51 protein-coding genes, 1 tRNA gene and 3 pseudogenes (1 of these 55 running past the window's edge) are annotated in these 57,254 nt (G+C 69.7%); 22 read left to right on the top strand and 33 right to left on the bottom strand.

Annotation, left to right across the window (positions count from 1 at the left end; all coding sequences use genetic code 11):
- From QMK28_RS10410 to QMK28_RS10425, 4 genes are all read right to left on the bottom strand, one after another.
- A partial coding sequence (locus tag QMK28_RS10410) for an ATP-binding protein (RefSeq protein WP_326436781.1) occupies positions 1–2,474 on the bottom strand: 2,474 nt, incomplete at its 3' end.
- A 297-nt stretch (positions 2,475–2,771) separates the two neighbouring features.
- Positions 2,772–3,113: an STAS domain-containing protein gene (locus QMK28_RS10415; RefSeq protein WP_326436782.1), complete on the bottom strand. Its 342-nt coding sequence runs from the start codon at positions 3,111–3,113 to the stop codon at positions 2,772–2,774.
- 169 nt (positions 3,114–3,282) lie between these two features.
- Positions 3,283–4,131, bottom strand: coding sequence for a 3-hydroxyacyl-CoA dehydrogenase family protein (locus QMK28_RS10420; RefSeq protein WP_326436783.1), 849 nt, complete (start codon positions 4,129–4,131; stop codon positions 3,283–3,285).
- A 125-nt stretch (positions 4,132–4,256) separates the two neighbouring features.
- Positions 4,257–4,526: a hypothetical protein gene (locus tag QMK28_RS10425; protein WP_326436784.1), complete on the bottom strand. Its 270-nt coding sequence runs from the start codon at positions 4,524–4,526 to the stop codon at positions 4,257–4,259.
- Here QMK28_RS10425 and QMK28_RS10430 point away from each other — a divergent pair.
- Positions 4,510–4,731, top strand: a pseudogene (locus QMK28_RS10430) (ABC transporter permease); the annotation flags it as partial. The gene QMK28_RS10425 and the pseudogene QMK28_RS10430 overlap by 17 nt on opposite strands.
- Positions 4,732–4,744: 13 nt before the next feature.
- Positions 4,745–5,317: a cob(I)yrinic acid a,c-diamide adenosyltransferase gene (locus QMK28_RS10435; RefSeq protein WP_326436785.1), complete on the top strand. Its 573-nt coding sequence runs from the start codon at positions 4,745–4,747 to the stop codon at positions 5,315–5,317.
- Between the two features lie 138 nt (positions 5,318–5,455).
- On the opposite strand, the gene QMK28_RS10440 is transcribed toward QMK28_RS10435, so the two are convergent.
- Positions 5,456–6,073 carry a hypothetical protein gene (locus QMK28_RS10440; protein ID WP_326436786.1) on the bottom strand — a complete coding sequence of 206 codons (618 nt, stop codon included), beginning with the start codon at positions 6,071–6,073 and terminating at the stop codon, positions 5,456–5,458.
- Positions 6,074–6,232: 159 nt separating this feature from the next.
- Here QMK28_RS10440 and QMK28_RS10445 point away from each other — a divergent pair, with 159 nt between their 5' ends.
- The 3 genes from QMK28_RS10445 to QMK28_RS10455 all read left to right on the top strand — a co-directional run bounded on the left by QMK28_RS10445 (position 6,233) and on the right by QMK28_RS10455 (position 10,273).
- Positions 6,233–7,558, top strand: a complete 1,326-nt coding sequence (locus QMK28_RS10445) for a sensor histidine kinase (RefSeq protein WP_326436787.1) — start codon at positions 6,233–6,235, stop codon at positions 7,556–7,558.
- Positions 7,555–8,229: a response regulator transcription factor gene (locus QMK28_RS10450; protein ID WP_326436788.1), complete on the top strand. Its 675-nt coding sequence runs from the start codon at positions 7,555–7,557 to the stop codon at positions 8,227–8,229. The genes QMK28_RS10445 and QMK28_RS10450 overlap by 4 nt, the downstream gene beginning before the upstream one ends.
- Before the next feature lie 187 nt (positions 8,230–8,416).
- A complete protein-coding gene (locus tag QMK28_RS10455) occupies positions 8,417–10,273 on the top strand; it encodes a glycoside hydrolase family 18 chitinase (protein ID WP_326436789.1) in 1,857 nt (618 codons plus the stop codon).
- 171 nt (positions 10,274–10,444) lie between these two features.
- Here the strand turns inward: QMK28_RS10455 and QMK28_RS10460 are convergent, their stop codons facing one another.
- The 25 genes from QMK28_RS10460 to QMK28_RS10580 all read right to left on the bottom strand — a co-directional run bounded on the left by QMK28_RS10460 (position 10,445) and on the right by QMK28_RS10580 (position 37,206).
- The gene (locus QMK28_RS10460) at positions 10,445–10,894 is read right to left on the bottom strand and encodes a DUF2550 domain-containing protein (RefSeq protein ID WP_326436790.1); all 450 of its coding nucleotides are present in this window, start codon (positions 10,892–10,894) and stop codon (positions 10,445–10,447) included.
- Positions 10,895–11,030: 136 nt separating this feature from the next.
- Complete coding sequence (locus QMK28_RS10465) at positions 11,031–11,414, bottom strand: F0F1 ATP synthase subunit epsilon (protein WP_326436791.1); 384 nt, start codon at positions 11,412–11,414, stop codon at positions 11,031–11,033.
- Between the two features lie 126 nt (positions 11,415–11,540).
- Complete coding sequence (gene atpD / locus QMK28_RS10470; protein WP_326436792.1) at positions 11,541–12,995, bottom strand: F0F1 ATP synthase subunit beta; 1,455 nt, start codon at positions 12,993–12,995, stop codon at positions 11,541–11,543.
- 4 nt (positions 12,996–12,999) lie between these two features.
- Positions 13,000–13,932 (bottom strand): F0F1 ATP synthase subunit gamma, encoded by a 933-nt coding sequence (locus tag QMK28_RS10475; protein WP_326436793.1) that lies wholly within the window; start codon positions 13,930–13,932, stop codon positions 13,000–13,002.
- A gap of 23 nt (positions 13,933–13,955) precedes the next feature.
- Complete coding sequence (gene atpA, locus QMK28_RS10480) at positions 13,956–15,548, bottom strand: F0F1 ATP synthase subunit alpha (RefSeq protein ID WP_326436794.1); 1,593 nt, start codon at positions 15,546–15,548, stop codon at positions 13,956–13,958.
- A 150-nt stretch (positions 15,549–15,698) separates the two neighbouring features.
- On the bottom strand, positions 15,699–16,514 hold the full coding sequence (locus QMK28_RS10485) for a F0F1 ATP synthase subunit delta (protein ID WP_326436795.1): 816 nt from the start codon (positions 16,512–16,514) through the stop codon (positions 15,699–15,701).
- Positions 16,511–17,062 carry a F0F1 ATP synthase subunit B gene (locus QMK28_RS10490; RefSeq protein WP_326436796.1) on the bottom strand — a complete coding sequence of 184 codons (552 nt, stop codon included), beginning with the start codon at positions 17,060–17,062 and terminating at the stop codon, positions 16,511–16,513. The genes QMK28_RS10485 and QMK28_RS10490 overlap by 4 nt, the downstream gene beginning before the upstream one ends.
- A 38-nt stretch (positions 17,063–17,100) precedes the next feature.
- Positions 17,101–17,355, bottom strand: a complete 255-nt coding sequence (gene atpE / locus QMK28_RS10495) for an ATP synthase F0 subunit C (protein WP_326436797.1) — start codon at positions 17,353–17,355, stop codon at positions 17,101–17,103.
- Between the two features lie 76 nt (positions 17,356–17,431).
- Entirely contained in the window at positions 17,432–18,226 is a 795-nt protein-coding gene (gene atpB / locus QMK28_RS10500) for a F0F1 ATP synthase subunit A (protein ID WP_326436847.1), read from the bottom strand.
- Between the two features lie 279 nt (positions 18,227–18,505).
- Complete coding sequence (locus tag QMK28_RS10505) at positions 18,506–18,943, bottom strand: hypothetical protein (RefSeq protein ID WP_326436798.1); 438 nt, start codon at positions 18,941–18,943, stop codon at positions 18,506–18,508.
- A 256-nt stretch (positions 18,944–19,199) separates the two neighbouring features.
- Positions 19,200–20,567 (bottom strand): MraY family glycosyltransferase, encoded by a 1,368-nt coding sequence (locus QMK28_RS10510; protein ID WP_326436799.1) that lies wholly within the window; start codon positions 20,565–20,567, stop codon positions 19,200–19,202.
- A gap of 215 nt (positions 20,568–20,782) precedes the next feature.
- Positions 20,783–22,132, bottom strand: coding sequence for a serine hydroxymethyltransferase (gene glyA / locus QMK28_RS10515; protein WP_326436800.1), 1,350 nt, complete (start codon positions 22,130–22,132; stop codon positions 20,783–20,785).
- A 176-nt stretch (positions 22,133–22,308) separates the two neighbouring features.
- A complete protein-coding gene (locus QMK28_RS10520; protein ID WP_443050637.1) occupies positions 22,309–23,004 on the bottom strand; it encodes an arsenate reductase/protein-tyrosine-phosphatase family protein in 696 nt (231 codons plus the stop codon).
- A gap of 28 nt (positions 23,005–23,032) precedes the next feature.
- Positions 23,033–23,680: an L-threonylcarbamoyladenylate synthase gene (locus QMK28_RS10525; RefSeq protein ID WP_326436801.1), complete on the bottom strand. Its 648-nt coding sequence runs from the start codon at positions 23,678–23,680 to the stop codon at positions 23,033–23,035.
- A gap of 200 nt (positions 23,681–23,880) precedes the next feature.
- Positions 23,881–24,726 carry a peptide chain release factor N(5)-glutamine methyltransferase gene (prmC, locus tag QMK28_RS10530; protein ID WP_326436802.1) on the bottom strand — a complete coding sequence of 282 codons (846 nt, stop codon included), beginning with the start codon at positions 24,724–24,726 and terminating at the stop codon, positions 23,881–23,883.
- Between the two features lie 114 nt (positions 24,727–24,840).
- The gene (gene prfA, locus QMK28_RS10535) at positions 24,841–25,920 is read right to left on the bottom strand and encodes a peptide chain release factor 1 (protein WP_326436803.1); all 1,080 of its coding nucleotides are present in this window, start codon (positions 25,918–25,920) and stop codon (positions 24,841–24,843) included.
- Between the two features lie 109 nt (positions 25,921–26,029).
- Positions 26,030–26,257 carry a 50S ribosomal protein L31 gene (gene rpmE, locus QMK28_RS10540; RefSeq protein WP_326436804.1) on the bottom strand — a complete coding sequence of 76 codons (228 nt, stop codon included), beginning with the start codon at positions 26,255–26,257 and terminating at the stop codon, positions 26,030–26,032.
- 169 nt (positions 26,258–26,426) lie between these two features.
- Positions 26,427–27,548 (bottom strand): LCP family protein, encoded by a 1,122-nt coding sequence (locus tag QMK28_RS10545; protein ID WP_326436805.1) that lies wholly within the window; start codon positions 27,546–27,548, stop codon positions 26,427–26,429.
- A gap of 402 nt (positions 27,549–27,950) precedes the next feature.
- Complete coding sequence (rho, locus tag QMK28_RS10550; protein WP_326436806.1) at positions 27,951–30,116, bottom strand: transcription termination factor Rho; 2,166 nt, start codon at positions 30,114–30,116, stop codon at positions 27,951–27,953.
- Between the two features lie 395 nt (positions 30,117–30,511).
- On the bottom strand, positions 30,512–31,429 hold the full coding sequence (gene thrB, locus QMK28_RS10555; RefSeq protein ID WP_326436807.1) for a homoserine kinase: 918 nt from the start codon (positions 31,427–31,429) through the stop codon (positions 30,512–30,514).
- Between the two features lie 273 nt (positions 31,430–31,702).
- Positions 31,703–32,803 carry a threonine synthase gene (gene thrC / locus QMK28_RS10560; protein ID WP_326436808.1) on the bottom strand — a complete coding sequence of 367 codons (1,101 nt, stop codon included), beginning with the start codon at positions 32,801–32,803 and terminating at the stop codon, positions 31,703–31,705.
- Between the two features lie 9 nt (positions 32,804–32,812).
- A complete protein-coding gene (locus tag QMK28_RS10565; RefSeq protein ID WP_326436849.1) occupies positions 32,813–34,105 on the bottom strand; it encodes a homoserine dehydrogenase in 1,293 nt (430 codons plus the stop codon).
- 171 nt (positions 34,106–34,276) lie between these two features.
- The gene (gene lysA / locus QMK28_RS10570; RefSeq protein ID WP_326436809.1) at positions 34,277–35,668 is read right to left on the bottom strand and encodes a diaminopimelate decarboxylase; all 1,392 of its coding nucleotides are present in this window, start codon (positions 35,666–35,668) and stop codon (positions 34,277–34,279) included.
- Between the two features lie 16 nt (positions 35,669–35,684).
- Complete coding sequence (gene nrtL / locus QMK28_RS10575) at positions 35,685–36,641, bottom strand: ArgS-related anticodon-binding protein NrtL (protein ID WP_326436810.1); 957 nt, start codon at positions 36,639–36,641, stop codon at positions 35,685–35,687.
- A 67-nt stretch (positions 36,642–36,708) separates the two neighbouring features.
- On the bottom strand, positions 36,709–37,206 hold the full coding sequence (locus QMK28_RS10580) for a response regulator (protein WP_443050641.1): 498 nt from the start codon (positions 37,204–37,206) through the stop codon (positions 36,709–36,711).
- A 299-nt stretch (positions 37,207–37,505) separates the two neighbouring features.
- Between QMK28_RS10580 and QMK28_RS10585 the strand changes: the two genes are divergently transcribed.
- From QMK28_RS10585 to QMK28_RS10625, 9 genes are all read left to right on the top strand, one after another.
- Positions 37,506–37,577, top strand: a tRNA-Arg gene (locus QMK28_RS10585).
- 694 nt (positions 37,578–38,271) lie between these two features.
- A complete protein-coding gene (locus QMK28_RS10590) occupies positions 38,272–38,604 on the top strand; it encodes a hypothetical protein (protein ID WP_326436811.1) in 333 nt (110 codons plus the stop codon).
- A 17-nt stretch (positions 38,605–38,621) separates the two neighbouring features.
- Positions 38,622–38,933, top strand: a complete 312-nt coding sequence (locus QMK28_RS10595) for a pore-forming ESAT-6 family protein (protein WP_326436812.1) — start codon at positions 38,622–38,624, stop codon at positions 38,931–38,933.
- Between the two features lie 101 nt (positions 38,934–39,034).
- Entirely contained in the window at positions 39,035–39,463 is a 429-nt protein-coding gene (locus QMK28_RS10600) for a DUF6507 family protein (protein ID WP_326436813.1), read from the top strand.
- Entirely contained in the window at positions 39,460–41,262 is a 1,803-nt protein-coding gene (locus QMK28_RS10605) for a hypothetical protein (protein ID WP_326436814.1), read from the top strand. Before QMK28_RS10600 ends, QMK28_RS10605 begins: the two co-directional genes overlap by 4 nt.
- A 56-nt stretch (positions 41,263–41,318) precedes the next feature.
- Complete coding sequence (locus QMK28_RS10610) at positions 41,319–41,675, top strand: hypothetical protein (RefSeq protein WP_326436815.1); 357 nt, start codon at positions 41,319–41,321, stop codon at positions 41,673–41,675.
- A complete protein-coding gene (locus QMK28_RS10615) occupies positions 41,672–42,523 on the top strand; it encodes a hypothetical protein (protein WP_326436816.1) in 852 nt (283 codons plus the stop codon). Before QMK28_RS10610 ends, QMK28_RS10615 begins: the two co-directional genes overlap by 4 nt.
- A gap of 1,284 nt (positions 42,524–43,807) precedes the next feature.
- Positions 43,808–44,296 carry a type VII secretion system-associated protein gene (locus QMK28_RS10620; protein ID WP_326436817.1) on the top strand — a complete coding sequence of 163 codons (489 nt, stop codon included), beginning with the start codon at positions 43,808–43,810 and terminating at the stop codon, positions 44,294–44,296.
- Between the two features lie 41 nt (positions 44,297–44,337).
- Positions 44,338–45,009, top strand: coding sequence for a pentapeptide repeat-containing protein (locus QMK28_RS10625; RefSeq protein ID WP_326436818.1), 672 nt, complete (start codon positions 44,338–44,340; stop codon positions 45,007–45,009).
- Positions 45,010–45,259: 250 nt separating this feature from the next.
- Here QMK28_RS10625 and QMK28_RS10630 read toward each other — a convergent pair whose 3' ends face one another.
- The 3 genes and pseudogenes from QMK28_RS10630 to QMK28_RS10640 all read right to left on the bottom strand — a co-directional run bounded on the left by QMK28_RS10630 (position 45,260) and on the right by QMK28_RS10640 (position 47,526).
- Positions 45,260–46,210: an immunity 49 family protein gene (locus QMK28_RS10630; protein WP_326436819.1), complete on the bottom strand. Its 951-nt coding sequence runs from the start codon at positions 46,208–46,210 to the stop codon at positions 45,260–45,262.
- Positions 46,211–46,696: 486 nt separating this feature from the next.
- Positions 46,697–46,819, bottom strand: a pseudogene (locus tag QMK28_RS10635) (transposase); the annotation flags it as partial.
- Between the two features lie 47 nt (positions 46,820–46,866).
- The gene (locus QMK28_RS10640; RefSeq protein ID WP_326436820.1) at positions 46,867–47,526 is read right to left on the bottom strand and encodes an ATP-binding protein; all 660 of its coding nucleotides are present in this window, start codon (positions 47,524–47,526) and stop codon (positions 46,867–46,869) included.
- A gap of 218 nt (positions 47,527–47,744) precedes the next feature.
- Between QMK28_RS10640 and QMK28_RS10645 the strand changes: the two genes are divergently transcribed.
- The 8 genes and pseudogenes from QMK28_RS10645 to QMK28_RS10680 all read left to right on the top strand — a co-directional run.
- The gene (locus QMK28_RS10645) at positions 47,745–48,629 is read left to right on the top strand and encodes a helix-turn-helix domain-containing protein (protein WP_326436821.1); all 885 of its coding nucleotides are present in this window, start codon (positions 47,745–47,747) and stop codon (positions 48,627–48,629) included.
- A complete protein-coding gene (locus QMK28_RS10650) occupies positions 48,626–48,829 on the top strand; it encodes a DUF397 domain-containing protein (protein WP_326436822.1) in 204 nt (67 codons plus the stop codon). Before QMK28_RS10645 ends, QMK28_RS10650 begins: the two co-directional genes overlap by 4 nt.
- Before the next feature lie 118 nt (positions 48,830–48,947).
- Positions 48,948–49,314, top strand: a pseudogene (locus tag QMK28_RS10655) (type II toxin-antitoxin system Phd/YefM family antitoxin).
- Positions 49,202–49,483 (top strand): hypothetical protein, encoded by a 282-nt coding sequence (locus QMK28_RS10660; protein ID WP_326436824.1) that lies wholly within the window; start codon positions 49,202–49,204, stop codon positions 49,481–49,483. Before QMK28_RS10655 ends, QMK28_RS10660 begins: the two are co-directional and overlap by 113 nt.
- Before the next feature lie 55 nt (positions 49,484–49,538).
- Positions 49,539–50,861, top strand: a complete 1,323-nt coding sequence (locus QMK28_RS10665) for an EsaB/YukD family protein (RefSeq protein ID WP_326436825.1) — start codon at positions 49,539–49,541, stop codon at positions 50,859–50,861.
- 17 nt (positions 50,862–50,878) lie between these two features.
- Positions 50,879–52,105, top strand: coding sequence for a type VII secretion protein (locus QMK28_RS10670; protein ID WP_326436826.1), 1,227 nt, complete (start codon positions 50,879–50,881; stop codon positions 52,103–52,105).
- On the top strand, positions 52,102–56,163 hold the full coding sequence (eccCa, locus tag QMK28_RS10675; protein ID WP_326436827.1) for a type VII secretion protein EccCa: 4,062 nt from the start codon (positions 52,102–52,104) through the stop codon (positions 56,161–56,163). The genes QMK28_RS10670 and eccCa overlap by 4 nt, the downstream gene beginning before the upstream one ends.
- Positions 56,160–57,254, top strand: partial view of a DUF6177 family protein gene (locus QMK28_RS10680; RefSeq protein WP_326436828.1) — the 5' portion only. It continues 327 nt past the right edge of the window; 1,095 of the gene's 1,422 nt are visible here — the first part of the coding sequence; the start codon lies at positions 56,160–56,162; the stop codon falls past the right edge of the window. The genes eccCa and QMK28_RS10680 overlap by 4 nt, the downstream gene beginning before the upstream one ends.

A 57,254-nucleotide genomic window follows, 5' to 3' on the forward strand; every position in this document is an offset into this window, starting at 1 on the left:
GGATTATCCGTCGGGTCGGTTGGCGGATCGGTCGGATCGGTCGGCGGGTCCGTCGGCGGCTTGGTCGGCGGCTTCGTCGGCGAAGTGGTGGGCTTCGTCGGCTTGTCCGTCGGTTTCGTCGGCTCGGCCGTCGGCTCGGTGGGCTTGTCGCTCGGCCCGGTCGGGTCGTCCGACGGCGTGCCGGAGTCGTCCGGGTCAGCGCTGTCCGAGGCGTCGGGCGACTTGGAGGGGGAGGACGAGGGCTTGCCGCTGTCCCCCGGCGCGACGCTCCGCCCCGGGCCCGGCCTGGCCGTGGAGTCCTGCGCCGGCTCGTCGGCGGTCAGGCCGTCGCCGCCGCGTCCCTCCTCGGCGGACTGTTCCGACTTCACCTTGCCGCCCGGCGCCTGGTCATCCGGGCTGTCGGACATCGCGCCCAGCGTCACCACCGTGCCGAGCACGGCCGCGAGCAGCGCCCCCGCGCCCGCCGCGACCATGTTGCGGCGCGCTCCGGTGATCAGCAGCGCGCGCTTCCCGACACTGCCCGCGCCGGCTTTCCGGCCGGCCGCGGCCTTGCCGCCCTCGGTCCGGCCGGAGGCCGAGCCGTCCGCCCCGAGCCGGGTGACGACCGTGCCCTCGGACGGATCGAGCGGCGGGAAGGCGAAGGCGGCCGGTACGCCGCCGGGCGGCGACGCCGACTCCTCGTTGCGCGCGTCCGGCACCTCTTCGCCGACCGCGGCGGCGAGCGGCTCCTGGACGAAGCCGCCGGAGCGGTCCTCCACCAGGGCCAGCGCCCGCCGCCCCGCTATCGCCCCGCGCCGGTCCGCGAGCGCCCCACGCAACGCGATGGATGCCTCCAGCTCGGCGCGCGCCCGCTCCAGGTGTCCGGCGCACAGCGCCAGAACGCCCAACTCATGGTGGAAGTACGCCTCTTCGGCGACCTCGCCGGACAGCCTGGCGGCCTCCTGGCCGGACCGCAGGGCACGCTCCCAGGCGCTCCAGTGCAGCGCCGCCGCGAACGCGGGGGCTGCCGTGCGGGCCAGCAGCACGGCGGCGCTGGGGTGCCCCGCCGTCAGGTCGCCGGGCCGGCTCAGCAGCGCGCCCATCGCGGCGAGCACGGCGTCCGACTCGGCGGCTGCCCGCTCCGGTGTGACGGACGGGTGCCCGGCCCACCAGGCGTAGTGCTGGGCGGCGGCGCGTGCCCGCTCGCCCGCGTCGTCCGCGTACTCGGTGCCGGCCAGCTGGCCGGCGACGCCGGCCGCCAGCCGGTAGTGCGTGCCGACCGGGGTGACCAGGCCGCAGCCGAGCAGTTCGCCGAGCGCGGCGTCCGCGTGGGTGTCCCCGGCGAGCGCGGGCAGGTGCGCCTGGTGCGGGCACTCGCCGCCGAGCGCGACGGCGAAGCGCAGCGTGTCGCGGGCCGCCCCGGTGAGCCGGGAGGCCAGCAGCGCGGCGGGCGCGGCGCCCTCGGCGAGCGTGGGCAGCGGTACGTCGTGCGGGTCGCCCGCGTCGAAGGGCAGGTCGTACGGCTGGTCCGCGTAGACCCCGTCCTCGTCGAAGGTCTCCGGGTCGGCGCGCAGCTCGTCGCGCTGCCGCAGCAGCGCGGCGGCCTGGACGAAGCGCAGCGGCAGCCCTTCGGACTCGAACCACAGGTCGGCGGCCCAGCGCGCCTCGTCCTCGGCCAGCGGGCGGTGTGCGGCCCGCTCCAGCAGCTCCAGGCAGCCGGTCCGGCTGAGACCGGCGAGGAAGACCTCTTCGAGGTGCGAGTCGACGGAGGGCGGCGCGACCTCGGGGGTGGCCGAGATCAGGAAGGCGCACTCGGGCGTCGCGTCGAGCAGCTCTTCGAGGCCGCTGCCGCCGAATTCGAGGTCGTCCAGGACGACGACCGCGCCGATCCGGTGCAGCGTCTCCAGCAGCTGCGGCCGGTCGAGGCGGTGCAGCGGGGAGTCGAAGACGGCGGCGTGCAGCTCGTGCAGCAGGTCGGTGGGGGTGCGGTGGTAGCCGGACAGCCGGATGACGCCGTCCGGAGCGAGTCCGGCGCAGTCGGCGGCGAGGGCGTCGAGCAGCACGCTGCGCCCGGAGCCGGAGGGGCCGGTGAGGCGTACGGACCGGCCGCGGCCGAGCAGTCGCAGCAGCCGCTCGCGCTCTTCGCCGCGCTCCAGCAGTGGCAGCTCGGGGCCGGCCGGGCCCGGTGGCACCGGCGGGGCGGCGGCGCGGCGCCGTTCCTCGCGCGCCTCGGGGCTGTGCCGCTCGGGCTGCCGGGGCTGTCCGCCGGGCGGGCAGGGCTCTATCTCGCTGCCGTCGACCGGGTTGACGGTGAGCAGATAGTCGCCCGAGATGAGCTGGACCGTGCGGGCCGGGCCGCCCGGCGGGGTCTGCTGGCCGCCGTAGCCGGACGTCGCGGCTTCGTGCGCCTGGGGCGGACCGCCGCCGTCGCTCTCGCGGGCGGGGTGTCCCTGATCGCCGTATGCGTCAGGTCCCCGGTGGTTGTTCGGGTCCATGGTCAAAGCCCCCCAGATGCGTCGCGTGCCGTCGGCTCTCCCGGCCTGTGCGCACTCCCCAGCCTTCGGCCGGGGGCGCCCCCGGCCGTCGCTTCTGGTCTGGCGTCCACCGCGGGCTGTCGGCATACAGCGGGAACCGAACCCTAAACCTTCGCACAGTATCTACGAACAGGTGGGGGGTCGCGCTGTCCGGGACGTCACAGTCTTGTGAGGATCCCGGCGGAGGATCACGGCCGGGAATCGCGCAAAAGATCACGGCATACGTCCCGGGCCGGGCTCCCCCGCTCCGGCCCCGGGTCAGACCCGCGGCATCGCTTCGGCCTCCAGGCCGGCCCCCACGGCCAGGCCCCCTTCGATCGCCAGGATGCGGTGCAGCTTGGTGGCGACCAGCAGGCGCTGCATCCGGGCGGGTACGCCGCGCAGCACGAGCCGTCGGCCGGCCCGGCCCGCCCGGCGGTGCGCGCCCATGATCACGCCGAGGCCGGTGGCATCCCAGGAGTCCAGCTCGGTCAGGTCCAGCACGAGGTCGCCACGACCGGAGTCGATGGCGGTGTGCAGGACCGCTCGGGCGTCCGCCGCGCTCCGGACGTCGAGGCGGCCCCCGACGACCAGCTCGGCGTGCTCGCCCCTGATATACATACGCGCTCCCGTAGTCGGTGCCGGCTGCGTGATGCCGTCGTTGCGTCGGTGGGTCGCAAGCCGTCAAGCCGTCAAGTAACTGCCTTCACTCAACTGACTGCCCTCATGCGACAAAGTTGCCGTCCGTGAGCGAACCGATACCGAATTCACCCTCTCGGGTGAGCCGATGTCAGTGCTTGTAGAAGCCTTGTCCGCTCTTCCGACCGATGTCGCCCGCGTCGACCATCCGGCGCATGCTCTCCGGCGGTGCGAACTTCTCGTCCTGCGACTCGGTGTAGATGTTCTCGGTGGCATGCAGCAGGATGTCGACGCCCGTCAGGTCGGCCGTGGCCAACGGGCCCATCGCGTGGCCGAAGCCCAGCTTGCAGGCGATGTCGATGTCCTCGGCCGAGGCCACCCCGGACTCGTGCAGCTTGGCCGCCTCGACGACGAGCGCGGAGATCAGCCGGGTGGTCACGAAGCCGGCGACGTCGCGGTTGACGACGATGCAGGTCTTGCCGATGTCCTCGGCGAACGCGCGGGCGCTCGCGAGGGTTTCGTCACTCGTCTTGTAGCCGCGGACGAGTTCGCACAGCTGCATCATCGGGACGGGCGAGAAGAAGTGCGCGCCGACGACCCGCTCCGGCCGCCGGGTGGCCGCCGCGATCTTGGTGATCGGGATCGCGGAGGTGTTGGAGGCGAGTACCGCGTCGTCCTTCACCAGCCCGTCGAGTGTCCGGAAGATCTCCTGCTTGATCTCGACCTTCTCGAACACGGCCTCCACGACGATGTCGGCGTCGGCCGCGGCGTCCATGTCGGTGGTCGTGGTGATGCGGGCCAGCGCCTGCTCGGCGACGGCGGAGTCCAGCCTGCCCTTGGCGACGAACTTCGCGAACGACGCCTCGATGCCGTCCTTGCCGCGCCGCAGCGCCGCGTCGGTGACATCCCGCAGCACGACGTCCCAGCCCGCCTGGGCGGAGACCTGCGCGATACCGGACCCCATGAGTCCGGCTCCGATGACGGCGAGCTTCCTGGCCACTGCTTGTCCCCTTAAGCACCTGTGCGATTACGCCTCTTCGGCGGACCCTAGCGTCCGTGAGGGGACCGTTGGGCGCTAAGAGATGCGCGTCACGTCTCAGATGACGGACATCACACCGGACTGCCTCATTCGGCGGACCGCGTCGCGTAGTTGAGGACCTTTTCGCTGAGCAGCTCCTCCATCTGGTCCAGTTTGTCCAGCACGGCACGCGAAGCGGCGTTGACCCCGCGCCCCTCCCGGATCGCACAGTTGACGCCCCGGATGACGGCGTTCTGGAGCCAGCCGAGCTGCCCCGCGACGAGTTCGGGCATCGGGTCGTTCGTCACCCCGGTCAGCCGGTCGGCGCTCCTGATGGGCCGGGTGCTGTGCGAGGCGGTGGTGCTGCTCTCCGGCATCCTGCTCCCGATCACGGTCGGCCCCGGCCGGCTGGACGCGGTCTCGCACGCCATGCCGCTGCGCTACGTCGTGGACGCCATCCGCTCCGCGTTCGTGGGCGACTACGCGAGCGCGGCGATGCTCCAGGGCACGCTGGTCGCCCTCGCGCCGGCGGCTGTCTCCGTGACAGTCGGCACACGCGTCTTCCGCCGGGCCGGTGCGTAGCTACGCTCGACTCATGGTCAATCTGACGCGCATCTACACCCGCACCGGGGACACCGGCACCACCGCCCTCGGCGACATGAGCCGCACCGTGAAGACCGACTCGCGGATCTCCGCGTACGCCGACGCGAACGAGGCGAACGCCGCGATCGGCATGGCCCTCGCCCTCGGCTCGCTGCCGGAGGACATCGCCAAGGTCCTGCTCCGAGTGCAGAACGACCTGTTCGACGTGGGCGCGGACCTCGCCACCCCGGTGGCCGAGGCCCCCGAGTTCCCGCCGCTGCGCGTCGAGCAGTCGTACATCGACAAGCTGGAGGGCGACTGCGACCACTTCCTGGAGGACCTGGAGAAGCTGCGCAGCTTCATCCTCCCCGGCGGCACGGCGGGCGCGGCGCTGCTGCACCAGGCGTGCACGGTCGTCCGGCGCGCGGAGCGCTCCACCTGGGCGGCGCTGGAGGTGCACGCGGATGTCATGAACCCACTCACCGCGACGTACCTCAACCGCCTCTCCGACCTCCTGTTCATCCTGGCCCGCGCGGCCAACAAGGAGGTCGGGGACGTGCTTTGGGTTCCTGGCGGGGAGCGGTGAGCCTGGGGCGGCGGCCGACGCCCAGGCTGTCCTCAATCGCCGGACGGGCTAAAAATTTAGCCCGTCCGGCGATTGAGGACACCCGTCCACCAGCTGAGGACACCCACGCACCGGCGGACCCGGTCAACGGTCACCGCACTACAGCCCGATCCTCTTACGGGCTTCCGCGATCCGCTCGGCCGCGGAGGCCGCGGGCTTGTCGACCCAGGAGTCACGGCCGGAGCCCCGCTCCGGCCTCGGCCACACCGTGTAGCTGACCGCGATGACCAGCACGATCGCGCTCACGAGGCCCATCTTCGCCTGCCACCCCACCAGCGCCTCGGTCCGCTCCGGCGCGCCCACGTACCAGATCGCGATCTGTAGCAGCACGACGGCGATGGCCGCCATCAGTACCGTCCTGGCCGACTGCTTCCACTCGTGCTTCGCCCGCGCCATGCCGTACTTCGGCGGCTTGACGGGCTTGGGGCCGCCCGCGAACCGGTGCGCGAACCGCTGGTCCGCCCAATTCACCAGGTAGCGCCCGTAGGCGAGCGAGAAGCCGATGTAGACGGCGGCGAGGCCGTGCTTATGGTCGGCGGTCGCACCGTTCTTCAGGTCAATCGCCGTCACGATCAGCAGCAGCAACTCCAGCAGTGGCTCGCACATCAGCACCGCGGCGCCCGTGCGCGGCATCTTGAGCGGATAGCGCGCGCTCAGGCCGCCGACGAGCAGCACCCAGAAGCCCACCTCGCACACGATGATCATGGTGACGATCACGGGAATCTCCTTTCGATCCCCTTCAGCCTCGCCGCCGATCCGGCCCCGCGCGTCGTGCGGCCCGATGATCCGGCACTGCATCCTTCGATGTAGCGCGCCCCGCGCCGGCCGTCCCGCGAGCGGACGCCCGCCCGCCGCCGCCCGTGTTGTGATGGAGCCATGCCATCGCCGCGGCTCGGCCGCCCGCACCGGGACGACGTGCTCATCGCCGCCGCCGGGCTGCTCGGCGGACTGGCGCTGTGGGCGCTCGGCCTGGTCGGCTCGCCGGTCCAGTCGGGGCTGCCGAAGTCGCTCACCCTGGTGGCGCTGCTCGCCATGTCGGGGGCCGAGCTGCTGCGCCGTACCGCCCCCCGGCTCGGCCTGGCCATCGCGACCCTCGCGCTCACGCTGGACATCTGCACCGGCAGCCTGATCGCCACCGTCGTGATGTTCACCGACCTGATATACGCGGCCGTGCTCTACGGCAGCCCGGCCGCCGCCCGCCGCATCCCCCGCGTCAGCGTGCTGGTCACCGTGCTCGCGACCATCGTCCCGGTCGCGGTCTACCGGGATCCGCAGGCTCTGCTGATCGGCCTCGGCACCGCCCTGATCACCGTCGCCCCGGTCTGGACCGCGCTGATCATCCGGCAGCACCGGGAGACCGCGGAGGCCGAGCGGCTGCGCGCCGGGCAGACCGCGCTGCTCGCCGAGATGGACCGCCGCGAGGCGATCATCGCGGAGCGCACCCGGATGGCCCGCGAACTGCACGACATGGTCGCCAACCACCTCTCCGCGATCGCCATCCACTCCACCGCCGCGCTGTCCATCGGCGACCCGGCGGCCAGCCTGACGGCGCTGACCGTCATCCGTGAGAACAGCGTCCAGGGGCTGGCCGAAATGCGCCGCCTGATCGGCCTGCTGCGGCAGGCGGGCGACGACGAGGCGCCAGCCGTGGCTCCCGCCCTCGACGGCCTCGACGCGCTGCTCGACCTGGCCAGGACGAACGGCTCCGGCAGCGGCCTGAGCTTCACCCTGGAGGACGCCCGGACGGCCCCGGCCGCTGCCTCACCCGGCGCGCAGGACGCCCAGGAACCGGCCCCCCGGCTGCCCGCGCCGGTCGAGCTGGCCGCCTACCGCATCGTCCAGGAGTCGCTGACCAACGCGCTCAAGCACGCCGCGCCCGGCGAGGTGCGCGTACGGCTGGGGTTCGAGGCCGGGGGCGGCCGGCTCACCGTCCGGGTGCGCAGCCCGTACGGCGAGCGCCCCGGCCCCCGCGCGCCGGGCTCCGGCGCGGGGCTGGTCGGGATGGCGGAGCGGGTCGCGCTGCTGGGCGGCGAATTCGAGGCGGGCCCGGTCGGCTCCGGGCCGGACGGGACGGATTGGGGCGGGGCGGGCCCAGGCCCCACCGTCGCCGTCGCCGCCGACGATGGCGACGGCGACGGCGACGCGAAGATCTGGCAGGTGCGGGCCGCGCTGCCCGCCGAAGAGGGGACCAGGCGCACATGAGCATCCGGGTAGTCGTGGCCGAGGACCAGTCCGCCGTACGCGCCGGGCTGGTGCTGATCCTGGGCAGCGCGCAGCGCGACGGCGTGCACGACATCGAGGTGGTCGGAGAGGCCGCGGACGGCGAGCAGGCGGTCCGGCTCGCCCGCGAGCTGCGTCCCGATCTGGTGCTGATGGATGTGCAGATGCCGCGCCTGGACGGCGTCTCGGCCACCCGGCAGGTCGTCGCCGAGCAGTCGGCCGACGTCCTGGTCCTGACCACCTTCGACCTCGACGAGTACGTCTTCGGCGCGCTGCGCGCCGGAGCCGCCGGGTTTCTGCTCAAGGACAGCGACGCGGCCACCCTGATCGGGGCGGTACGGACAGTGGCGGCCGGCGAGGGCATGATCGCGCCCGCCGTGACCCGTCGGCTGATCGCCGAGTTCTCCCGGCCGCGCGGCGCTCGATCCGCACTGGAGCCGGACCTGACGGTGCTCGACGCGCTCACCCGGCGGGAGCGCGAAGTGCTGTCCTGCCTTGGTGAGGGGCACTCGAACGCGGAGATCGCGGTCAAGCTGGACATGGCGGAGGCGACCGTGAAGACGCACGTCAGCAGGCTGCTGGCCAAGCTGGAGCTGCGCAGCCGGGTCCAAGCGGCAGTGCTGGCGCAGGAGTTGGGGATCTGCGGCCGCTGAGCCGCGGCCCCGGACGCACCCCGGACACCCCGGACGCACCCTGCGGCGATCTGGTCCAGACCTATTGACCGGTGGTCCAGACCTCTTTACTCTCCCCCTACAACTTGCGGTGAGCGCGCTTCAACCCGGCGCGCTCGCCGGGCGGCGCAGGTTCCCCTGTTTTTTCGGATCGAGCTCGGGAGCTCCCTTGAGACCTGGAACCCTAAGACGCATACAAAGCACCAAGCGGTTCAGATCCAGAACCACCGCGGCGCTCATCGCCCTGCTGCTCCCCGTCGCCGCACTCGTCGTCATGGCCTCCCCCGCACAGGCCGCCGAGTCCGCGACCGCCACCTACACCAAGGTCTCCGACTGGGGCTCGGGCTTCGAAGGCAAGTGGACGGTCAAGAACACCGGCACCACCACGATCAACAGCTGGACCGTCGAGTGGGACTTCCCCTCCGGCACCACCGTCGGCTCCTTCTGGGACGCCTCGATCACCAGCTCCGGCGGCCACTCGACCGCCAAGAACCTCGGCTGGAACGGCACCCTCGCCCCCGGCGCAAGCGCCAGCTTCGGCTTCAACGGCGCCGGCAGCGGCAGCCCGAGCGGCTGCAAGCTGAACGGCGGCTCCTGCGACGGCGGCTCCACCCCCGGCGACAGCCCGCCGAGCGCCCCCGGCACCCCGGCCGCCAGTGACATCAAGGACACCTCGGTCAAGCTCTCCTGGACCGCGGCCACCGACGACAAGGGCGTCAAGAACTACGACGTGCTCCGCGACGGCGCCAAGGTCGCGACCGTCACCACGACCTCCTACACCGACACGGGCCTGAGCGCCGGCGGCGACTACAGCTACACGGTCAAGGCCCGCGACACCGCCGACCAGGTCGGCCCGTCCAGCGGCGCCCGAGCCGTGCACACCACCGGCGGCGGCGGGAACCCCGGGCCCGGCGACAAGGTCAAGCTCGGCTACTTCACCAACTGGGGCGTCTACGGGCGCAATTACCACGTCAAGAACCTGGTCACCAGCGGCTCCGCCGCCAAGCTGACGCACATCAACTACGCCTTCGGCAACGTCACCGGCGGCAAGTGCCAGATCGGCGACTCCTACGCCGACTACGACAAGGCGTACGACGCGGCGAGCAGCGTCGACGGCAAGGCCGACACCTGGGACCAGCCGCTGCGCGGCAGCTTCAACCAGCTGCGCAAGCTCAAGCAGCAGTACCCGAACATCAAGATCCTGTGGTCGTTCGGCGGCTGGACCTGGTCCGGCGGCTTCACCGAGGCCGTCAAGAACCCGGCCGCCTTCGCCGACTCCTGCTACAAGCTGGTCGAGGACCCGCGCTGGGCGGACGTCTTCGACGGCATCGACATCGACTGGGAGTACCCCAACGCCTGCGGCCTGAGCTGCGACACCAGCGGACCGGCCGCCTTCAAGAACATGATGCAGGCGATGCGGAGCAGGTTCGGCTCGAACAACCTGGTCACCGCCGCGATCACGGCCGACGGCTCGTCCGGCGGCAAGATCGACGCGACCGACTACGCCGGAGCGTCCCAGTACGCCGACTGGTACAACGTGATGACGTACGACTTCTTCGGCGCCTGGGCCGCACAGGGCCCGACCGCCCCGCACTCCCCGCTCCGGGCCTACGACGGCATCCCGCAGGCCGGCTTCAACTCGGACGCGGCGATCCAGAAACTCAAGACGCAGGGCGTCCCGGCGAACAAACAGCTGCTCGGCATCGGCTTCTACGGCCGCGGCTGGACCGGCGTCACCCAGAGCGCACCGGGCGGCACCGCCACCGGGCCGGCTCCGGGGACGTACGAGCAGGGCATCGAGGACTACAAGGTGCTCAAGACCCGCTGTCCGTCCACCGGCACCGTCGCGGGCACCGCGTACGCGCACTGCGGCAACCAGTGGTGGAGCTATGACACCCCGAGCACCATCGCCGGGAAGATGGGCTACGTGAAGTCCCAGGGCCTCAAGGGCTCATTCTTCTGGGAGTTCAGCGGCGACACCGCCAACGGCGAGCTGATCACCGCGATCGACAGCGGTCTCAAGTAGCACGAGCGACACGAAGCACGCACAGCGCGAGCGGCACGCGAGCAGCAGCACGCACCGCCGGCAGACCGCCGGGGAGACGGACCGCCCCCGTCTCCCCGGCACTCGGCTGTCACGGGACACGCGGTTGTACGGGCTGTGCGCGTGCGGCCGGCGGCCAGTGCGGGAGGGGCGCTACGCCACGTTCACCCGCTGGCCCGGCGGGGCCGCTTCCAGCCAGGCGAGGAACCCGGTCAGCGCGTCATCGCTCATCGCCAGTTCCAGCCGGGTGCCGCGGTGCCGACAGGTGAGCACGACCGCGTCGGAGAGCAGCGCGAGCTCCTCCTCCCCCTGCGGCGTGCGGCGCTCGACGACCTCGATGGAGGCGCGCTCCAGCGCACGGCGCGGCCGGGGGGCGTACGAGAAGACCCGGAACCACTCGATCCGGTCACTGTTGTACCGCGCGACGCCGTACACCCAGCCCTTGCCGCCGGGCTCCGGCTCCGGGTCGGCGACGTTCCAGCGCAGGCTGCAGTCGAACGTGCCGCCGGACCGCTGGATCAGCCGTCTGCGCAGACCGAAGACGAAGAGCCCCAGCAGTACGAGCAATACGACCGCGCCGCTCACATACAGAGCGAGGATCATCTCCACCGACCTCCTCGCCTCGGGTATGGGACTTCCCCATACCAACACACTGCCACCCGCATCGCCTCAGCCGCGGACCACCCTGGAGATTTCCAGTGCGGTCCGCGGCTGATGGCCGTTCCTGTCGGTTCCGGGCTCAGTGCACGCCCGTCACCGCTCGCAGCCGGACGTCCGCGCGGCGCTCGGCCGCGGCGTCCGTGTCCGACTTGGCACGCTCGAGCGCACGCTCGGCACGCTGGACGTCGATCTCGTCGGAAAGCTCCGCGATCTCGGCCAGCAGGGAAAGCTTGTTGTCGGCGAACGACAGGAAACCGCCGTGCACCGCGGCGACCACGGTTCCCTCGCCGCTCTCACCGGTCGTACGGATCGTCACCGGGCCGGACTCCAGCACGCCGAGCAGCGGCTGGTGCCCCGGCATGACGCCGATGTCGCCCGATGACGTGCGCGCGACGACCAAGGAGGCTTCGCCCGACCAGACCTTGCGGTCGGCGGCGACCAACTCGACGTGCAGCTCAGCCACGATGGCTCCTCGGGTCTCCACCCGCCGTGAAGCGGGAGTCCAGAAAAACAACTGGGGTGGAAAGAATAACGGGCGGGCGGTTCAGGGGCGGGCGGGCCCGCCCCTGAACCGCTTCGAGCACGAGGCTCAGGAAACGCCGAGGTTCTTGGCGTTCGCCTTCAGGTCCTCGATGCCACCGCACATGAAGAACGCCTGCTCCGGGAAGTGGTCGTACTCCCCGTCAGCGATGGAGTTGAACGCGACGATGGACTCGTCGAGCGGCACATCGGAACCGTCGAGACCGGTGAACTGCTTCGCCGCGTGGGTGTTCTGCGACAGGAAGCGCTCGATGCGACGGGCACGGTGGACGACGAGCTTGTCGTCCTCGCCCAGCTCGTCGATACCGAGGATCGCGATGATGTCCTGGAGGTCCTTGTACTTCTGCAGGATGCCCTTGACGCGGCTGGCCGTGTCGTAGTGGTCCTGCGCGATGTAGCGCGGGTCCAGGATGCGGGACGTCGAGTCCAGCGGGTCGACCGCCGGGTAGATGCCCTTCTCCGAGATCGGACGCGACAGCGAGGTCGTCGCGTCCAAGTGCGCGAAGGTCGTCGCCGGGGCCGGGTCGGTCAGGTCGTCCGCCGGCACGTAGATCGCCTGCATCGAGGTGATCGAGTGACCGCGGGTCGAGGTGATGCGCTCCTGGAGCACACCCATCTCGTCCGCCAGGGTCGGCTGGTAGCCCACCGCGGACGGCATGCGGCCGAGCAGCGTGGAGACCTCGGAGCCGGCCTGGGTGAAGCGGAAGATGTTGTCGATGAAGAGCAGCACATCCTGCTTCTGAACATCGCGGAAGTACTCCGCCATGGTCACCGCGGACAGCGCGACCCGAAGACGGGTGCCCGGGGGCTCGTCCATCTGGCCGAAGATCAGGGCGGTCTTCTCGAGAACGCCCGATTCCTTCATCTCTTCGATGAGGTCGTTGCCCTCACGGGTGCGCTCGCCGACACCGGCGAACACGGAAACGCCGTCGTGCAGCTTCGCCACACGCATGATCATTTCCTGGATGAGGACGGTCTTGCCGACGCCCGCACCGCCGAACAGACCGATCTTGCCGCCCTTGACGTACGGGGTCAGCAGGTCGACGACCTTCAGGCCGGTCTCGAACATCTCGGTCTTGGACTCGAGCTGGTCGAAGGCCGGAGCCTTGCGGTGGATCGGCCAGCGCTCGGTGATCTGAGCTTCGGCCTCCGGCTCGTTCAGGATCTTGCCAAGGGTGTTGAACACCTTGCCCTTGGTGATGTCGCCGACGGGCACCGTGATGCCCTGGCCGGTGTCGGTCACCGGGGCCTGGCGGACCAGACCGTCGGTGGGCTGCATCGAGATCGCACGGACCACGCCGTCGCCCAGGTGCAGGGCGACTTCGAGGGTCAGCGTCTTGAGGGCGCCGTCCTCGGCGGGGTCGGCTACCTCGACGTGCAGCGCGTTGTAGAGCTCCGGCATCGCGTCGACGGGGAACTCCACGTCGACGACCGGGCCGATGACCCGCGCGACGCGGCCGGTGGCCACGCCGGTTGGAGCAGCCGTCTCAACAGTGGTGGTCATATGTCTAGTCACTCCCCGCGGAGGCGTCGGCCAGGGCGCTAGAGCCACCGACGATCTCGCTGATTTCCTGGGTGATTTCGGCCTGTCGGGCCGCGTTGGCAAGCCGCGAGAGCGACTTGATGAGATCTCCGGCGTTGTCGGTCGCGGACTTCATCGCGCGGCGGCGGGCGGCGTGCTCGGAAGCAGCCGACTGCAGCAACGCGTTGTAGATCCGGCTCTCGACGTATCGCGGCAGCAGGGCGTCGAGCACGCCCTCCGCCGACGGCTCGAAGTCGAACAGCGGCAGAATTTCGCCGCTCTTGGCCGGCTTCTCGCCCTCGGCCGCGGCCTCGGCCGGCTGGTCGAAGCTGAGCGGCAGCAGCCGCTTGTCGACCGGCAGCTGCGTCATCATCGAGACGAACTCGGTGAAGACGATGTACAGCTCGTCCACGCCGCCGTCGGCCGTGTCCTGCTGGACAGCCGCGATCAGCGGGCCGGCGATCGCCTTGGCGTCCGCGTAGCTCGGGCTGTCGGTGAAACCGGTCCACGACTCCACGACCTTGCGCTCGCGGAAACCGTAGTAGGCGACACCCTTGCGGCCGACGATGTACGAGTCGACCTCCTTGCCGTCCGCGCGCAGCCGCTCGATGAGCTGGTCCGCCGCCTTGATGGCGTTCGAGGAGTATCCGCCGGCCAGACCGCGGTCGCTCGTGACGAGCAGGACCGCGGACCGGGTCGGCTTCTCGACCTCGGTGGTCAGGGCGTGCTTGGTATGGGAACCGGTCGCGACCGCCGTCACCGCGCGGGTGAGTTCGGTCGCGTACGGTGCCGACGCCGTCACCTTGCGCTGTGCCTTGACGATGCGCGAGGCGGCGATCATCTCCATCGCCTTGGTGATCTTCTTGGTCGAGGTGACGGAGCGGATACGGCGCTTATAGACCCGGAGCTGGGCTCCCATGGATCAGGTCCTTTCCGTCGTCGTCACTTCGAGGCGCCGGCCGGAGCGTCGTCGCCGAGAAGCTGGCCGTCCGAGGTCTCGAACTGCAGCTTGAAGGTGGCGACGGCGTCGGTCAGCGCCTGAATGGTGTCGTCGGACATCTTGCCGCCCTCGACAATGCTGTTCATCAGACCCTTGTGCTCGCGCCCCAGGTAGTCCAGGAGCTCGCGCTCGAAGCGTCGGATGTCCTCGACCGGCACATCGTCCATCTTGCCGGTGGTGCCGGCCCAGATGGAGACGACCTGCTTCTCGGTCGAGTACGGCGCGTACTGGCCCTGCTTGAGCAGCTCCACCATGCGCTTGCCGCGCTCCAGCGACGCCTTCGAGGCCGCGTCCAGGTCGGAACCGAAGGCGGCGAACGCCTCCAGCTCACGGTACTGGGCGAGGTCCATGCGCAGTCGGCCGGAAACCTGCTTCATGGCCTTGTGCTGCGCGGAGCCACCGACACGCGAGACCGAGATGCCGACGTTCAGCGCGGGCTTGACGCCCGAGTTGAACAGGTCGGACTCCAGGAAGCACTGGCCGTCGGTGATCGAGATGACGTTGGTCGGAATGAACGCCGACACGTCGTTCGCCTTGGTCTCGACGATCGGCAGACCGGTCATCGAACCGGAACCGAGCTCGTCGCCGAGCTTCGCGCAGCGCTCCAGCAGACGCGAGTGCAGGTAGAAGACGTCACCCGGGTACGCCTCGCGTCCCGGCGGACGACGCAGCAGCAGGGACACGGCGCGGTAGGCGTCGGCCTGCTTCGAGAGGTCGTCGAAGACGATCAGGACGTGCTTGCCCTGGTACATCCAGTGCTGGCCGATGGCCGAACCGGTGTACGGGGCGAGGTACTTGAAGCCGGCCGGGTCGGATGCCGGAGCCGCGACGATCGTCGTGTACTCCAGGGCGCCCGCCTCCTCCAGCGCACCGCGAACGGACGCGATGGTGGAGCCCTTCTGGCCGATGGCGACGTAGATGCAGCGAACCTGCTTCTTCGGGTCGCCGGAACGCCAGTTGTCGCGCTGGTTGATGATCGTGTCGACGGCCAGGGCGGTCTTGCCCGTCTGGCGGTCGCCGATGATCAGCTGTCGCTGGCCGCGGCCGATCGGGGTCATCGCGTCGACGGCCTTGAGGCCCGTCTCCATCGGCTCGTGCACCGACTTACGCACCATGACGCCCGGGGCCTGCAGCTCAAGGGCGCGACGGCCGTCGGTCTCGATCTCGCCGAGTCCGTCGATCGGGGCACCGAGCGGGTCGACGACGCGACCCAGGTAGCCCTCGCCCACGGCGACGGAGAGGACTTCACCGGTGCGCCGCACCGGCTGACCCTCTTCGATGCCGCTGAACTCGCCGAGGATGACCGCGCCGATCTCGCGCTCTTCCAGGTTCAGGGCGAGACCCAGGGTCCCGTCCTCGAACTTCAGCAGCTCGTTCGCCATCGCGGAGGGAAGACCCTCCACCTTGGCGATTCCGTCGCCGGCCACGCTGACCGTACCGACCTCCTCGCGCGAGGCCGCGTCCGGCTTGTACGCCTGGACGAAGGTCTCCAGTGCGTCCCGGATCTCCTCCGGCCGGATCGTGAGCTCCGCCATCTGGGTTCCCTGCTCTCCTTGTTGGGCCCGAAGTCTTTTGCTGCTGGCCTCCCGGGGGACTCCCCCGGGATATCGCAGCGGCTACGGCCCAACTGGGCCGTCTTCCGTACTTTTAAGCGTTGAAGCTTTAGGCGTGTTGAGTTGGGCTGGTCAGCCGGTCATCCGTCGGGCCGCCCCGTCGAGGCGGTCCGCGATGGTGCCGTTGATGACCTCGTCGCCGACCCGCACCGTGGTCCCGCCGAGGACCTCGGGGTCCACGTCGAGGTTCAGGTGCACCTGCCGGCCGTACAGCTTCGCCAGAGCGGCGCCGAGGCGCTGCTTCTGCTGGTCGCTGAGCGGCACCGCGGACGACACCACCGCGACCATCCGGTCCCGGCGCTCCGCGGCCAGCTTGGAGAGGGCTTCGAGCCCCGGTTCCAGGCTACGTCCCCGCGGCTGTGCCACAAGGCGCACCACAAGGCGCTCGGTCGTCGCCTCGGCGCGGCCGCCCAGCAGGCTGCGCAGCAGCTCCGTCTTGGCCGCGTCGTCCGCACGCCGGTCGGTCAGTGCCGCCCTCAGGTCCGGGTTGGACGCGACGATCCGGCCGAACCGGAACACCTCGTCCTCCACGTTGTCGAGGACGCCCGCCCGCTGCGCGGCGACGAGATCGGCGGAGTTCGCCAGCTCCTCGACCGCGTCCACGAGGTCGCGCGAGCGCGACCAGCGGGACCGGACCATGCCGGACACCAGATCGACGGCTTCGCCGCCCACCTGGCCGCCCAGCAGTCGCCCGGCCAGCTCGGCCTTGGCCTCGCTCGGCTGCGACGGGTCGGTGAGGACCCGTCGCAGCGACACCTCGTGGTCGAGCAGAGCGGTGACAGCCGCCAGCTCCGCGGCGAGCTCCGCCACGTCGACGGACGTGTTGTCCGTCAGCGCGTCGAGACCCTCACGCGCGGAGGCGAGCGCCTCGCGACTCGCTCCGTTCATCGGCCGGCCTCTGCCTTCGTCGCGCTGTCCTCAAGTCCGTCGAGGAAGCGGTCGATGGTGCGGCTCTGCCGGGCGTGATCATCGAGCGACTCGCCGACGATCTTGCCGGCCAGGTCGACGGCGAGCTTGCCGACGTCCTGACGCAGCGAGTGCGCGGCCTGCTTGCGGTCGGCCTCGATCTGGGTGTGCCCGGCAGCGATGATTTCCTCACGCTGCCGCTGACCCTCCGCGCGCATCTCAACGATGAGCGCGGCACCCTGCTCCTGCGCCTCCTGGCGCAGGCGAGCGGCCTCGTGGCGGGCGTCAGCAAGCTGAGCCCGGTAGTCCTCGAGAACCTGCTGAGCCTCGGCCTGGGTGGCCTCGGCCTTCTCCATGCCGCCTTCGATGGCCGCGCGACGCTCGTCCAGAACCTTGTTGATGTTCGGAAGGAGCTTCTTCGCGAGGAAGAAGAAGACGATAGCGAAGGCGACCAGGCCGATGACCAGCTCTGGGATCGGCGGGATGAGGGGGTTTTCCTTCCCCTCCGCCATCAGTACCAGGGCGTTCACATCAATGCCTTTCTTCGAAAACGGTCAGTACTTCGCGATCACGTGCCGTAGACGAACGGCATGACCAGACCGATGAGGGCGAGCGCCTCACAGAAGGCGAAGCCGAGGATCTGGTTCTGCCGGATCAGGCCGGCGGCCTCGGGCTGGCGGGCCAGCGCCTGGGTGCCGTTACCGAAGACGATTCCGACGCCGATGCCGGGGCCGATGGCTGCGAGGCCGTAGCCGATCGAGCCGAGGGAGCCGGAGACACCCTTGCCTGCGGCGAGGTTGACCATTTCGAGAGCAGCGGACATGCCGTTACTTCCTTCTCTGTCACGGACCGATGGGGGTTGTCCACCGGACGTCATTTGGGCTGGGTAGGCGGGGCGCTCAGTGGGGCTCGGCGAGCGCGCCCTGCACGTAGTTGGTCGCCAGCAGTACGAAGACGTACGCCTGGACAGCCTGGATGAACAGCTCGAAGGCGGTCATCACGATCGTCAGGACGAACGAGACACCGGCGTAAGCGATACCGATGCCGTTCAGCAGGTACCAGCTGGCGATGGTGAACATCAGGATCAGCAGGTGACCGGCGAACATGTTCGCGAAGAGTCGGACCGCGTGGGTGAAGGGCCGCACGAGCACGTTCGAGAAGAACTCGATGAACATCGCCAGCGGAAGAACAGGGCCCAGCGACTTGTCGTAGCCGGTGATGTTCTTCAGGCCGCCGATGAAGCCGTGCTTCGAGAACGTCAGGTACATCCAGAGGACGTAGACGATCAGGGCGAGCACCACCGGGAAGGCGATGATCGACGTCACCGGGAACTGAGCGATCGGAATGATCGACCAGAGGTTCATGATCCACACGAAGAAGAACAGCGAGACCATGAGCGGGACGTACTTCTCGCCCTGCTTCTTGCCGAGGGCTTCGTAGACGATTCCGCGGCGAACGAAGTCGTAACCCGCCTCGCCGATCATCTGGACCTTGCCCGGCACCACCTTCGCCTTGCCGAACGCCACCCAGAAGAAGACGACGACGACAACCGTGGTCAGCAGAGCCAACAGCATCGGCTTGTTGAACTCGAAGCCGCCGACGGTGGCAATCGGCTTGAAGAGGAACGAGTGGAGGCCCGGGGCCTCAAAGCCGCACCCAGAGAAGATGTGGCAATCGGTCTCGAAGGCGAGCATTTGGTCAGCACTCACCGCGAGCTCCTTCAGCGTGGCGCATAGGTACGGCAACCTCGTTGTGTCGGCGCGGCACGGAGCCGCGGGTCGGCACTGGACTGGTTATACGGATAGGGGGGCGGCTGGTCGGCGCTGAGCCGAACGACCTGGCAGGCAGCAGCTGCATGGCCTGCCGATACGGTCCCGGGGAACTCAGGAACTCAGCCGCCCGCGCCCGCTGTGCCGCAGTTGGCACCGGACGATAGCAGGCGCTCGAGCACGCTTTTATCCCGGGCCTACACATCACGCCGTCGAGCCGTTGGCCGCAGGCGCGTTCACGTCGGCGGATTCAGGTTCCACGTACAAGATCTTGGCCTTCATATACGCACGTGCCTGGCACCCGATCCACACCAGGGTCGTCGCGAGAAGTGTGAACGCGAACGCCTTTGGGTTGAAGAGTGTCGTGTCCTTGAAGACCGCGAGAAAGACCGCCATCAGCAGGATCTGCGTCGTGTAGAGCAGGAGCCCCATCATCTGGAACAGATGCGGCAACGAGCTGGCGGTGCGTTGGAGCACGACCATCCCCAGGCCCATGAACAGGATCACGACGACTGTGCCGAAGACCGCGCCGATCGCCCCTTCGCCGCCCGCGAGTGCACCGCCGATTGCAACGGCGACGGCGCCGGCAACGGCAGCCGGCACTACGCAACTCAGGAGCATTCGGGCGTCGTTGGACTGCATAAGGGGTCTCCGGCGGGAGTCGGAAGCAGGGGTCGTCGGGGACGAGCGTATCCCCGGGAGCGAAGAGGACTTAGCGACGAAGGACCATCGCACTACGGTCCTTCGGCTCTTTCACCGGGTTTCGTGAACGATATCACAAACTATTTGATGAGGTCTTTACCTACAAAGTGTGCTGCCCGTCACACGTGCGGGCTAAAAGCCGAGAGCCGAACTGACTGGTTGGCAGATGTCTGCTATGTGGCCAACTGCACCAAAATCAGTGGTGGGTGTTGCTCTTGGGCCCATCGGCGAAGCGCGGGTGCCGGCCGATGGCGGTCGCCCCGTGCGGCCCGGCCGGCACCGGCTCCCGTTCAGCGGCTCCGTCACCTTCCGCGGCCTCGGCGCCTTCCGCGGCCTCGGCGCCTTCCGCCCCTTCGGACGCCTCCGGCACCGGGACGTCGGACTCCTCGGCGCGTGCCCGCCGCCGGTACCGCGGCGGCACCAAGTGCTGCGCCCAGAGCGGCACCCGCGGGGTGAAGCGGGGCAGCAGCAGCAGGAGGAGGCCCACCGCGCTGAGCGCGACGACGAGCAGGACGATCCAGACGCTGGCCGAGTTGACCGAGTAGGCCACCGCGCCGAAGGCGATGAGCGCCGACCAGAAATACATGATCAGGACGGCCCGGCTGTGCGAGTGGCCGATCTCCAGGAGGCGGTGGTGCAGGTGGCCGCGGTCCGCGACGAAGGGGGACTGGCCGTTCCAGGTGCGCCTGACGATGGCGAGGACCAGGTCCGCGACCGGGACGATCAGCACCGTGAGGGGCAGCAGGAGTGGAATGTAGACCGGGACCGTCGCGTGCACGGCCTCCGTCTGGCCGCCGGCGAACAGGGCCATCGCGTCCGGGTCCACCTGGCCGGTGATCGAGATGGCGCCCGCGGCCAGTACCAGGCCGATCAGCATGGATCCGGAGTCGCCCATGAAGATGCGGGCCGGATGCATGTTGTGCGGCAGGAAGCCGAGGCACATGCCCATCAGGATCGCGGCGAAGAGCGTCGCGGGCGCCGCCGCTTCGATGCCGTAGCCGTACCAGATGCGGTAGGCGTACATGAAGAAGGCCGCCGCGGCGATGCAGACCATGCCGGAAGCGAGTCCGTCGAGTCCGTCCACGAAGTTGACGGCGTTGATGGTGATGACGACCAGCGCGACCGTCAACAGCGTGCCCTGCATGGGGGTCACCGAGACGGAGCCGACGCCGGGCACCGGGATCCACAGGATCGTCAGACCCTGGAGCACCATCACACCGGCGGCGATCATCTGCCCGCCGAGCTTGATCAGCGCGTCGACGCCCCACTTGTCGTCCAGCACCCCGAGCAGCCAGATCACGGCGGCACCGGAGAGCAACGCCCTTGGTTCGGCGGAGAGTTCGAAGACGCCCTTGAGGTTCGGCAGGTGCGCGGCCACCAGCAGCCCGGCGCACAGGCCGCCGAACATCGCCACGCCGCCGAGTCGCGGAGTGGGTTCCCGGTGCACATCGCGCGCCCGGATCTCCGGCATCGCGCCGGCCACGATGGCGAACTTCCGCGCCGGCCCGGTCAACAGATAGGTGACCGCGGCCGTGACGCAGAGCGCCATCAGGTACTCACGCACAGGCACTCCCGATCCGACTCACTCGACTCGCAGGACGCCCCCGGCCTCGGTGTACGGAGCCCCGCCGATGCGCGTCAGAGACGGAAATCCTGCCCGCCGCCGCTGAAAGGCGGCACTACAGGGGGCTCCTCGCAGGGAGTCTAGCGGCATCACCGCACTTGATTGGTTCCGGTATTGGATCACCGGGCGCCTCGCGGCGCCGTGGCGGAGCGTCGTCAGGGGGCCGGGTAGGGCGGGAACCGCCGCACCAGATCGGCGACTTCCGAGCGCACCTTGCCGTCCTCGCGCAGCGCACCGCCGAGCAGCACCCCGATCCGCGCCATCTCGGCCTGCCCCATCCCCTGGGTGGTCAGCGCCGCGCTGCCGAGCCGGACGCCGGTGGTGCAGCCGGGGGGTCCGGTTCCGTACGGCAGCGCGCAGGTGTCGAGCACCATGCCGGCGGCGGTGCACCGGCCACGGGCGGTGCGTCCGTCGAGGCCGAGCGCGGCCACGTCGGCGGTGATCATGTGAGTGTCGGTGCCGCCCGTGGTGATCGTCAGGCCCTCGGCTTCGAGGGCGGCCGCGAGCACCCGGGCGTTGCAGACCACCTGACGGGCGTAGCCCGCGAAGGCGGGGGTGGCGGCCTCACCGAAGGCGACGGCCTTGGCGGCGATGGCGTGCATCTGGGCGCCGCCCTGGGTGAACGGGAAGACCGCCCGGTCGATCCGGCCGGCGAGGTCCGCCCCGCACAGCAGGAGGCCGCCGCGCGGGCCGCGCAGCACCTTGTGGGTGGTGGCGCAGACCACGTCGGCGTACGGGACCGGGCTGGGGGCCGCTCCCCCGGCGATCAGGCCGAGCGGGTGCGCCGCGTCCGCGATGAAGTACGCCCCGACCTCGTCGGCGATCTCCCGGAAGGCGGCGTAGTCGGGGTGCCGGGGGTACGAGATGGAGCCGCAGACGATGGCCTTGGGCCGGTGCTCATGGGCCAGCGCGCGGACCTGGTCGTAGTCGATCAGGCCGGTGGCGCGGTCCACCCCGTAGCCGACGAAGTCGAACCAGCGGCCGGAGAAGTTCGCCGGGGAGCCGTGCGTGAGGTGGCCGCCCTGCGGCAGCGCCATCGCCAGCACGGTGTCGCCGGGGCGCAGCAGGGCCGCGTACGCGGCGAGGACGGCCGAGGATCCGGAGTGCGGCTGGACGTTGGCGTGTTCGGCGCCGAACAGGGCTTTGGCCCGTTCGACGGCGATGCGCTCGGCGAGGTCGACGAGCTCGCAGCCGCCGTGGTGGCGGGCGCCGGGGTAGCCCTCGGCGTATTTGTTGGCGAGCGGGGACCCGAGGGCGGCCAGCACGGCGGGCGAGGTGAAGTTCTCGGCCGCGATGAGCTGGAGGCCGTTGCTCTGCCGTTCCAGCTCGGCGAGCAGGATTCCCGACAGCTCGGGGTCCTGTCTGCGCAGCGCGTCGAAATCGGGGCCCCGGTAGGGGGACGCGGCTGCGGCTGCCGGCGTGCCCTCGGGCGCGGCAGCGCGCTCCGACGCGGGCACGGGGGCGGTATCGGCCGCGGGGGCTGGAGCGGCTTTTGTCACGGGCATCGCGGGCTCCCCGGGTGAGGTGGATCTCACTTGCCACTGTAGGCGCGCCGACGCGGGAATGCCCTGTGTGAGGGGGGCCGGGCGGGGCGAACGGGCCGGGGCGGCCGGGCCCGCCCTTACCGGCTGCCCGCCGCTGCGCGCGTACCCCTGTCCACACCCCCGCTGAAGGGTTCCGCTCAGCAGCGGTGCGCCGGGGCCGGGCGGCCGGTGAGGGCGGTGATGACCGGGTCGAGGGCCGTGTTGATCTCGGCGCCGACGCTGCGGAAGTAGGTGATCGGGGCGCCGTACGGGTCGTAGACCTCGTCGGCGTCCGGGCTGGGGGCGAGCAGCCAGCCGCGCAGCGCCGCCGCGGCCCGTACCAGCACGCGGGCGCGGTCGACCACGCCGCCGGCCGAGTCGGGGTCGGGCAGCGTCGCGGGGTCTATGGCCCGTACCAGCCGGGTGAACTCCTTGAGCGTGAAGGTGCGCAGTCCCGCCGAGTGGCCCATCGAGATCACCTGGGCGCGGTGGTCGCGGGTCGCGGTCAGTACGAGGTCGGCACGGATGACGTGCTCGTCGAGCAGCTCGCGGCCGAGAAAGCCGGCCGGGTCCGCGCCGAAGTCGGTGAGCACGGTCGCCGCGTGGGCCTCCATCGGAGCCCCTTCGTGGCCCCAGGTGCCCGCGCTCTCGACGATGAGGCCTTCGGTGCTCTCTATGCCGAGAGCCTGGGTGGAGCCGCCGAGGCGGTCCGCGAAGCCGTGCCGGGTCAGCCGCTCGGTGATCGGTGAGCGGCAGACGTTGCCGGTGCTGACGTGGAGGATGCGGAAGGTTTCGGGGCCGCCCGTGCGGTCGCTGTCGCCGTCCGCTATGCCACGCCCCAAGGGGGCGATCACTGTGCTTGTCCCCCGTTGTTCGCTTCGCTCATGGCGACACCTCGATGTCGGGTACGACCTCCCGCAGCTGCTCGACACTGATGGCGCCCGCGCGCAGCAGCATCGGCACCTTGCCGGTGACGTCGACGATCGAGGAGGGTACGGCGGCGGGCGTGGGCCCGCCGTCGAGGTAAACGGAGACGGAGTCGCCCAGCATGTCCTGGGCCGCGTCGCAGTCCTGCGGGGACGGGTGTCCGGTGAGGTTGGCGCTGGAGACGGCCATCGGCCCGAACTCGGTCAGCAGCTCGATGGCGACCGGGTGCAGCGGCATCCGTACGGCGACGGTGCCACGGGTCTCCCCGAGGTCCCAGGTCAGCGACGGCTGGTGCTTGGCGACCAGGGTGAGCGCGCCAGGCCAGAAGGCGTCGACCAGCTCCCACGCCTGCTCGGAGAAGTCGGTGACCAGGCCGTGCAGCGTGTTCGGGGAGCCGACGAGGATGGGCGAGGGCATGCCCCGGCCACGGCCCTTGGCCGCCAGGAGGTCGCCGACGGCCTCCGCGCTGAACGCGTCCGCACCGATGCCGTAGACGGTGTCGGTGGGCAGCACGACCAGCTCGCCGCGGCGGACGGCGGAAGCGGCTTCGCGCAGACCGGTAGCGCGGTCGGTCGCGTCGCTGCAGTCGTATCGCCGGGCCATCTAGCGGACCTCCTCGGACGGAGCCGGATACCTCGGGCGCGGGGCCGATGCCGGCTGATGTGATGCGTGGGGGCGGTGGGCTGTCACGGCTGTCTCAGCCGTCACAGCCCACACAGCTGTCGTCAATTTCATGGCCGTCACGGCTGTCTCGGCGGTCTCGGCGGTCTCGGCGGTCTCGGCGGTCTCGGCGGTCATGGTCGTCATGGCATTGCCCTGCGCGCCGTCGCGAACCGGGGCCGGTTGTTCAGGTCGGGGTGGTCGGCTGCGTCGGCCCAGCCCCGCTCCTCGGTGAAGATCCACGGGACCTGGCCGCCCTGGGTGTCCGCGTGCTCGATGACGACGACGCCTCCGGGACGCAGCAGCCGGTGGGCGGTGCGCTCGATGCCGCGGATCGTGTCCAGGCCGTCCTCGCCGGAGAAGAGCGCGAGCTCGGGGTCGTGGTCGCGGGCCTCGGGGGCGACGTACTCCCATTCGGTCAGTGGGATGTACGGCGGGTTGCTGACGACCAGGTCCACCTGGCCGTCGAGCTCGGGCAGCGCGGTCAGCGCGTTCCCGTGGTGCAGAACGACGCGGGACCCCTCGACGTTCTTCCGGGCCCACAGCAGGGCGCCCTCGTCCAGCTCCACGGCGTGCACGCGCGAGCGCGGCACTTCCTGCGCGAGCGCGAGGGCGATGGCCGCCGAGCCGGTGCACAGGTCGACGATCAGCGGTTCGACGACGTCCATGGCCCGTACCGCGTCTATGGCCCAGCCGACGACGGATTCCGTCTCGGGGCGGGGCACGAAGACGCCGGGGCCGACCTGGAGCTCCAGGTAGCGGAAGAAGGCGCGCCCGGTGATGTGCTGGAGGGGTTCGCGGGCCTCGCGGCGCGCGATCGTCTCCCAGTAGCGGGCGTCGAACTCGGTGTCCGCGACGCCGTGCAGCTCTCCACGCTTGACGCCGTGCACGAATGCGGCGAGCTCCTCCGCGTCGAAACGCGGTGAGGGCACGCCGGCGTCGGCCAGCCGCTGGGTGGCCTGGGCCACCTCGGCGAGCAGCAGGTTCATCCGGTTCCTCCGGCTAACGGCGTACGGGGCGGCTGACTGGGCGAGTGACGGGGACGGGGACGGGCTGACTCTAGCGACGTCCCGCGGCCGACGGGAGCCGCGTTCTCGGACGGCTCAGTGGGCCGCGGCGAGCTTGGCCGCGGAGTCGGCGTCGACGCACGCCTGGATGACCGGGTCGAGCTCTCCGTCGAGCACCTGGTCCAAGTTGTACGCCTTGAAGCCCACGCGGTGGTCGGAGATCCGGTTTTCCGCGTAGTTGTAGGTGCGCACGCGCTCGGAGCGGTCCACGGTACGGACCTGGCTGCGGCGGGCGTCCGACGCTTCCTTCTCGGCCTCTTCCTGGAGGGCGGCCAGCAGCCGGGAGCGCATGATGCGCATGGCCTGCTCCTTGTTCTGGAGCTGGCTCTTCTCGTTCTGGCAGGAGACGACGATGCCGGTGGGCAGGTGGGTGATGCGCACCGCGGAGTCGGTGGTGTTGACGGACTGGCCGCCGGGTCCCGACGAGCGGTAGACATCGATCCGCAGGTCGTTGGGGCCGATCTCGACCTCGACCTCCTCGGCCTCGGGGGTGACCAGCACGCCGGCCGCCGAGGTGTGGATGCGGCCCTGGGACTCGGTCGCGGGCACCCGCTGGACGCGGTGCACCCCGCCCTCGTACTTGAGCCGCGCCCAGACGCCCTGGCCGGGCTCGGTCGCGCCGTTGCCGCCCTTGGTCTTCACCGCGACCTGGACGTCCTTGTAGCCGCCGAGGTCGGACTCGTTCGCTTCGAGGATCTCGGTCTTCCAGCCGACGCGCTCGGCGTAGCGCAGGTACATCCGCAGCAGGTCGCCGGCGAACAGGGCCGACTCCTCGCCGCCCTCGCCCGCCTTGACCTCGAGGATGACGTCCTTGTCGTCGCTGGGGTCGCGCGGGACGAGCAGCACCCGGAGCAGTTCGGTGAACTCCTCGCGCTGCTTCTCCAGGCTCTTGGCCTCGGCCATGAACTCGGGCTCCTCGGCGGCGAGCTCGCGGGCCGTCTCGATGTCGTCCCCGTACTGCTTCCAGGTGCGGTACGCGCCGACGATCGGGGTCAGCTCGGCGTAACGCTTGTTGAGTCGCTTCGCTTCCCGCTGGTCACCGTGGACCGCGGGGTCGGCGAGCCGCTTTTCGAGGTCGGCATGTTCGCCGATCAGTTCCTCGACCGCCTCGAACATCGGAAGCTCCTGGGATGGGTGTGGGAGTGTTACCGGCCGGTACGACGACAAAGCGCCGGTCCGGTCACCCCCGGGTGAGGGGCGACCGATGACCGGCGCTTTCGGGTCGCTACTTCTGGGCGGACCCGGCAGCGGCCTTGCCGAAGCGGGCCTCGAAGCGGGCCACGCGGCCACCGGTGTCGAGAATCTTCTGCTTGCCCGTGTAGAACGGGTGGCACTCGGAGCACACGTCGGTACGGATCGAACCGTCGGCGACGGTGCTGAAGGTGGTGAACGCCGCGCCACAGGTACAGCTGACCTGGGTCTCGACGTAATTGGGGTGGATGTCGCGCTTCAAGGGAGCTCCTAGATTCGGGAGGGCGCCGGGTCGTAGAGGCGGGGTTGCCTTACGTGAACCGGGACCAGCGGTCCAGTCTGCCAGGACTGCACGCAACTCCTCAAACCGGGGTGCTCCCGAAGATATTCCCGGCGGGATGAAACAGCTGCCCGAGGAGTGGGTCGACGGGCTACTTGACGGTGCCGCCCGCACCGGCCTTTCCGCCGGCCGAGCCCTTGGTCGCGGACTTCGGAATCGGCTGGTCGGCCTTGAGCGCCCGCCACACCTGGCCGGCCTTCTTGTCGAGCGGCAGCACCCGGTTCAGGTCCGCGGGGTCGTACGTCACCGGCAGCGTGGTCATGCTGATGTCGTTCGAGCCGATGCCCTTGATGCCACTGGCGAAGGACGTGAGGTCCTTGACCGAGTTGAGCTCGGAGTCGGTGGTGACGGCCTTGGTGGCGGTGTCCGCGACCTTGAAGAGCTTGGCCGGGTCGCCGAACAGGCCGACGTCCTTGACCTGGTCCATCAGCGCCTTGATGAAGGCCTGCTGCACCTGGATGCGGCCCAGGTCACTGCCGTCGCCGACGCCGTGCCGGGTCCGTACCAGGCCGAGCGCCTGCTCGCCCTTGAGGGTGTGCTTGCCCGCGTCCAGGTCGAGGTGGCTCTTCTCGTCCTGGATCTTCTGGGTGGTGGTGATGTCGACGCCGCCGAGGGTGTCGATGAGCTTCTTGAAGCCGGTGAAGTCGACCTCGATGTAGTGGTCCATCCGGATCTTGGTCATGGACTCGACGGTCTTGACCGCGCAGGCCGGGCCGCCGACCGAGTACGACTCGTTGAACATGACCTGGGAGGCCGCGGGCGAGTCGCCGCCCTTGGGATCGGTGCACTGCGGGCGGTGCACCAGGGTGTCCCGCGGGATGCTGACGACGCTGGCCTTCTTGTGGCCCTCGTAGATGTGCATGATCATCGCGGTGTCGGAGCGGGCGCTGCCCTCGTCGGCGCCGTATTTGCCGTTTTTCCCGGCGCGGGAGTCGGAGCCCAGGACGAGGATGTCCTGGGAGCCGTCGTCGACGTTCTGCGGGCGCTCGGTGCCCAGGGCCGAGTTGATGTCCACGCCCTTGAGGTTGCCGTTGAGCTGGAAATACGCGTAGCCCAGGCCCGTACCGCCGAGCACCACCACTCCCGCGGAGGTCCAGGCGACGATCTTCAGCACCCGGCTGTTGGTGCTGCGCTGCCTGCGTCGGCGGCCGGAGGCGCGTATGCCGCGGGAACGGCCCTCAGCCGTGGTCGCGGTCGTGCTGTCGTCCGCCATCTGCTCCTCAGTCCTCGCTGCGTCGGGTGCCCTTGCCGGCCCGATGAGCCACGGTCGTCCGAACTGTCAGACGATGGCTCGAACGGAAGGGTTGCACAGCGGTCTTCAGTGAGCTTCTTAGAAGAAGACCGCGAGCGCTATGCCGGGAACAGCACTTTCTCGGCCGTCACCTGGGATTTCGGCTGAACCGGGGGTACCGCTTCCAGCCATCGGGCCGCCTGGTTCGTGTGGAAAAGATCTCAGCCGGGCTACCGCCGGCAAGCCGGGTGGCGGAGACCGGCCCCCGGGCCGGAGAACCGGAAGCTCGGCGCCCGGAAACCCGGGAGGGCCTTCCCGCCACTGGTGTGACGGAAAGGCCCTCCCGATGCCGCTGAGGCGCGCGAGCGGAGCCGCGCGATCCGGTCAGTCGTTGCCGTTGCCCATGCCCGGCGTCGTCTTCTGGATCTGGAGCAGGAACTCCGCGTTGCTCTGGGTCTTCTTCATCTTGTCCAGCAGCAGCTCGATGGCCTGCTGCGAGTCGAGCGCGTGCAGCACCCGGCGGAGCTTCCAGATGACGGCCAGCTCGTCGCTGCCCATCAGGATCTCCTCCTTACGGGTACCGGACGGGTCGACGTCGACCGCCGGGAAGATGCGCTTGTCCGAGAGCTTGCGGTCGAGCTTGAGCTCCATGTTGCCGGTGCCCTTGAACTCCTCGAAGATCACCTCGTCCATCCGCGAGCCGGTCTCGACGATCGCGGTGGCCAGGATGGTCAGCGAGCCGCCGTCCTCGATGTTGCGCGCCGCGCCGAAGAACTTCTTCGGCGGGTAGAGCGCGGTCGAGTCGACACCGCCGGACAGGATGCGGCCGGAGGCGGGCGCCGCGAGGTTGTACGCGCGGCCCAGACGGGTGATGGAGTCCAGCAGGACGACCACGTCGTGACCCAGCTCGACGAGACGCTTGGCGCGCTCGATGGCCAGCTCGGCGACGGTGGTGTGGTCCTCGGCCGGGCGGTCGAAGGTCGAGGAGATGACCTCGCCCTTCACCGACCGCTGCATGTCGGTGACCTCTTCGGGACGCTCGTCCACCAGGACGACCATCAGGTGGCACTCGGGGTTGTTGACGGTGATCGCGTTGGCGATCGCCTGCATGATCATGGTCTTGCCGGTCCTCGGCGGCGCCACGATCAGACCGCGCTGGCCCTTGCCGATCGGCGCGATCAAGTCGATGATCCGCGTCGTCAGAATGCCGGGGTCGGTCTCCAGGCGGAGCCGGTCCTGCGGGTAGAGCGGCGTCAGCTTCTGGAACTCCGGGCGGCCGCGGCCGCTTTCGGGCGCCATGCCGTTGCACGAGTCGAGACGGACCAGCGCGTTGAACTTCTCGCGCCGCTCGCCGTCCTTGGGCTGCCGCACCGCGCCGGTGGTGTGGTCGCCCTTGCGCAGGCCGTTCTTGCGGACCTGGGCCAGCGAGACGTACACGTCGTTCGGGCCCGGCAGGTAGCCGGAGGTCCGGATGAACGCGTAGTTGTCGAGGATGTCCAGGATGCCCGCGACGGGGATCAGCACATCGTCGTCGTTGACCGGGACCTCGTTGCCGAACTCCTCGCGCCCACGACGGCCGCGGCGGTCGCGGTAGCGGCCCCGACGGCCGCGGCGGCCACCCTCGAAGTCGTCGTCGTCCTGCTGTTGCTGCGGGTTGCCCTGTTGCTGCTGCTGCGGGTTGCCACCGCCGCGGTTGTCACCGCGGTTGTCGCCGCCGCGGTTGTCGCGCTGCTGACGGTTTCCGCCGTCGTTGCCGCCACCCGCGCTGCCGCCGGCCGCGTCGCCGCTCTTGCCGCGGCCACGCTCGCCTCGCTCGGCACGGTCACCGCGGTCGGCGCGCTCGGCACGGTCGCCGCGGTCGCGCTGGTTGCCGCGCTCCCGGCGTTCGTTCTTCTGACCCTGGCCCTGGTCCTGACCCTGACGGTCCTGGCGCTCGCGGCGCTCGCCGCCCTTGGCCTTGCCGTCGGCGCCTTCCGTGGCGGACACCGCGACAGCGGCCTCGGCCTTGGAGTCGCTCTTGGGCTCGGTGCGGTTCTCGGCCTTGGTCACCGTGGTGCTTCCGGTCTGGGCATCCGCGGTGTCCGGGCTGCCCGCCTGCGCGGTGGCGCGGCGACGGCGTCGCTCGCCGACCGGCTGGTCGTCGCTGGCCGGCTGGCCGGGGATGTCGATCTGCTGCTGGGCCGTGGCCTGCTCTGCGGCCGGCGCGGCCGGCCCGGCGACCGGCTGCTCACCCTCGCCCGTACGGGCCTTGGAGGTGGCGCGGCGCTTCGGCTTCGTCTCCGCCTCGGCGGGGGCGGCGTCAGCGGTCTTGGCCGCGGGCGAGCCGCCGCCCTGCTTGTCCTTGATGACCTCGATCAGCTGGCCCTTGCGCATCCGCGCGGTGCCCTTGATCCCGAGGCTGGAAGCAAGCTGCTGCAGCTCCGCCAGGACCATGGCGTCAAGGCCGGTGCCGGAACGGCGACGCTTGGGGGCAGCACCGGTGGCAGGCGCGGTGGGCGCGGCGGCGGTGTCGTCGACACGTGCGCCCATCAGATCGGTGGTGTCGCTCACGAAGGGTCCTTCCCTGGAGCGGGCGTCGGCCTGTCTGGCGCGGCGACCGGTTGTGCTGTCCGGCTTACGGTCCTGTGTCTGCGGACCGGGCCGGGGCGGTTGTCCGCCGGAGACGGCGGAAAGATCAGTGCTTGATTCCGGCGCAAAGCGATGGCGTGACACTGGTGTGCGGTATCAGTCATGTCGCTCACGTCGATTCCGGAGCGTGCTCATCGCTGCACAGGCAGGCTGCTCAGGCAGTGTGGGAGGCTCCCGGAAGAAATGGTGATCCCGAATGGGGACACGGAGCACCACGCCTATCAGGCGTCGGGTGCTCACTTGAGGTTAACACTACTGGGTCCAACTAACATTCCCCCTCTCCAAGACCTGCAATCGTTCGCTGTCGCAGGTCGCGTTCACGGCGCGAGCGGCAGTACGCACGCCCCCTCGGCGTCCAGCGCGAGCCGGTTGGCCGCCCATCCCTCGCCCGCCATCCGGGCGACCTTGTCGGCCGCGGCGTCCTCGACCAGCGCGAGCACCGTGGGGCCCGCGCCGGAGATGACGGCAGGGACGCCGTCCGCGCGCAGACGGTTCACCAGCGCGAGGGTCTCCGGCATCGCCGGAGCACGGTATTCCTGGTGCAGCCGGTCCTCGGTTGCCGCCAGCAGCAGCTCGGGACGCCTGGTCAGCGCCTCGACGAGCAGTGCGGCACGGCCCGCGTTGGCGGCCGCGTCGACATGCGGGACCGTTCGCGGCAGCAGGCCGCGGGCCGTCTCGGTGAGTACCGCGTCGGCGGGCACGAAAACCACCGGAACGACTGACTCCGCGGGATCCATCCGGATCGCCCGCGCGGCGCCCGAGTCCGTCCAGGCGAGCGTGAAGCCGCCCAGCAGACAGGCGGCGACGTTGTCGGGGTGACCCTCGATCTCGGTGGCCAGCTCCAGCAGCGCGGCGTCGTCGAGCTTCTCGGCCCCGCCTATCGTCACCGCGCGGGCTGCGACGATGCCGGCGCAGATGGCGGCGGACGAGGAGCCGAGGCCGCGGCCGTGCGGAATGCGGTTGGCGCAGACGATCTCCAGGCCGCGCGGCTGTCCGCCGAGCAGGTCGAAGGCGGTGCGCAGCGACCGGACGAGCAGATGGTCCTCATCGCGCGGCAGGGTTTCGGCGCCCTCCCCCGCGATGTCGATGTGCAGCCCGGAGTCGGCGACCCGGACCACGACATCGTCGTACAGCCCCAGGGACAAGCCGAGGGCATCAAAACCGGGGCCGAGATTTGCGCTGGTGGCGGGGGTGCGCACTCGGACGGCGGCGGCGCGGAACGCGGGACCGGCCATCGAACGATGACTCTCCTTGTGAGACAGCTTTTTCTGGTTTCGCGGGTACTGCGGGTTCTTCTCGAAGGCTTCTCGGCCCGACGCGATGCGTCAGGCCCCGAGTGCCCCGACGGGCCGCCGCGCACGGCGGCGGGAGTCTGCGGCGGCCGGGGTTGGGGTCAGCCTATCGAAGGAAGGTTCTGTCGCGACATAGGGCGCACGGGAGGCGCACGATACGTGTCGCGCGCCGCCCGCTGCCTTGCGGTCGTTTCGCCTGGTCAAGCCGGATACCGGTTACGCCAGGCCGAGCTGTTCGGCCGCCGCGGCCGCGTCGATCGGCACCGTCACGGGCTGCGGCGCGCCGGCCACGGCCCAGTCCGGGTCCTTGAGGCCGTTGCCGGTGACCGTGCAGACGATGCGCTGGCCGGGATCGACCTTGCCCTGCTCGGCGGCCTTGAGCAGACCGGCGACGCTCGCGGCCGAGGCCGGCTCGACGAAAACGCCCTCCTGCGCGGCGAGAAGCCGGTAGGCGGCCAGGATTTGACGGTCGGTCACCTCGTCGATGAGGCCGCCCGATTCGTCGCGCGCCTGCTCGGCGAAGCTCCAGGACGCGGGGTTGCCGATCCGGATCGCGGTGGCGATGGTGTGCGGGTCCTTGACGATCTCGCCGCGCACGATCGGCGCCGAGCCGGACGCCTGGTAGCCCCACATCCGGGGCCTGCGGGAGGAGAGGCCGTCGGCCGCGTACTCCCGGTAGCCCCGCCAGTAGGCGGTGATGTTGCCGGCGTTGCCGACGGGCAGCACATGGATGTCGGGCGCGTCGCCCAGCGCGTCGACGATCTCGAACGCCGCGGTCTTCTGGCCCTCGATGCGCGCCGGGTTCACCGAGTTGACCAGCGCCACCGGGTACTTCTCGGAGAGGCTGCGGGCGAGCGTCAGGCAGTCGTCGAAGTTGCCGTCGACCTGGAGGATGCGCGCGCCGTGGACGAGCGCCTGGCCCATCTTGCCCAGCGCGATCTTGCCCTGCGGGACCAGCACCGCGCAGACCATTCCGGCCCGTACGGCGTAGGCGGCCGCGGAGGCGGAGGTGTTGCCGGTGGAGGCGCAGATGACGGCCTGCGCGCCCTCCTCCTTGGCCCGCGAGATGGCCATGGTCATGCCGCGGTCCTTGAAGGACCCGGTGGGGTTGGCGCCCTCGACCTTGAGGTGGACCTCGCAGCCGGTGCGCTCGGAGAGCACCTGCGCGGGCACCAGCGGGGTGCCGCCCTCACGGAGGGTGATCACCGGAGTCGTGGCGCTGACCGGAAGCCGGTCGCGGTACTCCTCGATGATGCCGCGCCACTGGTGGGTGCCGGCCGCGGCCTCGCCGCGCTGGATGGGTGCGGTTGCAGACATGGTTTTTCCTTACTCCCCTTCGACCCGCATGATGCTCGCGACGCCGCGCACGGTGTCCAGCTGCCGCAGCGCGTCGACGGTCGCCGACAGGGCGGCGTCGGGCGCCCTGTGCGTGACGACGACGAGCGACGCCTCGCCGTCCTTGCCCGACTGGCGGACCGTGTCGATCGACACGTCGTGCTCGGCGAAGACCGTGGCGACCTGGGCCAGTACGCCCGGCTTGTCGGCCACGTCGAGGCTGATGTGATAGCGCGTGACGACCTCGCCCATCGGGCTGACGGGCAGCCTGGTGTAGGCGGACTCCCCCGGTCCGGTCACGTCGTTCAGTTTGTTGCGGCAGACCGCGACGAGGTCGCCGAGGACCGCGGAGGCGGTCGGCGGGCCGCCCGCGCCCGGTCCGTAGAACATCAGCTGCCCGGCCGCGTCGGCCTCGACGAACACCGCGTTGTACGCCTCGCGGACCGAGGCGAGCGGGTGGCTCAGCGGGATCATCGCGGGGTGCACGCGGGCGGTGACGGACCTGCCGTCGGCGGCGCGCTCGCAGATCGCGAGGAGCTTGACGGTGCAGCCCATCCGCTTCGCGGAGGCGATGTCGGCGGAGGTGACCTCGGTGAGGCCCTCGCGGTGCACGTCGTCGATGGTGACGCGGGTGTGGAAGGCGATGCCGGCCAGGATCGCGGCCTTCGCGGCGGCGTCGAAGCCCTCGACGTCGGCGGTCGGGTCGGCCTCGGCGTAGCCCAGGGCGGTGGCCTCGTCGAGGGCCTCGCTGTAGCCGGCGCCGTGGGAGTCCATCCGGTCGAGGATGAAGTTCGTCGTGCCGTTGACGATGCCGAGCACCCGGTTGACCTTGTCGCCGGCGAGGGACTCGCGCAGCGGCCTGACCAGCGGGATCGCGCCGGCGACGGCGGCCTCGTAGTAGAGGTCGGCGCCGTACTTCTCGGCGGCGGCGTGCAGCGCCGCGCCGTCGGCGGCGACCAGCGCCTTGTTGGCGCTCACGACGCTGGCGCCGTGCTCGAAGGCGGTGGTGATCAGGGTGCGGGCGGGTTCGATGCCGCCGATGACCTCGATGACGACGTCGATGTCACCGCGCTTGACCAGCGCGGTGGCGTCGGTGGTGACGAGTTCGGGCGGGACGCCCTCGCGCAGCCGGTCCGGCCGGCGCACGGCGATCCCCACCAGTTCGACCGGCGCGCCGATGCGGGCCGCGAGGTCGGCGGCCTGCGTCGTCATGATGCGCGTCACCTCTGAGCCGACCACGCCACAGCCCAGGAGCGCCACTTTCAGCGGCCGCGTACGCATCATCCGACCTACGCCTTTCATCGAGCACAGTTCATCGAGCACAGTCATCGAGCTTCACCGAGCACAGTCCCTGTACATCTCGTCACCGCACACTTTCGTATGCGGTAGTGGACCAGTCTCACTCACCGGACGGGGGATTCCGCCCCCGGTCCATGATGCGAGATAAGAATCTCGCTAACCGACATCGAGCCGCAGAAGATCCTCCTCCGTCTCACGCCGGACGATCACCCGGGCCTCGCCGGAGTCGACCGCTACGACGGGCGGGCGCAGCGCGTGGTTGTAGTTGCTGGCCATGGAACGGCAGTACGCACCGGTGGCCGGCACGGCGAGCAGGTCGCCGGGCGCGAGGTCGGCGGGCAGGAACGCGTCCTTGACCACGATGTCGCCGGACTCGCAGTGCTTGCCGACGACGCGGGAGAGCATCGGCTCGGCGTCGGAGGTCCTGGAGACCAGCGCGACGCTGTAGTCGGCGTCGTAGAGCGCGGTACGGATGTTGTCGGACATGCCGCCGTCCACGCTGACGTAGGTCCGCAGCCCTTCGAGGTGCTTGACGGTGCCGACCTCGTAGAGGGTGAAGGCGGTCGGGCCGACGATCGCGCGGCCCGGCTCGACGGACAGCCGCGGCACCGAGAGCCCGGCCAGCCGGCACTCGCGGGTGACGATGTCGCCGAGCGCCTTGGCGATCTCGTGCGGCTCGCTCGGGTCGTCGTCGGAGGTGTAGGCGATGCCGAGCCCGCCGCCGAGGTCGATCTCGGGCAGCTCGATGCCGTGCTCGTCGCGGACCTCGGTGAGCAGCTGCACGACCCGGTGCGCGGAGACCTCGAAGCCGGCCATGTCGAAGATCTGCGAGCCGATGTGCGAGTGGATGCCGACGAGCTCCAGCCCGTCCAGCTTGAGCACCCGGCGCACGGCCTCGGCAGCCTGCCCGTCGGCGAGCCCGATGCCGAACTTCTGGTCCTCGTGGGCGGTGGCGATGAACTCGTGGGTGTGCGCCTCGACGCCCACCGTCACCCGGATCTGCACACGCTGGCGCTTGCCGAGCCGGTCGGCGATGTGCGCGACGCGGACGATCTCCTGGAACGAGTCGAGGACGATCCGGCCGACGCCCTCGCGGATGGCCCGCTCGATCTCGGCGGTGCTCTTGTTGTTGCCGTGCAGCGCGATCCGCTCGGCGGGCATCCCGGCGTCCAGCGCGGTCGCCAGCTCGCCCGCGGAGCAGACGTCGAGGTTGAGGCCCTCCTCGTACAGCCAGCGGACGACCGCGCGGGAGAGGAACGCCTTGCCGGCGTAGAAGACGTCGGCGTCCTCCCCGAAGGCGTCGCGCCAGGCGCGGCAGCGGGCCCGGAAGTCGGCCTCGTCGAGGAAGTAGGCGGGCGTGCCGAACTCCTCGGCCAGCTTGAGCACGTCGAGGCCGCCGACCTGGGCGACGCCCTCGGCGTCACGGGTGACCGTGCGGGACCAGACGTTCGGGTCGAGGGCGTTGAGGTCGGTGGGGGGCGCCGAGTAGTGCCCTTCGGACATGACATCGGCGTGGCGGGGCCCGGCGGGGTGGGCGGAACGGCTCATGGGGCGACTGAACTCCTCAGAGATGCGCGGGTGCGGTTATGCCGAGCTGGTGGAGGCCGTTGGCCAGCACCGTCCCGGTGGCCTCGGCGAGGGCCAGACGGGCGCGGTGAACGGCCGAGGGTTTCTGATCGCCGTACGGAAGCGGCGGACAGCCGGCGAGCGTGCGCTGCAGCGCTTCGGCCGTCGTCTCCAGGTGACGGGCGACCCGCTCGGGGGCGCGATGGCGGGCGGCGGCCCGGGCGACGCCCGGGAAGTCGGCGAGCAGGCCGAGGAGGACCCGCTCGCCGGGGTCGTCGTAGGCGGTGGTCCCCGGGTCTGCGTGGCCTGCGGTGCCCGCATCCTGCTCCGGGGTCCGTTCCAGGCCCAGATCGCGGGCGTTGCGGAGCAGGGCGCTGGTGCGGGCGTACGCGTACTGGACGCGGAAGAGCGGGTTGCTCTCACGCTGGACGAGCAGCAGCTCCGGGTCCGGGTACGGCGGGCCGAGCAGCGCCCAGCGGGCGGCGTCGGGGCCGAGGCGGCGCAGGGAGTCGTCGTCGGGGGTGGGCGGGGCGTGGTTGTGCGGGGCCGGGGCGGCCTGCTGCTCGTACGCCCCGTACGCGGGTCCGTCCGCGGGTCCGTCCGCGGATTCATCCAAGGCCCCGTACGCCGTCCCCTCCGCGAGGATCGTCCGGACGAGATCGCTGTGCCCGCCGCCGTCGAGGGTGATGTTGAGGAAGCCCGGAGCGGCGATCTCGACGCGGGCGATGCCGGGCTCGCGCGCCAGCCCCCGGCGCAGGATCTCGGCGACCTGGCGGGGCTGCCGCCCGGCCGCCGCGGCCAGCTCCAGCGCGATGTTCGTGGCGTAGTCGCCGCAGCCGGGGCGCGGCGGGGTGCGGACGGTGACCCGCGCGGGCACAGGAACGCGCAGCTCATCGGTCTCTACGGCACGGCGCACGGTGTGCAGCACGGTGCGGGAGAGTTCTGCGGGGGTCACAGGGTCAAGCGTATGGGAGGAGGGGGGTGGGGACGCGAACAGGTTTCACCCACCGGGACCGGCGGCCTCACCCAGCGGGACCGACAGCGGGTTCCGCGTCGTCGGCCCCGGCGCTCTTCGAGAGTCCGTCCCGTCCGCCGCCCCGCTCCGCACCGCGCCCCTCAGCGGGGCCGTCCCCTTCCGGCGAGCCGTCCGGGAACATCAGCCGCCGCACCAGCCGCACCAGATCCATCGGTTCGAAGGGCTTCGCGAGGAACGCGTCCACCCCCGCCGACTGCCCCGCGTCGACCTCCAGCTGCGTGCACGCGCTGATGATCGCGATCGGCGCATCGCGGGTACGGGGGTCGGCGCGCAGCCGGGCAGCCGTCCGCAGCCCGTCCAGCCGGGGCATGACGACGTCGAGGGTGATGACAGCGGGACGCACCTGGTGAACGACGTCCAGGCACTCGGCACCATCGGCCGCGGTCATGACCTCGAAGCCTTCGAGTTCGAGATTGACCCTGATCAACTGCCGGATGACCTTGTTGTCGTCGACGACAAGGACCCGGCCCGACAAGCCAGGCACAGGCAAAAGCCTAGGCGCGCCCCTCCGGCCGCGTCCGGCTTTTGCCCACTTCCACCAGGTGCGGGGGAGCTTTCACCGAGCGGGTGGGGCGGGCGGGGCGGATGCGCTACGGGGTGCTGCGGAGCCGCTGCCGGGGCTTCGCGCACGGCGGCGGGGCCGCGCGTGAGCGGTCCGCCGGCCGTCCCCTCGTCGCCCCCCGCTGTCCCCCGGCGGCCCGGGGACGATCACCGGAAAGGTGTTTCTGATGACCCCGTTGGAGCTGGTAGGGTTCTAAGCGTCGCTGTGAACAGCGGCAACACGCCCCCGTAGCTCAGGGGATAGAGCGTCGGCCTCCGGAGCCGGATGCGCAGGTTCGAATCCTGCCGGGGGCACTTCGAGAGAAGTGCCGAGACCCCGTCACCAGCTGAAACGCTGGGGGCGGGGTCTTCGTGTATCTGCGGCCGGACACGGCGATCGCATGGCCCGCACACCGCCGCAGCGGGTTCCGGACGCACACATCGCATCGGCCGCGGTTGAAGTGGCTGCACGGCAAGCGAGTGGGACCCCGCCGCACGCCGGCCGAACCACCGGCCATACAGAGACCGCCCGGGAGGCGGCGGAGGCAGAGGCCGAGCGGTGACCGACTGGGCGTGCAAGTCAGGCTGCTTGTACGGACGCCGCAATCAGCGCTGGGCGGTCACCCGTGAGATAGACGGATGGCGCTCCCTCGCGCATCGGCACCACGGGACCGCCGACGTGGCACTGCCCCCTCCAGCAGGGAGCGTTGAACACGAGTCGCGAGGGATCAGCGCCGGCGCGACGGTCCCTCGGGCGTCCATCTGGCAGACCCCAGAGGCGCGGCGGCAGCGCTGTCGGCCCCACGTTCGGTCTTCGCTCCCGCTCCCCCGCTTCGCCGCCACGTCAGGTCCCGCCAGAGCAACATCACCTCCACGCGCCCTCAACCGCTTTGCACCCACAACGTTTTCTCGATAGACATATGTGCTAACCGGTGGGACGTATGTGGTGCAGGTGCACACTGCGTCAGTTCGGGAGCCGGTGTGCATACGACTATTCGGGGGTGGGTGCATGCAGTTCGACCTGGGGTCTACGACGCTGTCGGAGCTGGGGAAGGGCACAACGGCGTCCAGTACTGATCTGGGCACGTTGATCCGGCAGCTCATCGCGGCCGCGGATCCGCTGGAGGGGAAGTTCAACGGGGCCGGCAAGGCCGCGTTCGATTCCTTCAAGCTGCGCGCGGACGAGGTCACGGATGCGCTGAACGGGGCGCTGAACGCGATCCTGGGCGGGCAGTCGGGCATGGACACCGCCTTCGGCGCCGGTGATCAGGAGTCGGAGAGCAACGCCCACCAGAACATGGCCGGAGCCAACTTCGACGCCGCCCGGTTCTCCGGGCGATAAAAACGGGGGATATCGCGATGGGGCAGAACCAGGACCGGAACAGCTACGACACCGGCGCCTCGACAGAGGTCCAGGGCGGCCTGCAGGGGATCATCGGCCGGCTCGAACTCGTGCTGGCCGACCGGGACGCCGCGGTGAAGGCCGCGATGGGGGACTTCAGCGCCGACGGGGTCTCCGACGAATACCACGGCAAGGAAATCCGCTGGAACCGCGCGGCGAACGAGGTGCGCGACATCATCCGCCTCGTGCGCGGCACGCTGGAGCAGAACGACGATACGGCGCAGTCGACGGTGACCCGGGCCAAGGCCGCGGTCGACAACATCGGCTGACCGAGCCAGCCAGGGGGCAAGGGGCCGAGGGGCCAGGGGCAAGTCGTCGGGTCGCTGGTGGGCGGCTTCGGTACGGGGTTCGGGGATGCGGGGGGATTTTCGTGACGAGTTGGGACATCAGTCAGTCCGGGGTACAGGGCGTTCTCAGCAAGGCGGCGACGGCTGCCGAGGGGCTGGCGAAAGTCGGCGGCGAGTTGGAGAAGACCCTGCCGAGCGCCGCGAGTTCGGCAGGCACGATCTCGGCCGCCTACTGTGGCGCGCCACCGAGCGGTCCGGTCGAGGCGGCGCTGAGTCAGTTCTTCCTGGCCCGGCGGAAGGACCTGGCCTACGTGGCCCTACGCACCGGGAACTCGCTGAACGGGGCCGCCGCGGCCACCAACGCGTACACCGAGGGCAACCTGAAAATGGCGGCGACCGCGCAGAGCCAAGCGGTGGCGGAGCCCAGGATCAATGAGTCCGGGCACCAGGTCGATGCGTCCGGGAAGGAAATCGATCCGTCCGGCCACGGAAAGAAGCAGGGCACGCCGTGAGCGACAAAGACCTCATCATACCTTCAGGTATCCCCCAGTTCACCGGCAATCTGGCGCAACTGGAGACCGACTCGGCGGCCCTGACCACGGAGGCGGGAAACTTCCGGTCCTCCGGAGCGTCCGTGCACTCCACATTTCAGGGGCTCTCGGCGTTCTACCACGCGCCCGAGGCGGACCAGTTGTTCGCCACCACGGCACCGGTGGCCACCAAGTCTGACGCGTTCGCGGATGACTTGGAGAAGGTGGCCACCGCCCTCAGCGTGTACGGCACCGAGGTACGGCCGCTGGTGAAAAGGCTCGAAAGCCTACAAACCGATGCATTCTCGTTCCTGGACAGCATCGAGGGCGACGACGACTGGCGTGAGGACGAGAAGAAGGTCAATCACAACAACGCCCTGGTCGATGACGTCAGAGTCACCACGACGGCGTTCTGGGCGGCCGAGCGAAGCTGCCACGGCAAGATCATCGCCCTGGTGGCCGGCGGGACCCCGCTCATCACCGACGACGGCTCTCACAAGCCGAACATGTACGGCTACAAGGCCGACGACCTCAAGCACGCCGAAGAGACGCCCTGGGGCTCGACCACCGAGCAGGAGTACACCGGCCTGGCCTGGGCCGGTCACCAGGTCAAGAGCTTCGTGTGGGACGGCTTCATCATGGACGGCGTGGTGGGCACCTTCAAGGGACTGGGCACCCTGGTCGTCGCCGACGGCTGGGATGCCGCGGGGCAGGCCTGGACCAGCCTCGCCAAGCTCGCCACCGGCGTGGTCCTCACCGCCACCCCCGTCACCTCGGCCCTCTTCTGGCTCACCCCCGACGACAAGCTGCCCAGCTGGATCCGCGACTCGCGCACCGCCATGAAGGAGACCGGCAAGGCGCTCGTTGCCTGGGACGAATGGGAGAAGAACCCGTCCCGCGCGGCCGGCACGGTCAGCTTCAACGTCATCACCACGATCGTCACCGGCGGCACGGGCACCGCCGCCAAGGCCGGTGGGGTCGCCCGGGCCGTCTCCATCGCGGGCAAAGCCGGCCGCCTCGTCGACCCCATCACCTACGTCGCCAAGGGCGGAAAGTTCGCCTTCAGCAAGGTCGGCGACCTGATGGTGAACCTGAAACAGCTGCGCACCAGCACTTTCGCCGACATCCCGGGCGGCACCTACAAGCTGCCCGAACTGACCGACGTCGCACCCGGGCGGCCCGCGATCCTGCCGAAGAACACCATCCAACTGGTCGATCGCCAGGGCAAAACGGTCTACCTGGACGCCGACAGCGGCGCACTCTTCGACGAATCCGGCAAGGTTCTCCAGTCCTCCAACAAGATCCCGCACGAACCCTCAGCAGCCGAGCGCGCCCCGGACCACGCCACCGAGCCGAACCCGCTGCCGCAGCGGGAGCCGGTGCTGGTCGGTGCCCACGTCGGGGACGACGCCGTCGGAGCCGGCGGGCGCGGCGGGGACCACTTGCCGCCGGGCGGCACGGCACACGATTTCGGCCGGGGCCCCTCCGCCACCCATGAACCACCCGCCGGCCCACCACGCGGTTCCACGCCGTCCCACGGCGACAACGGAACGGGTGCCCTTCCACCGCGCGGTGGGTTCTCCCACGGGGCCGGCGACGGTGCCGACGCACAAGACCTGCTGGCACCGGTCCGGGCGACGGGCCCGGCATCGGCCATGCCGCCGACGACGGAGCCGCCGATGTGGCTGAGGGCGGCGCTCCCGGGCAACACGGTGACAGTGGGACCGGCGGTTCATCGAACTCGAGCGTCAAGTCCTGGAAAGCCGAGGACACTGTCGTAGGTACAGCCAAGGGAAAGACTCTGCTGTACCCCAACGCGCGACACGACTTGAGCGGAGTGAAGAACGGAGCTCCAGACGAGAAAAACACCGTGATTCTGCCAGAGACTAAGGCAGCGGTAAAGGCAGATATAGCCGAAATCGCCGCAGGCAGGGCTTTCTTCGATAGAGTCAGCCAACGCTATACAGTCAATGGGCGAAGTTACGTCATAGAACCGACGGGAAGAGTCTTCCCGGATTCGGGTCCCGGGCTAGTGCCCCTGAACCGGGTTGAGTACACAGCTTTGAAGCACATCATGCGAGCCAACGGGGACATGAGTAAGCTGCAAGTCATGTTCAGCAAGGCGCCGCAGTTCAGAGAGAATCCCCAAGCTGTTGAGAAGGCACTCGCCTTGTATCGAAAGTACTACTCATGATGTACAACGTCTTGATTGCCTGCGATGCGGTCCCAACAGGACTTGCGCAGGCTCTGGCCAACGCATTTGCCACCCCATTGGGCAGCGTTGACGTATCACCATCGTCCGAACTGGAGGCGCGTAATTGGGATGCGACGGTAACTTGTGAATACGAAGGGATCCGCGGTGACCTGGACTGGATGCTGACCGTCTATGCGGCTGAAGAGGTCGCTGCGCACCCCTCGGAGGAGTCGCTGTCCCTGGCGTTGGCGCAGTCGCTCGGTGTATCCGTCCTCTACCCGTGGGGGACTCTGCCGTGGATCCGGAAGGTGGCAACTCCGCCTGGAGAGTTGACGTACGCACGGATTGAGCAGCCGGAGGGCGAGGAAGGTGAGTTCCGGGTCACCGCAGTGGAACTCCCAGTGCCGGACTTCCCGGGTGCGGCAGTCGGAAAGCTCCCCGAAATCGTCAAGGACCTGCCGATTCCGACGCCGCTAGCTGACGACTGTGTTCCGCCCATCAGGGAAGCTGGGTGGAAAAATATCCATGGCCTCCTGGCGAATTGGGAGCGGCTGGCCTCGCGTATGGCCGCGAAGTGGCCACCTTCCGGCTGGTATCCCGCCGATATGTACCGCGAAGACCTGGAGTGCCGCGATGAGTTGGAAAATCTCATCGCGCCCCTCCCGGAGTCGGCACGGGCGCGGATTCAGGATGCCCTCATGGCAGTGGACTCGTCGTACCGCGAAGGCACAGTGGATGACGGCGGCCGAGCACTGGCGGCCCGCACTGATGGACTGGAGTCTGCCGAAATCGCCCTGCGGCCTTGGTACTGGCATCGTCGGCCGGCGACCGTGCCATGGGAACAGTAGGGACTGAGAGAAGTCGAGACGTGACTGCTCACGAGGTTGTGTGACCTGCTGACGGTCGGCCCTTTGGTCTGGTCATGGGCCTCGCGAAGCACCGTCCACCGACAGCCCGTTCCGCGCTCGCAGCGCGAGGCGTCCGGCCGCAAGCCCGGTCGTCAGACCGGACATGCGGGCGCGAATCTGGAGCGGGCCGCTCTCCTCGGCATCCGTGGGACTGTCGGCTGAGCTCGCTGTACATCACGATATCTGGGGGAGGTTCGCTTTCACCGGCCGCCTTCACCCGGAGGCACAGAAACGGAATTCCCCCCGGTTGAGTGCGGCTCTGCGGGAGCTCAATGAATTGCTCTCCTTGACAGCCGAGCCAGGAGAGCCGACTGCTTCGGTTTCACCGAAGTGCTGGGGGTCGGCACTCCAGGCACGTTGCAGGATGGCTCTGGCCGGTGATGTCGCCGACAAGATTTAGACGGAGTTGATTTCGGAATAGTTCTACGACATCAAGGCGATCGCCGGGCGGTCTCAACCGGCCAAGGGAACTTCGTGATCACTTCAACTCCCGTAGCGCGATGGACTTGGGGACGCGAGCTAAACACGGACGACGAGGCCGTGGAGTGCCTCCGTGCTTTCCTGGCGGTCTATTCACTCTTGGTAGAGCACCGAATCGCCGTGGGTGGTCGGCCAGTAAACATCTCCGTCCCGGAGTACAGAAATCCGAGTACGTACCTTTTCAGGGAAGAAACCAGCGCCGAACTGTCGGCGGCTTCACCCCAACCCGAACTACATCCCTGAGGCCGACCGTGTCCAGTAACCCGGAAATCCTGTACGACAAGGAGATCACCCTTGTCTCTGACGGCAGTGCCCTCACTGGGAAACTCGTCAGCACTTACTCGGAAAACTACTACTCCGTAAGCATCACCTACGGAACGAGCACAACAGAGCACACAGCATGGAACCTTTTCGAGGCGCTTACGCGGGTGCGAACCGATTTGGAAATCAACGGATTGAAGCCGGCTGTCGAGGGCGCATGCCGAGATGTCTACCCCAGTAGAATGGCTCTAGAAATGGGGGGCGGCCGGAGAGCTTATCGCTGGCCACCGTCAGGCCGCCCGGCAACCGTGGATATCTTTGACGATGTGCCAGCGGCTGAGTATACAAGACTGGCCTATGCGGCCGAGCAGAGCGACCTGAACCACCAACGCAAAAGGCGCAGCCATGAGTAATCCGCGCGCGGTGACTCCGCCGGTGACTGACGCTGTGCGGACAGAAGCGGCAGCACGCCCAGGCGCCTGGGTGTACGCAATCGACCCATTCTTCAGCCCCACGGGAAATATCCCCCCATACGGGATCATTGGTGCTTGGAAAGTTGACGCTCACGGCCAGGTCACAGGCGAATTCAAACACAATCAAGGATATCGCCCATCACCGCGCAGTATTGGATTGGCCGATCCAACCGATGCAGTGGACTCGGCTATTCAACTTGCCGCCACTGGATACGGAAATAATTCAGCGGTCCGTGTCGCACTCTTGAATTCAGTTGTTTTCCTCGTTCCGGAGACTAATTCTGGAGCAGCTCCCTCTATCGAGGGAATTGAAGGTGGGATTACTTCGGTGTATACGAGCGAGCAGCATGCGCCGAGTTCGGCACCACGGCTCAGGCGAATTGATTTTCGCATTCTTCTCGCAGAGCTTCCCGACTGCTCGATTTTGAAGCTGAACCCTGGCAGTTCGACATCGGTTCAGCTGCCTATTGCAGATATGCGCCGAGCCGCAGGGCTCTGACGGCCGGGCACGCAGAACCCTCAGGACGGGCCCCGTGACCAATGACCTATCGACGACTTGGTAAAGTTCCCGGAGCTGCGATCGAAGGGGACGAACCTGCAGTGACTCATGAGCCATCGCATGCCGTGCTGGCCAGGCAGCGCTTTCGGGAGTGGCTGCAGGAAGAGGACCCGGGTGGGCTGGACGTCATCGGCCTCGATCTGAGTGGGGCGGACCTGTCGGGAGGAGACTTCTCGGAGTCTTGGTTCACCGATACAAAAATGGTCGACATCAAGCTGATCGGCTCCGACCTTTACCGATCCCACGCTGAAGGGGCCGATCTCTCCGGTGCAGATCTGACCGAAGCTTCTCTCGTACGCGTCAACTTCGACGACGCACTGCTACGCGGCGCAAATCTTGACAGAGCGGACCTCGTCAAAAGTTCCCTCTGCGATGTCGATGCCTCCGGCGCGAGTCTTCGCGGTACGCGGATCATGGGCGCATCACTGCTCGATGTGAACCTCTCTGGCGCAGACCTCTCCAACGCGATTCTGCAGGAGAATTCATTCAAGGTGAAGTTGGATCACGATACGATCCTGCGAGGGATGACGGGAACGATCTTCGGCCCGGTACAGCTCTTCGACAGGGGAGTGATTCGCGAAGTCGGAGGCGCCGAATTGGAGCGATGGATTCAAGAGAAGGGCGGCGAAGTTCGCGTACTGCCAAAGAGATAAGGGAAACAGTGCGGCCGTTCAACGATCAGGTCTTGGGCCTCTGCGGCAAGATCGCCCTCAGCCCGCTCGCCATCGCCTGCCTCGCCTACGACGCGGGGTTCCCGATCGAGGTCGGTCCGATCGTTATCTAGGAGTCGGTGCATGTACCGGCAGCTCAGAAGGTTGATCACAAGTGCAGGCGCATTAGGCAAGTGCCGCCCGTTCGCTTGCGGCGGCGAGTGCTTCGAGCGAACAGCGCCCTGCCAGATGACTACTTGGCGGTCCAATAGCCGAGGTCATTCCCGCCGGCGTCCGCCGCTCGCCGCACGGCATCCGGGGAACCCAGCATGCCGTGCGGCAGATAGCCGGACCGGACGCCCAGCTCCCACCCGTGCACCTGGACCGCAAGGGCGGCCAGGGCAAGAGTGCCGAGCGGCAGCAGAGTCCTGGGGGCGGGATCGCATCCCAGGCTCTCTCGGTGTTCGATGAGCCGGGCCACGAGTGCCTGCTCAAAGGCGTGCTGGTCGTCGTCGAGGAGTACGCGAAGGAGACGCTGGTCCAGTGTCAGGGGGCTGGCTGCGTCCAGTTGTCGGGCCGCCTCGGCGCGCGCGTCGGCGTCCGGCTTGCACAGGGTCACGGTGGGCCAGTCGCGGGGCAGGTGCCCGCGTGCCTGGGTCAGGTAGCTGCACAGTGCGTCCATCACGGCAAGGTCCGCCCGGTCCGACGTCGAGTTCAGCTTTGAGTACGGCACCCCGTCGCGGATCGCGGGCGCGTAGTCCCGCAGCAGCAGACCGATCACCCGCCGCCATTCCCACACCAGGCCGCTGACCAGGCACATCGCAAACGCGTCGACCCATGTTCTGGCCGTGGGGGCCTGCTCGATGACGTCACCGAAGGTGATGTAATCGCTGCTGAGACTCTCGCCGATGAGCGGAAAGACGATCTCCTGGTCACCCTCGGGGAAGCAGCCAACGCTTAGCACCCCCAGGGAGCACTCTGCCGCAGTCCGCAGCGCCGAGCGCGATGCCTCGTCGAGCGCGGGATCCTCCACGGTGCGGGCCGCGATGTGGTCGAGGAGCTCGTCACGCATCTCCTGCAACCTCTCCGGGGCCGGGTCGTCGTAGCGCATCCAGTGCCACCGCCCCCGGGTCCGTCCGCTGATGTCGTCGAGTGCCTGGGCTATGTACTGTCCGCTGACCTCGTGGCGCGTCACTTCCCGCACGGCTGCCGTCCTCTCATGATCTTCCCGGCCGGATGCGGCACGCTATCAGCGGGCTCGGACATTGCCCCGGGTCCAGCCGAGAGACCCGGCAGCAGCAGGGGCGCTGAGTGGGCGGTTCCGGATAGGAACGCGGCCGTCGCCAACGCGCCTCACACCCCCCGCAGATATTTGTAAGGCATGTCCCTGAACAGGGCACTCGCCTCACATGCCTGATGCTTGACCGGGACCCGAGATAACGGCTACCTGCCCGGTGAGCTGCTGAACCGCCTGGCTCGGCGAGTTCGAGGCTAACGCGGCAGGGGGCTGACGTCCTGCGACTACAACAGTCAGCTACTGGAGTCGGTGCGCCGACGGTTGCGGGATGCTTTGTTGTCCAGGGCACAGCGGCAATGGCGGTCGGCGGATGAGCGGCTGGGGAAGACGTTCGCCGCGATTGCGATCGTGGCGGAGCTGGCCGGGCATCCTGCTCGGCCCAGCCCGCACCCACGTACGCAGCGTCTCGTGGTTGACCCCCAGGTCGTTGGCCACCGACGCGTACGTCCCATCCGGGCCGGCCTGGTACAACGCGACAACAGCCCGGAACTCAGGCGAGTACTTCAGCGTCCCCAACGGGAACTCCTGTCGTATGGATCTTCACGATCCAATGATCAGGGTGTCTACGATCCAGGGTCGATCCCGCCATCCCGCGCATCCGTCACGACCGCTCCCCCGCCGCCGGCATGCCCGCCGCCCCGCACCGTGACCGGCTCCGCCGCGTGCAGCCGCAGGGCCGGACCGTCGGCCAGGCGGATGACGACGGCCAGCCCGCCTGATGCGTACCGCTCACTGCGCACGCTGCGGACCATTCGCCAGGTGCCCCACACCCGTACGCACTGACCGGGCAGGACGGTCACCGCCGCGACCTCCGTCTGTGCCGGTACGGGGACCATGCCGGGTGCCAGCAGTTCCGCCCAGACCGTTTTACCGATCCCGGCCGGCCGTTCGTCCACACCCCAGCGGTGAGCCAGCGTCTCCACGAGCAGGAGCCCGCGACCCGCCGTGTCGAACCTGCCGGGCCGCTGCACCTCGGGCCGCCCCGCTCCGGCGTCGCTCACCTCCAGCCGCAGCAGCCCGCCCCGTTCCCCACACACGATGCGTACGCCCACCAGCCGGTCTTCCGGAACGCGCACCCGCAGGGCATTGGTCACCAGCTCCGAGAGCACCAACTCCCCAGCCTCAGCGACCTCTTGCCCCGCCCGCCACTCGCCGAGCTTGGCGCGCAGGACGGCTCGCGCTCTGGGAACGCTGCTGCGGCAACGAGCAAGCCTGAAGTTCACTTCGCACGGTTCATCCATCACAGCTCCCAGGAGGTCGGTGTTCGGCTGGAATCCCGTGCCAGAGAGCGCAGTTCGCATTGCGGGACACCGTGGCCATCACGAGCAGGATGGGCGAGCATCACGCGAAAATGCAACGTTGCCGATAGATGTCACGTCTTTTTTCCCTCTTTCGAGTAACCTCGCCCCATCGGAGCCGCCACTTTGCTAAAGGTGTTCACATGCATACGAAGAGCACCGCCGCGAACCCTTCGACCGTCCTCGGCCGCCAACTCGGCGATGAACTCAGGCGATTGCGAGAGACTGCCGGGCTGACCACCACGCAGGCCGCCGTGGCTCTCGATTGCACCAAGGGCAAGATCAGCCGGATCGAGAACGGCCGCGTGGCGGTCCGACTCCCCGACCTGACGGCGATGTTGCACGCGTATCAGGTCTCGGACCACGAGATCCGGGAACGGCTGAGTTCGCTGGCGCGCAAGGCCAACCGCAGGCGCAGGGAAGGGTGGTGGAACCAGTACGGCGATGTACTCGCCGACACCTACCGCGACTACATCGCCCTGGAGGCCATGGCGGGGACCATCCGCACCTTCCAGGCGCAGCTGGTTCCCGGCCTGCTCCAGACCCCGGAATACATTCGAGCCGTGACAGTAGCCTCCCGTCAGTGGCAGACAGCAGACGAGATCGAGAAGTTCGTTCAGGTGCGCCTCGCCCGACAGGAACGCCTCCTGGATGACAACCCATTGCAGCTGTGGGCCGTGCTCTCGGAAGCCGTACTTCTCCAGCAGGTCGGCGGGGCGCAGGTGATGAACGCGCAGCTACAGCGCCTGTTGGCCAGTTCCGAGCACCCCAACGTGACCGTCCAGGTGCTGCCGTTCTCCCGTGGGGCCCATGCGAGTATGTTCGGCCCGTACGTAGTGCTGGGTTTTCCGGAGGAGGGGGCGCTCGGCGTGGTGCTGGTGGACAATCCGTCCGGCTCCATGTGGCTGGAGCGGGAGACGGATGTCTCCCGTTACCAAGACCTGTTCGACGCCGCGCGCACATCTGCGCTCTCGCCGATCGAGTCCCGCGCTGTCATCCACCGCAGGGCCAAGGAGCACGAAGCATGAACAGCGCACACCGCAGCACGCCGGATCTGTCGGGCGCGAGGTGGCGTACCAGCACGTACAGCGGCGGCAACAACGAGTGCGTCGAGGTCGCCGACAACGTCCCCCACCTCGTCCCCGTCCGCGACAGCAAGCGCCCCGCCGGCCCCGTCATCTGCTTCGGCCGTGACGCCTGGCGCGCATTCGTCAGCGAGCTGGCCTGAGGCCGCCCCGCCGAGGGGCGGGCGACCCTCGGGCCGCCCCTCCCTGAGTCCAGGCTTGCGTCCGCGTCGCCGTGGCACGCAGCAGCACAGCGCGCCACCGCCCGCGTACCGTGGTGCCATGAGCGCACAGCCCGAGGTTCACCCAGCGCGGTCTCCGTAACCGGTCCAAAGAGATCATGGATGCCGTCGAGGGCGGGCGGTCGTTCACCGTGACTCGTGACGGCCACCAGATCGGTGAGCTGATTCCGCTGCGGCGGCGCAGGAGGTTCATGCCCCGGGACGAGTTCGCCGGCATGTCGCGTACCGCTCCCGGCATCTCCTTGGAAGCCTTCCGCGCGGATCAGGACCGTACAGACCAGGGAGCAGCCAACCGTGTCAGCCCAGGATTACGACAGTCAGCTGCTGGAATCGGTGTCCGTACGACGCCGACGGCTGCGGGATGCCCTTCTGTTCGGTGGGCAGCGGCAGCGGCGCTCCGTGGATGAGCGGTTGGGGAAGGTATTCGCCGGGATTGTGATCGTGGCGGTGCTGTGTGCCGGGTGCGTGGGGTGGTCGTTCATTTCTCACCGGCTCATCGGGAAGAACGCGCCTGGGCCTGCGGTGCAGCGTTCCGCGCCCTCCGTGACGCCCTCCGTGACGCCCTCCGCTCGATGATAGGTTCGAACGCGTGATATCTACGGGGTCCCCGAGCCGTACAGCGCTGAGCCGGGTGACTCTGGTCGGTGAACAGCGGCGGGTCGACCTCGTTCTGCCGGCGCAGGAGCCAATCGGCCTTCTTCTGCCCGAGATTATGCGGCTGCTGGACGACAAGCCCTCCGGGCAGCCCCTGCTGCGCCATCTGGTGACGACTGACGGTTCCGCGTTGGCGCACGACAGCACGCTGGAGTCGGCCGGTGTGCCGGACGGCGCGGTGTTGCGGCTGGTGCGGGTGGAGGACGCCCCGTCGGCTCCGGTGGTGCATGACGTCACCGATGAGGCCGCCGACGATCTGGACGTACGCGCGTGGCGGTGGCGGCCCTCGGCCCGGCGCGTCGTGGCCGGGCTGGCCACGGTGTTGTGGGCGCTGGCGGCCGGGGTGCTGGCTCGGGGGGAGTTCTCATTCTCCGCCGTGGGCGGTGCGCTGCTGGTCGTCGCCGTGACCTCGGCGCTCGTCGGGGCGCTGCTCGGGAGGGTGGGGAAGCGGGGGCTGGCCTCGACGCTGATCGTCACCGCGGGAGCGCTGGGCGTGCTCGGCGCGTGGACGCTGGCCGACGCGCAGGTCTGGTCGGGTGCGGTGCGGCTGGCCGGCGTGGCAGCGGCCGTGGTAGTGGCCCTGGTGCTGCTCGGGTTGTTCTCGCCGCTGGGGCGGGGCGGGCTGGTCGGCGCCGCGGCGGTGGCCGGCTGTGTTGCCTGCTGGGAGATCGCGGTCGCGTTCCAGTCGGCTGCCGTTCCGGTCGTGGGGCAGGCCCGCGCGGGCGCCCTGCTGGCCGTGGTGTCGGTGGTCATGCTGGGGGTGTTGCCGCGGCTCGCGTTGATGACATCCGGGCTGTCCGGGCTTGACGACCGCCGCTCGGGCGGGACCTCGGTGAGCCGGTATCAGGTGGCTACCGCCCTGGCGGCCACGCATCGCGGGCTGGCGCTCGCCACGGTCGTCATGGCCGTGTCCGCCGCCGTGTCCGGCATTCTCGTGCTGCGGACGCCGACGGTGTGGACCGTGCCGCTCGCGGTGGCCGTCGCCGTGGTGCTGGCGCTGCGGGCGCGGGCCTTCCCGCTGATCGCCGAGGTGGTGGGAATGCTGGCGGCCGCGGCGGTCGTGGCCGTCCGGCTGGTCTGGGTGTGGCTGGAGCGTTCCGGTGCGTCGGGGCCGTTGACCCTGCTGGTGGTACTGGCACTGATTCCGCTCGCGGTGCTGACGGTTCAGCCCGCTGAACATGTGCGCGTGCGGCTGCGGCGGTTCGGGGACGCACTGGAGTCCGTCGGGGTGATCGTTCTGTTCCCGTTGGTGATCGGGATGTTCGGTGTGTACGGGCGTCTGCTCGGCACATTCGCGTGAAGGTGCAGGCACGGGACATGGCTCAGAACGACTGGCAGCACGATGTGTTGCGGGAGTTGAGGCAGAGCGGCGTTCCCGCGACGGACGCCGTGCCGCAGGTGGCTCGCTCCGAACCGGCTGACGCACCGGTCGCACCGGTCGCACCGGTCGGCGGACACGTCGGCGGACCGCCCGTCGCTGCTACGGATCAGCCGGCGAGCCCGCCGCCGCGCGCCGTGCCGCCCGTACTTCCCGCAGCGCCCGTACCTCCCGCAGCGCCCGTACCTCCCGCAGCGCCCGCAGCGCCCGCCGTCCGGCCGAACCGGGCCGCGCAGCTGCCGATGGTCACGCCGGAGTCGCTCCCGACGATCGATCCCCGGCTGGCCGGCGCCCTGGGGCGTCCGCTGCACGGGGATTCGCTGGTCCGGCGTACCGGGCGCACCGTACGCAAGCTCACCGCGTCCGCCTCGCAGGAAGTGGCCGAGGAGTCCCGTATCGCCCAGGAGTTGCAGCAGCCGGTGACCACCGGGCGGGTGATCGCCGTCACCTCCATCCGGGGCGGGGTGGGCAAGACCACGGCAGCCGCCCTGCTGACCCGTACGTTCAGCCACTACCGGCACGATCCGGTGCTCGCGCTGGAGGCCGACGCCGCGCTGGGCACTCTGCCGGTACGGCTGGGCGCGGAGTCGGTGCGCTGGTCCTGTGCGGAGCTGGCGCGACTGCTCACGCCCTCGATGCAGTTGACGGACATCACGGGCTACTTGGTGCCGCTGGCGGACGGCGGCTGGCTGCTGCCCGCGAGCCAGGGGCGTGTCGGTGCGCCGCTGGACGTGCCGACCTACCGGACCGTGTCGCTCGCGCTCCGGCGGTACTTCGCGGTGACGGTGGTGGACTGCGAGACGCTGCCGGGCGAGGTGGCGCGCACGGCGATGGACACCGCGCACGCGCGCGTGATCGTCGCCCCGATGACCGCGGAGGGCGTGAACGGCACCCGCGTCGTGCTGGACTGGCTGGCGCGGCTGCCGCATGCCGCACTGTCCTCCACCGTGGTCGCCCTGACCGCGAACTCGCCCGACCTGGCACTTGACCTGAAGACAGCCACCGCGCATCTGCGGGAGACAGGAGTCACGGTGGTGTCCCTCCCCTACGACCGGCATCTGGCCGGCGGAGGCCCCCTGCACACCGCCCTGCTCGGTGCGGCCACCCGCCGGGCGGCCACCCGGCTGGCCGCCGAGGCGATGACGAGGGCGGTGCGGGTGCGATGACCTGCTCACTGATCCACCGACCGGCGCGCTCCACCCGGCCGCTCGCGCCCGGAATCTCCCGCGCGATCGAACCGCCGCCGAATCTGCCCGAGGGCAAGATGGGTGGTGCCGCGACCGCGCTGCTGCCGATGGCCGGCGTGATGAGTTCGGTCGTGATGATGACCGTGATCCGCAACAGCCAGTTCGCCGGCCTGGGCGCCGTGGTGCTGGTGGTCGCGCTGCTGGGTGCGATGGCGCTGTTCTTGTCCCAGCGGGGCAAGGCGCAGCGCACCCGGCGCACGCAGCGCGAGCGGTATCTGGAGTATCTGGAGGAGCTGCGCGAAGAGCTCGGGGCGGCGGAGCGGGCGCAGCGCCGGGCGGCACGGCTGCTCAGCCCGCCGCCACAGGCGCTGTACGACCTCGTGAACGACCCGGCACGGCTGTGGGAGCGCCGCCGCGCCGACGCGGACTTCCTGCGGATCCGGGTGGGCACCGGCGACGTACCGGTACAGGAGCTGACGATCGGCCAGAACAGCGCCGGGGGTGTCCTGACCCCGCCCGACCCGTTCATGCTCAACGAGGCCCGGGCCCTGCTGACCCGGTTCGGCACGGCGACGGACTTTCCGCTGACGGTGCCGCTGGACAGGGCGGGGAACATCAGCGTCGTCGGAGACCGCGACGGCGTGCTGCGCGTCGCGCGGGCCCTGTTGATCCACAGCGCGGCCACGCACGCACCGGACGATGTGGCGTTCGCGTTCGGAGTACCGGGCGAGCGGCTGGCGGAGTGGGAGTGGGTCAAGTGGCTGCCCCACGTGCTGGACGCCCAGGAACTCGACGGGCCCGTCGCCGCGCGCCGCATCGCACCGAGCCTGCCGCAGCTGGCCCGGTTGCTCGGCGCCGATCTGCGGCTGCGGGCGTCGTACGCCGCGGAAGTGCGCCGGGGTCTGTCCGACAGGAACGCGCTGAAGCTCACCGGCCGGCTGCTCGTGATCAGCGACGAGTACGGCGGCGCCGCCGCCGAACTGGCCCGCCCGGATTCGGCCGTCGCCCTGGCGGACATGGGCGTCACCGTGCTGCACTTGCTGGAGCAGCAGGTGCACGAGCCCGATCAGGTGACCGTGCGCATCACCGTCGAAGGCGACCGGGTGACGGTCGAAGACCTGCGTACGCCTGAGGTCCAAGCCGCGTACGGGACGTCGGACGCGGTGAGCGCCCCGGGCTGCGAGGGGCTCGCGCGCATGCTGGCCCCACTGCGGCTGTCGGCGGAGTCACTGGCCGAGGGCACCCCGGTGTCCGGCGCTGTGGACTTCCCCAAGCTGCTGGGTGTCGATGATCCGGCGGCACTGGATCTTGAGCGGCTGTGGGCGCCGCGAGGTGACCGGGCGTTCCTGCGGGTGCCGATCGGAGTGAACGACAACCATCAGCCGGTGCTGCTGGATCTGAAGGAGTCCTCCGAGCTCGGCATGGGGCCGCACGGACTGTGCGTGGGCGCCACCGGTTCCGGCAAGAGCGAGCTGCTGCGCACCCTCGTCCTCACGCTGGTCGCCTCCCACCCGCCGGAGGATCTGGCGATGGTCCTGGTCGACTACAAGGGCGGCGCGACGTTCGCCCCGTTCGCGGAGCTGCCGCACGTCGCCGGTGTGATCACAAACCTGGAGAACCAGGCCGGGCTGGTGGAACGGGTCCACACCAGCCTCGCGGGCGAGGTGAAGCGCCGCCAGCAGGTCCTCAAGGACGCCGGGAACATCGCCGACATCGGGCACTACGCGGCGCTGCGCGCCAAGAACCCGGAGCTGGAGCCGCTCCCCCACTTGTTCGTCGTCATCGACGAGTTCGGTGAACTCCTCACCGCGAAACCCGACTTCATCGACCTGTTCCTCTCCATCGGCCGCATCGGCCGCTCGATCGGCGTGCATCTGCTGCTGTCCAGCCAGCGCATCGAGGCCGGCAAGCTCAAGGGCCTGGAAACGTACCTGTCCTACCGGCTGGGCCTGCGCACCTTCTCCGCCGACGAGTCGCGCACCGTCCTGGACACCACCGACGCCTTCCACCTGCCGCCGCTGCCCGGCTTCGGCTATCTCAAGGTCGACACCTCCACGTACGAACGCTTCAAAGCCGGATACGTCTCCGGCGTCTACCGGGGCCCCGCCCTGTCCGAGGCGGCGGACGAGGTTCCGCTCGGCCGGCCGTACCCCACCTTCAACACCCTTTCCGCGACCGGGGCTCAGAGCGCTGGGCAGGACTCCGGCACCGGTCCCGCGATGCGCGAGCGGGAGACCGGGCCGACCGTGATGTCGGTGATGGTCGGCCAACTCCGCACCGCCGCCGAGCCGGTACGCCGGGTGTGGCTTCCGCCGCTGCCCGGCGCTCTCACCCTCGACGCCGCCGCCGGACCCGTTCAGGTCTCCGGGCGCGGGCTCCAACTGGCCCACCGGCCAGGACCGATGCGGGTGCCGCTCGGTCTGCTCGACGACCCCGCCCGGCAGTGGCAGGGACCGTGGACCCTCGACCTCACCGTCGCCGGCGGGCACACAGCCGTCATCGGCGGCCCCCAGGCCGGCAAGACCACCCTGCTGCGCACGCTCGCCCTGTCGCTGGCCATGACCCACACCCCGGACGAGGTCGCGCTCTACGGACTCGACCTGGTCGGCGGCGGACTGTCCGCGCTGGCCGGGCTGCCGCACGTCGGCGGCATCGCCGGGCGGGCCGACCACGAGCGCACCGCCCGTACCGTCGCCGAGGTCCGCGCCATGCTCGGCGCCCGCGAAGAGCTCTTCCGCGAGCACGGCATCGACTCCGTCGACCAGCTGCGCGCCCTGCGCGCGCAGGGCGCGCTGCCCGAGCTCGGCTCGACCGACGTCGGGCTGCTCATCGACGGCTTCGGCGCGCTGCGCGACGAGTTCGCCGCTCTCGACGACGCCGTCACCGACCTGCTCAAGCGCGGCAGCGGCTACGGCATCCACGTGGTCGCGGGCATGCTGCGCTGGAACGACGTCCGCATCGCCACGCAGTCGATGTTCGGCACCCGCCTTGAGCTGCGCCTCAACGACCCGGGCGACTCCTCGATCGACCGTAAGCTCTCCGAAACCCTCGCCGCCGACACCCCGGGGCGGGTGCTGACCGACGGCAAACTCTTCGCCCAGGCCGCGCTGCCCCGGATCGACTCCGTACCGGCCGTCGGCGGTCTCGGCCCGGCGCTGGAGGACGCGGCCCGGACGATCCGTGCCACCTGGCACGGCGAACTCGCGGCGCCCGTGCGGGTGCTGCCCGCGCGACTGCCCGCCGCGAAGCTCCCGCCGCTGGCCGCCGAGCCGAAGCGGATCCCCATCGGCGTCGACCAGGACGGCCTCGACCCCGTACTGCTGGACCTGTTCGCGCACGACCAGCATCTGCTGATCCTGGGCGACACCGAGTGCGGCAAGACCAACCTGCTGAAGCTCGTCGCCCGGCAGCTCATCGAGCGGTACGCCGACGACGAGCTGGTCTTCGCGGTCTTCGACCCGCGCCGCGGGCTGCGCGGCCTCATCCCCGAGCCCTACCGCGGCGGCTACGCCCACAACGCCAGGATCGGCTCGGCCCTCGCGGCCGGCATCGCCAAGGAGCTGGAGAAGCGGCTGCCCGAGGAGAGCGCCGACCATGACACGCTTCCCGACGGCCCCTCTTTCAGCTCTTTCAGCGGTCCGCGCATCGTCATCCTCGTCGACGACTACGACATCCTCACCACCGCGGGACAGCAGCCCCTGGCGCCCTTCCTGCCGTATGTGTCGTCCGCGCAGGACATCGGGCTGCACTTCGTCGTCGCCCGCCGCGTCGCCGGGTCCTCTCGCGCGCTGTACGAACCGTTTCTGACCACCCTGCGTGAAAGCGGCACCGCCGCCCTCGTCATGACGGGCGACCGTACCGAGGGCCAGCTCTTCCCCGGCCTGTACGCCACCGCTCAGCCAACCGGCCGAGGCTCGCTGGTCCGCCGGGGCCGGCGCCACCAGCTCATCCAGACCGCCCTCGCCCCGGAAGCCCCGGTAGCTCCGGAAGTCCCGGAAGCCCCGGACCGCTCAGAACCGTCAGGACAGGCCACGTGACCAAGGACGTCATCGCCCTCACCCCGAAGATGCCCGACACCTGGGCGCTGCTGGCCGGGCTGTACGCGGGCGGCCCCGATCTGGACGTGACCACCGCCCACGACGGGGCCGTCATCCAGCTCTGCGCGCCGGGCGGTCGTCCGCTGGTCTCCGTGGAAGCTCCGCTCCTCGTCCAGGTTCCCGGCGAGGCCGAACGGCTGCTGGGGGTCCGGGAGGCCGAAGGCCCCTACTGGTGGACCGAAGCCCGTGCCTCCACCGCGGTCCCCGAGGCGGAGCGGCTGGCCGGATCGGTCGCCGGGCGCCTGACCGCCCTGCTGGGCGGCACCACCTGGCCCGCCGCGGCCGGCACCACCGACATCGTCCCGACCTCCGGGGAGGACGGTCAGGACTTCACCGCGCGCCCCACGTCCGGCGACGCTCAGCCCGCCGTGGACGTCCTCACCGACACCACGGCCGTCGTGCTGGCCGACCGGCCCGTCGTCGCCCTGACCGCCTGGCTGTCCGACATCCTGCGTACCACCACCAGGAGCGGCCACGCCCTGCAGATCGTCACCCCGCCGCACGCCCGCCTCAGTCTGCCCCTGCGGACCGTGCTGGCCGGCGCCCCCAACCGCTGGGTCGTCCAGGACCCCGGCTGCGGCTACTACGACGGCCTGTCCGGTGCCGTACTGCGCTGGCAAGACGGCACCTTCGCCCCGGCCCGTAGCGAAACCGGCGAATCGTCCGTGGCCGATGCCTTCAGCGGTACGGGCCCCGGCGTCGAGCGGCAATTGATCGTCGCTTTCCGCACCCTGCACGAGCCCGACGCCAACCTCGTCCTCGGCCGTGCGCTCGACACCGCCTGGACGGCGCTGACCGGTGCGTCCCCGGCCGGCTGGGGCACCGCGGAACCGATCAACCTCCCCTGGTCAGTACGCCAGTTGACCGGCCTCGCCCGCGACCGCGCCCCCGAACCCACCCATCTACTCGCCGTCGGACACCCCGACCGCCCCGCTCTCGCCACCCTGCGCGTCACCCGCACCAGGAGCGGCGTCGCCGAAGACATCACCCTCGCCGTCGGCTACGGCCCGGACGAACCCCCGCCCATCGAA

The organism is Streptomyces sp. H27-D2, assembly GCF_035828615.1.
In the GTDB taxonomy this organism is placed as follows: Bacteria; Actinomycetota; Actinomycetes; order Streptomycetales; family Streptomycetaceae; genus Streptomyces.

Bases quoted from the DNA above. Each gene is read 5' to 3' on its own strand.
- QMK28_RS10415 (WP_326436782.1), bottom strand. From the start codon at position 3,113: ATGTATATCAGGGGCGAGCACGCCGAGCTGGTCGTCGGGGGCCGCCTC.
- QMK28_RS10425 (WP_326436784.1), bottom strand. From the start codon at position 4,526: ATGCCGGAGAGCAGCACCACCGCCTCGCACAGCACCCGGCCCATCAGG.
- QMK28_RS10435 (WP_326436785.1), top strand. From the start codon at position 4,745: ATGGTCAATCTGACGCGCATCTACACCCGCACCGGGGACACCGGCACC.
- QMK28_RS10445 (WP_326436787.1), top strand. From the start codon at position 6,233: ATGCCATCGCCGCGGCTCGGCCGCCCGCACCGGGACGACGTGCTCATC.
- QMK28_RS10450 (WP_326436788.1), top strand. From the start codon at position 7,555: ATGAGCATCCGGGTAGTCGTGGCCGAGGACCAGTCCGCCGTACGCGCC.
- QMK28_RS10460 (WP_326436790.1), bottom strand. From the start codon at position 10,894: ATGATCCTCGCTCTGTATGTGAGCGGCGCGGTCGTATTGCTCGTACTG.
- atpD (WP_326436792.1), bottom strand. From the start codon at position 12,995: ATGACCACCACTGTTGAGACGGCTGCTCCAACCGGCGTGGCCACCGGC.
- QMK28_RS10475 (WP_326436793.1), bottom strand. From the start codon at position 13,932: ATGGGAGCCCAGCTCCGGGTCTATAAGCGCCGTATCCGCTCCGTCACC.
- atpA (WP_326436794.1), bottom strand. From the start codon at position 15,548: ATGGCGGAGCTCACGATCCGGCCGGAGGAGATCCGGGACGCACTGGAG.
- QMK28_RS10485 (WP_326436795.1), bottom strand. From the start codon at position 16,514: ATGAACGGAGCGAGTCGCGAGGCGCTCGCCTCCGCGCGTGAGGGTCTC.
- atpE (WP_326436797.1), bottom strand. From the start codon at position 17,355: ATGTCCGCTGCTCTCGAAATGGTCAACCTCGCCGCAGGCAAGGGTGTC.
- atpB (WP_326436847.1), bottom strand. From the start codon at position 18,226: ATGCTCGCCTTCGAGACCGATTGCCACATCTTCTCTGGGTGCGGCTTT.
- QMK28_RS10505 (WP_326436798.1), bottom strand. From the start codon at position 18,943: ATGCAGTCCAACGACGCCCGAATGCTCCTGAGTTGCGTAGTGCCGGCT.
- glyA (WP_326436800.1), bottom strand. From the start codon at position 22,132: ATGCCCGTGACAAAAGCCGCTCCAGCCCCCGCGGCCGATACCGCCCCC.
- QMK28_RS10525 (WP_326436801.1), bottom strand. From the start codon at position 23,680: ATGGCCCGGCGATACGACTGCAGCGACGCGACCGACCGCGCTACCGGT.
- prmC (WP_326436802.1), bottom strand. From the start codon at position 24,726: ATGAACCTGCTGCTCGCCGAGGTGGCCCAGGCCACCCAGCGGCTGGCC.
- prfA (WP_326436803.1), bottom strand. From the start codon at position 25,920: ATGTTCGAGGCGGTCGAGGAACTGATCGGCGAACATGCCGACCTCGAA.
- QMK28_RS10545 (WP_326436805.1), bottom strand. From the start codon at position 27,548: ATGGCGGACGACAGCACGACCGCGACCACGGCTGAGGGCCGTTCCCGC.
- thrB (WP_326436807.1), bottom strand. From the start codon at position 31,429: ATGGCCGGTCCCGCGTTCCGCGCCGCCGCCGTCCGAGTGCGCACCCCC.
- thrC (WP_326436808.1), bottom strand. From the start codon at position 32,803: ATGTCTGCAACCGCACCCATCCAGCGCGGCGAGGCCGCGGCCGGCACC.
- QMK28_RS10565 (WP_326436849.1), bottom strand. From the start codon at position 34,105: ATGATGCGTACGCGGCCGCTGAAAGTGGCGCTCCTGGGCTGTGGCGTG.
- lysA (WP_326436809.1), bottom strand. From the start codon at position 35,668: ATGAGCCGTTCCGCCCACCCCGCCGGGCCCCGCCACGCCGATGTCATG.
- QMK28_RS10590 (WP_326436811.1), top strand. From the start codon at position 38,272: ATGCAGTTCGACCTGGGGTCTACGACGCTGTCGGAGCTGGGGAAGGGC.
- QMK28_RS10595 (WP_326436812.1), top strand. From the start codon at position 38,622: ATGGGGCAGAACCAGGACCGGAACAGCTACGACACCGGCGCCTCGACA.
- QMK28_RS10615 (WP_326436816.1), top strand. From the start codon at position 41,672: ATGATGTACAACGTCTTGATTGCCTGCGATGCGGTCCCAACAGGACTT.
- QMK28_RS10625 (WP_326436818.1), top strand. From the start codon at position 44,338: ATGACCTATCGACGACTTGGTAAAGTTCCCGGAGCTGCGATCGAAGGG.
- QMK28_RS10645 (WP_326436821.1), top strand. From the start codon at position 47,745: ATGCATACGAAGAGCACCGCCGCGAACCCTTCGACCGTCCTCGGCCGC.
- QMK28_RS10650 (WP_326436822.1), top strand. From the start codon at position 48,626: ATGAACAGCGCACACCGCAGCACGCCGGATCTGTCGGGCGCGAGGTGG.
- QMK28_RS10670 (WP_326436826.1), top strand. From the start codon at position 50,879: ATGGCTCAGAACGACTGGCAGCACGATGTGTTGCGGGAGTTGAGGCAG.
- eccCa (WP_326436827.1), top strand. From the start codon at position 52,102: ATGACCTGCTCACTGATCCACCGACCGGCGCGCTCCACCCGGCCGCTC.